The organism is Rhodoferax sp. ZS1R8 (assembly GCF_056521325.1).
In genome coordinates, this window is the sequence record NZ_JBWMBA010000002.1 from 396904 (window position 1) to 454240 (window position 57337).

The 57337-nt window shown below is 60.8% G+C and carries 51 protein-coding genes, 1 tRNA gene, 1 CRISPR repeat array and 1 riboswitch (2 of these 54 running past the window's edge); of the genes, 16 read left to right on the forward strand and 36 right to left on the reverse strand.

Translation table 11 applies throughout. From position 1 onward, the window contains the following. The 5 genes in view from AC097P_RS07905 to moeA are tightly spaced (at most 1 nt apart) and all read left to right on the forward strand, a layout consistent with a single transcriptional unit that may run on beyond the window. Positions 1–702: the 3' portion of an ABC transporter permease gene (locus AC097P_RS07905; protein WP_479609845.1), read on the forward strand. It extends 36 nt beyond the left edge of the window; the window shows 702 of its 738 coding nt (coding positions 37–738); its start codon lies beyond the left edge, outside the window; it ends in the stop codon at positions 700–702. A 1-nt stretch (position 703) separates the two neighbouring features. Next, positions 704–1411 carry an ATP-binding cassette domain-containing protein gene (locus AC097P_RS07910; RefSeq protein WP_479609846.1) on the forward strand — a complete coding sequence of 236 codons (708 nt, stop codon included), beginning with the start codon at positions 704–706 and terminating at the stop codon, positions 1409–1411. Then, a complete protein-coding gene (locus AC097P_RS07915; RefSeq protein WP_479609847.1) occupies positions 1408–2256 on the forward strand; it encodes an ABC transporter substrate-binding protein in 849 nt (282 codons plus the stop codon). The genes AC097P_RS07910 and AC097P_RS07915 overlap by 4 nt, the downstream gene beginning before the upstream one ends. Further along, positions 2243–2932, forward strand: coding sequence for a molybdenum cofactor guanylyltransferase MobA (gene mobA / locus AC097P_RS07920; RefSeq protein ID WP_479609848.1), 690 nt, complete (start codon positions 2243–2245; stop codon positions 2930–2932). Before AC097P_RS07915 ends, mobA begins: the two co-directional genes overlap by 14 nt. Next, positions 2929–4197, forward strand: coding sequence for a molybdopterin molybdotransferase MoeA (moeA, locus tag AC097P_RS07925; RefSeq protein WP_479609849.1), 1269 nt, complete (start codon positions 2929–2931; stop codon positions 4195–4197). The genes mobA and moeA overlap by 4 nt, the downstream gene beginning before the upstream one ends. A 64-nt stretch (positions 4198–4261) precedes the next feature. Beyond that, a CRISPR array of direct repeats spans positions 4262–7517; the repeat unit is 37 nt; unit sequence GTTTCAATCCACGCCCATCATCACTGACGGGCGAACC. Between the two features lie 226 nt (positions 7518–7743). Here the strand turns inward: moeA and cas2 are convergent. From cas2 to AC097P_RS07965, 8 genes are read right to left on the reverse strand one after another with little or no spacing between them, the layout of a single operon-like run. Continuing rightward, a complete protein-coding gene (gene cas2 / locus AC097P_RS07930) occupies positions 7744–8034 on the reverse strand; it encodes a CRISPR-associated endonuclease Cas2 (RefSeq protein ID WP_479609850.1) in 291 nt (96 codons plus the stop codon). A 9-nt stretch (positions 8035–8043) separates the two neighbouring features. Continuing rightward, positions 8044–9072 carry a type I-C CRISPR-associated endonuclease Cas1c gene (gene cas1c / locus AC097P_RS07935; protein WP_479609851.1) on the reverse strand — a complete coding sequence of 343 codons (1029 nt, stop codon included), beginning with the start codon at positions 9070–9072 and terminating at the stop codon, positions 8044–8046. 34 nt (positions 9073–9106) lie between these two features. Then, a complete protein-coding gene (gene cas4 / locus AC097P_RS07940; RefSeq protein WP_479609852.1) occupies positions 9107–9745 on the reverse strand; it encodes a CRISPR-associated protein Cas4 in 639 nt (212 codons plus the stop codon). A 24-nt stretch (positions 9746–9769) separates the two neighbouring features. Then, on the reverse strand, positions 9770–10642 hold the full coding sequence (locus AC097P_RS07945; protein WP_479609853.1) for a BRO-N domain-containing protein: 873 nt from the start codon (positions 10640–10642) through the stop codon (positions 9770–9772). Positions 10643–10653: 11 nt separating this feature from the next. Continuing rightward, positions 10654–11652 (reverse strand): type I-C CRISPR-associated protein Cas7/Csd2, encoded by a 999-nt coding sequence (gene cas7c / locus AC097P_RS07950; RefSeq protein ID WP_479609854.1) that lies wholly within the window; start codon positions 11650–11652, stop codon positions 10654–10656. After that, positions 11649–13532, reverse strand: a complete 1884-nt coding sequence (gene cas8c / locus AC097P_RS07955; RefSeq protein WP_479609855.1) for a type I-C CRISPR-associated protein Cas8c/Csd1 — start codon at positions 13530–13532, stop codon at positions 11649–11651. The genes cas7c and cas8c overlap by 4 nt, the downstream gene beginning before the upstream one ends. After that, positions 13529–14182: a type I-C CRISPR-associated protein Cas5c gene (gene cas5c, locus AC097P_RS07960; RefSeq protein ID WP_479609856.1), complete on the reverse strand. Its 654-nt coding sequence runs from the start codon at positions 14180–14182 to the stop codon at positions 13529–13531. The genes cas8c and cas5c overlap by 4 nt, the downstream gene beginning before the upstream one ends. A 9-nt stretch (positions 14183–14191) precedes the next feature. Further along, positions 14192–16444, reverse strand: coding sequence for a CRISPR-associated endonuclease Cas3'' (locus tag AC097P_RS07965; protein WP_479609857.1), 2253 nt, complete (start codon positions 16442–16444; stop codon positions 14192–14194). A 286-nt stretch (positions 16445–16730) separates the two neighbouring features. Between AC097P_RS07965 and AC097P_RS07970 the strand changes: the two genes are divergently transcribed. From AC097P_RS07970 to AC097P_RS07980, 3 genes are all read left to right on the forward strand, one after another. Then, positions 16731–19259: an ABC transporter permease gene (locus AC097P_RS07970; RefSeq protein WP_479609858.1), complete on the forward strand. Its 2529-nt coding sequence runs from the start codon at positions 16731–16733 to the stop codon at positions 19257–19259. Between the two features lie 223 nt (positions 19260–19482). After that, positions 19483–21123, forward strand: coding sequence for a diguanylate cyclase domain-containing protein (locus AC097P_RS07975; protein ID WP_479609859.1), 1641 nt, complete (start codon positions 19483–19485; stop codon positions 21121–21123). A 121-nt stretch (positions 21124–21244) separates the two neighbouring features. After that, positions 21245–22102 (forward strand): NAD(P)-dependent oxidoreductase, encoded by an 858-nt coding sequence (locus tag AC097P_RS07980; RefSeq protein WP_479609860.1) that lies wholly within the window; start codon positions 21245–21247, stop codon positions 22100–22102. A 23-nt stretch (positions 22103–22125) separates the two neighbouring features. Here AC097P_RS07980 and AC097P_RS07985 read toward each other — a convergent pair whose 3' ends face one another. Genes AC097P_RS07985 through radC form a run of 4 tightly spaced genes read right to left on the reverse strand, consistent with a single transcriptional unit; the run spans position 22126 to position 24767 of the window. Then, positions 22126–22686, reverse strand: coding sequence for an AAA family ATPase (locus AC097P_RS07985; protein WP_479609861.1), 561 nt, complete (start codon positions 22684–22686; stop codon positions 22126–22128). After that, complete coding sequence (locus AC097P_RS07990) at positions 22674–23330, reverse strand: chloramphenicol phosphotransferase CPT family protein (RefSeq protein WP_479609862.1); 657 nt, start codon at positions 23328–23330, stop codon at positions 22674–22676. The genes AC097P_RS07985 and AC097P_RS07990 overlap by 13 nt, the downstream gene beginning before the upstream one ends. A gap of 43 nt (positions 23331–23373) precedes the next feature. Continuing rightward, positions 23374–24057 (reverse strand): Smr/MutS family protein, encoded by a 684-nt coding sequence (locus AC097P_RS07995; RefSeq protein WP_479609863.1) that lies wholly within the window; start codon positions 24055–24057, stop codon positions 23374–23376. Then, positions 24054–24767: a RadC family protein gene (radC, locus tag AC097P_RS08000; RefSeq protein WP_479609864.1), complete on the reverse strand. Its 714-nt coding sequence runs from the start codon at positions 24765–24767 to the stop codon at positions 24054–24056. Before radC ends, AC097P_RS07995 begins: the two co-directional genes overlap by 4 nt. Before the next feature lie 103 nt (positions 24768–24870). Between radC and AC097P_RS08005 the strand changes: the two genes are divergently transcribed. The 5 genes from AC097P_RS08005 (at position 24871) to AC097P_RS08025 (ending at position 28820) form a co-directional block, all read left to right on the forward strand. Continuing rightward, the gene (locus AC097P_RS08005; protein ID WP_479609865.1) at positions 24871–25329 is read left to right on the forward strand and encodes an FKBP-type peptidyl-prolyl cis-trans isomerase; all 459 of its coding nucleotides are present in this window, start codon (positions 24871–24873) and stop codon (positions 25327–25329) included. After that, positions 25326–26318 (forward strand): 4-hydroxy-3-methylbut-2-enyl diphosphate reductase, encoded by a 993-nt coding sequence (ispH, locus tag AC097P_RS08010; RefSeq protein ID WP_479609866.1) that lies wholly within the window; start codon positions 25326–25328, stop codon positions 26316–26318. The genes AC097P_RS08005 and ispH overlap by 4 nt, the downstream gene beginning before the upstream one ends. A 91-nt stretch (positions 26319–26409) precedes the next feature. Next, positions 26410–27792 carry a serine--tRNA ligase gene (serS, locus tag AC097P_RS08015; RefSeq protein WP_479609867.1) on the forward strand — a complete coding sequence of 461 codons (1383 nt, stop codon included), beginning with the start codon at positions 26410–26412 and terminating at the stop codon, positions 27790–27792. 37 nt (positions 27793–27829) lie between these two features. Next, positions 27830–27917: transfer RNA gene (locus tag AC097P_RS08020), tRNA-Ser, on the forward strand. A gap of 462 nt (positions 27918–28379) precedes the next feature. After that, complete coding sequence (locus tag AC097P_RS08025; protein WP_479609868.1) at positions 28380–28820, forward strand: PEP-CTERM sorting domain-containing protein; 441 nt, start codon at positions 28380–28382, stop codon at positions 28818–28820. Here the strand turns inward: AC097P_RS08025 and AC097P_RS08030 are convergent. The 4 genes from AC097P_RS08030 to AC097P_RS08045 form a co-directional block, all read right to left on the reverse strand. Then, positions 28804–28998 (reverse strand): hypothetical protein, encoded by a 195-nt coding sequence (locus AC097P_RS08030; protein WP_479609869.1) that lies wholly within the window; start codon positions 28996–28998, stop codon positions 28804–28806. The two genes, AC097P_RS08025 and AC097P_RS08030, sit on opposite strands and share 17 nt — an antisense overlap. Before the next feature lie 442 nt (positions 28999–29440). Beyond that, positions 29441–29836, reverse strand: coding sequence for a hypothetical protein (locus AC097P_RS08035; RefSeq protein ID WP_479609870.1), 396 nt, complete (start codon positions 29834–29836; stop codon positions 29441–29443). Positions 29837–29840: 4 nt separating this feature from the next. Then, on the reverse strand, positions 29841–33575 hold the full coding sequence (locus AC097P_RS08040) for a hypothetical protein (protein WP_479609871.1): 3735 nt from the start codon (positions 33573–33575) through the stop codon (positions 29841–29843). 242 nt (positions 33576–33817) lie between these two features. Beyond that, entirely contained in the window at positions 33818–35089 is a 1272-nt protein-coding gene (locus AC097P_RS08045; protein WP_479609872.1) for a M48 family metalloprotease, read from the reverse strand. Between the two features lie 323 nt (positions 35090–35412). After that, positions 35413–35500: riboswitch (cyclic di-GMP riboswitch) on the forward strand. A 64-nt stretch (positions 35501–35564) separates the two neighbouring features. Here AC097P_RS08045 and AC097P_RS08050 point away from each other — a divergent pair. Then, the gene (locus tag AC097P_RS08050) at positions 35565–35936 is read left to right on the forward strand and encodes a hypothetical protein (RefSeq protein WP_479609873.1); all 372 of its coding nucleotides are present in this window, start codon (positions 35565–35567) and stop codon (positions 35934–35936) included. 12 nt (positions 35937–35948) lie between these two features. Here AC097P_RS08050 and AC097P_RS08055 read toward each other — a convergent pair whose 3' ends face one another. The 19 genes from AC097P_RS08055 to AC097P_RS08145 form a co-directional block, all read right to left on the reverse strand. Then, positions 35949–36362 carry an FKBP-type peptidyl-prolyl cis-trans isomerase gene (locus AC097P_RS08055; protein ID WP_479609874.1) on the reverse strand — a complete coding sequence of 138 codons (414 nt, stop codon included), beginning with the start codon at positions 36360–36362 and terminating at the stop codon, positions 35949–35951. A gap of 76 nt (positions 36363–36438) precedes the next feature. Beyond that, positions 36439–37737 carry a tryptophan--tRNA ligase gene (locus AC097P_RS08060; protein WP_479609875.1) on the reverse strand — a complete coding sequence of 433 codons (1299 nt, stop codon included), beginning with the start codon at positions 37735–37737 and terminating at the stop codon, positions 36439–36441. Positions 37738–37744: 7 nt separating this feature from the next. Then, the gene (locus AC097P_RS08065) at positions 37745–38413 is read right to left on the reverse strand and encodes a site-2 protease family protein (protein ID WP_479609876.1); all 669 of its coding nucleotides are present in this window, start codon (positions 38411–38413) and stop codon (positions 37745–37747) included. A gap of 29 nt (positions 38414–38442) precedes the next feature. Continuing rightward, positions 38443–39066, reverse strand: coding sequence for an L-threonylcarbamoyladenylate synthase (locus tag AC097P_RS08070; protein ID WP_479609877.1), 624 nt, complete (start codon positions 39064–39066; stop codon positions 38443–38445). 12 nt (positions 39067–39078) lie between these two features. Beyond that, a complete protein-coding gene (locus tag AC097P_RS08075) occupies positions 39079–39933 on the reverse strand; it encodes a 3',5'-nucleoside bisphosphate phosphatase (protein ID WP_479609878.1) in 855 nt (284 codons plus the stop codon). 9 nt (positions 39934–39942) lie between these two features. Further along, positions 39943–40617: a pseudouridine synthase gene (locus AC097P_RS08080; protein ID WP_479609879.1), complete on the reverse strand. Its 675-nt coding sequence runs from the start codon at positions 40615–40617 to the stop codon at positions 39943–39945. Further along, positions 40607–42703, reverse strand: coding sequence for a hybrid sensor histidine kinase/response regulator (locus AC097P_RS08085; protein WP_479610425.1), 2097 nt, complete (start codon positions 42701–42703; stop codon positions 40607–40609). Before AC097P_RS08085 ends, AC097P_RS08080 begins: the two co-directional genes overlap by 11 nt. A 143-nt stretch (positions 42704–42846) precedes the next feature. Beyond that, a complete protein-coding gene (gene ushA / locus AC097P_RS08090; protein WP_479609880.1) occupies positions 42847–44493 on the reverse strand; it encodes a bifunctional UDP-sugar hydrolase/5'-nucleotidase UshA in 1647 nt (548 codons plus the stop codon). 44 nt (positions 44494–44537) lie between these two features. Beyond that, positions 44538–45680, reverse strand: a complete 1143-nt coding sequence (locus AC097P_RS08095; protein ID WP_479609881.1) for a hypothetical protein — start codon at positions 45678–45680, stop codon at positions 44538–44540. A gap of 576 nt (positions 45681–46256) precedes the next feature. Beyond that, positions 46257–46661 (reverse strand): LIC_13387 family protein, encoded by a 405-nt coding sequence (locus AC097P_RS08100; RefSeq protein WP_479609882.1) that lies wholly within the window; start codon positions 46659–46661, stop codon positions 46257–46259. Between the two features lie 43 nt (positions 46662–46704). After that, positions 46705–47079, reverse strand: a complete 375-nt coding sequence (locus tag AC097P_RS08105) for a DUF6463 family protein (protein ID WP_479609883.1) — start codon at positions 47077–47079, stop codon at positions 46705–46707. 12 nt (positions 47080–47091) lie between these two features. Beyond that, positions 47092–48429, reverse strand: a complete 1338-nt coding sequence (locus tag AC097P_RS08110) for an ABC1 kinase family protein (RefSeq protein ID WP_479609884.1) — start codon at positions 48427–48429, stop codon at positions 47092–47094. After that, complete coding sequence (locus AC097P_RS08115; protein ID WP_479609885.1) at positions 48422–48934, reverse strand: DUF2867 domain-containing protein; 513 nt, start codon at positions 48932–48934, stop codon at positions 48422–48424. Before AC097P_RS08115 ends, AC097P_RS08110 begins: the two co-directional genes overlap by 8 nt. Then, positions 48931–49665: a TetR/AcrR family transcriptional regulator gene (locus AC097P_RS08120; protein ID WP_479609886.1), complete on the reverse strand. Its 735-nt coding sequence runs from the start codon at positions 49663–49665 to the stop codon at positions 48931–48933. Before AC097P_RS08120 ends, AC097P_RS08115 begins: the two co-directional genes overlap by 4 nt. Before the next feature lie 111 nt (positions 49666–49776). Continuing rightward, complete coding sequence (locus tag AC097P_RS08125; RefSeq protein ID WP_479609887.1) at positions 49777–50208, reverse strand: hypothetical protein; 432 nt, start codon at positions 50206–50208, stop codon at positions 49777–49779. Positions 50209–50328: 120 nt separating this feature from the next. Beyond that, positions 50329–50736 (reverse strand): hypothetical protein, encoded by a 408-nt coding sequence (locus AC097P_RS08130; protein ID WP_479609888.1) that lies wholly within the window; start codon positions 50734–50736, stop codon positions 50329–50331. Between the two features lie 25 nt (positions 50737–50761). After that, on the reverse strand, positions 50762–51130 hold the full coding sequence (locus AC097P_RS08135; protein ID WP_479609889.1) for a DUF6463 family protein: 369 nt from the start codon (positions 51128–51130) through the stop codon (positions 50762–50764). A gap of 222 nt (positions 51131–51352) precedes the next feature. Next, on the reverse strand, positions 51353–52192 hold the full coding sequence (locus AC097P_RS08140; RefSeq protein ID WP_479609890.1) for an alpha/beta hydrolase: 840 nt from the start codon (positions 52190–52192) through the stop codon (positions 51353–51355). Positions 52193–52248: 56 nt separating this feature from the next. Continuing rightward, positions 52249–53076, reverse strand: a complete 828-nt coding sequence (locus AC097P_RS08145) for a substrate-binding periplasmic protein (RefSeq protein ID WP_479609891.1) — start codon at positions 53074–53076, stop codon at positions 52249–52251. A gap of 261 nt (positions 53077–53337) precedes the next feature. Between AC097P_RS08145 and AC097P_RS08150 the strand changes: the two genes are divergently transcribed. Next, complete coding sequence (locus tag AC097P_RS08150; RefSeq protein ID WP_479609892.1) at positions 53338–55185, forward strand: ice-binding family protein; 1848 nt, start codon at positions 53338–53340, stop codon at positions 55183–55185. A 78-nt stretch (positions 55186–55263) separates the two neighbouring features. Here AC097P_RS08150 and AC097P_RS08155 read toward each other — a convergent pair whose 3' ends face one another. Next, entirely contained in the window at positions 55264–56952 is a 1689-nt protein-coding gene (locus tag AC097P_RS08155) for an AMP-binding protein (protein ID WP_479609893.1), read from the reverse strand. Between the two features lie 232 nt (positions 56953–57184). Here AC097P_RS08155 and AC097P_RS08160 point away from each other — a divergent pair, with 232 nt between their 5' ends. Further along, positions 57185–57337, forward strand: partial view of an N-acetyltransferase family protein gene (locus AC097P_RS08160; protein WP_479609894.1) — the 5' end (the start) only. Its footprint extends 375 nt past the window's final position; the window shows 153 of its 528 coding nt (coding positions 1–153); it begins with the start codon at positions 57185–57187; its stop codon lies off the right edge, out of view.

Below are 57337 nucleotides of genomic sequence, written 5' to 3' on the forward strand. Positions count from 1 at the left end.
CAGTTGGTGGTGGCCGCAGACCCCATGCTGCTATCCATCGTCACGCGCTCGCTGACGCTCAGCGCCAGCGCCACCGCCATCGCGTTTGTGATCGGAAGCGTGCTGGGCTCTTGGCTGGCCGTCAGCCGCTTTGCCGGGCGCACCGTGCTGCTGGCCGTGCTCAATACATTGTTGTCGTTGCCTTCTGTGGTGGTGGGGCTGGTGGTCTACCTGCTGCTGTCTCGCTCCGGCCCGCTGGGCTACCTGGGCTGGTTGTATTCGTTCAAGGCCATGTTGCTGGCGCAGACCGTGCTGGTGCTGCCCATTGTGGTGGCCCTCGTGCGCCAGGTGGTGGAAGACGCGCACACCGCGCACGGCGAACAGCTGCGCTCACTGGGTGCCGGGCCACGCCTGACCGGTGTGCTGCTGGCTTGGGATGAACGCAGTGCCCTGCTGACCGTGGCGCTGGCAGCGTTTGGCCGCGCCATTGCGGAGGTGGGCGCAGTCATGCTGGTGGGCGGCAATATCGATGGCTTCACCCGCGTCATGACAACGGCCATCGCGCTGGAAACCAGCAAGGGCGATTTGCCGCTGGCCATGGGCCTGGGGCTGGTGCTGCTGGCTGTGGTGCTGGCGCTGCAAATGCTGATTGCCGGCTTGCGGGTCTGGATGGGTTCCGCCCATGCCGTGCCGGTGGCGGCCCGTTCGCAAGGGGCGTCTTAACATGGCGATGCTCTACCAACTCGATGGCGTGCAGGTGGTGCTGGCCTCCACGCGGGGCGCACCGGCGGCGTTGGACGGCGTGTCGCTGCGCATTGACACGGGTGAGCGCGTGGCACTGGTGGGTGTCAATGGCAGCGGCAAATCCACCTTGCTGCGCGTGCTGCACGGCTTGTTGGTGCCGAGCGCTGGCACGGCACAACGCCAGACGGGTTTGAAACAGGCCATGCTGTTCCAGCGGCCCGTCTTGCTGCGCTTGTCAGTGCAGAACAACCTGGCCCTGGCGCTGTGGCTGCGCGGCAGCGATTGGCAAGCGGCCCGCCAAGCGGCACTGGAGGCCTTGGCCCATGCAGGCCTGCACAGCGTAGCGGCGCGCAGTGGCCGCCAGCTGTCGGTGGGGCAAACCCAGCGTGTGGCGTTGGCGCGCGCGCTGGCGCTGGAGCCCGAGGTGCTGTTGCTGGACGAGCCTACCGCCAGCCTGGACCCGCATTCCAAGCGCCTGGTGGAGGCCACGGTTCAGGCCTATGGCGGCACCACTGTGTTTGCCAGCCACAACCTGGGTCAGGTCAAGCGCCTGGCCACAAGGGTCTTGTACCTGGAGCAGGGGCGTGTGCTGGCTGATCTGCCGGTGGCAGAATTTTTTGACCAGGACCGCTTGCAGGCCCATTCGGCCGCAGCAGCCCATTTTGTAAAAGGAGAAGCTATTTCATGAGAGTCTTTAAAGCAAGTTGGCCGCAAGCCCTCGTGCAGAGCGCGTGGGCAGCTATTATTTTCGTAGCGGTCGGCATGGCGTCCGGTATCGCGTCCGCCCAGTCACTGGTCATGGCATCCACCACGTCCACCGAGCAGTCGGGCCTGTTTGCGCATCTGCTGCCAGCCTTCAAGGCAGCCACGGGTCTGGACGTGAAGGTGGTGGCCGTGGGCACCGGCCAGGCCATCGACATGGGCCGCCGCGGCGATGCGGATGTGCTGTTTGTGCACGATCAGGCGGCCGAGGAAAAGCTGGTGCAAGAGGGGTTTGCCACCAAGCGCCTGCCGGTCATGTACAACGATTTCGTACTGGTGGGGCCCACCAACGACCCGGCCCGCGTGCGCGGCAAGGACATCGTGTCGGCCTTCCAAAAGGCGGCGGCGGGGCCAGCGGGCTTTGTCTCGCGCGGTGACCGCAGCGGCACCCACGCCGCCGAACTGCGCTACTGGAAGCTCGCAGGCATCGACGCGCCCAAGTTCGCCACATTCAAAGAGTACAAAGAGTGCGGCTGCGGCATGGGCCCGGCGCTCAACATGGCGGCCTCCACCGGCGCCTATGTGCTGACCGACCGCGGCACCTGGCTTAACTTCCGCAACCGCGCCGACTTGGCCGTGCTGGTGGAGGGCGACAAGCAGCTGTTCAACCAGTACGGTGTGCTGCCGGTCAACCCGGCCAAACACCCGCACGTCAATGCCGCCGGTGCGGCCAAGTTTGTGGAGTGGGTCACGTCCAGCGCAGGGCAGGGTGTGATCGCCAGCTACAAAATGGGCGGCGAGCAGTTATTCTTCCCCAATGCCAATCCCTGAAACTTCGACAACCTTTGCCCTTGCGCTGAGTGACATCACCGCACTGGTGTTGGCCGGCGGGCGCGGGCTGCGCATGGGCGGCGTGGACAAGGGCCTGCAGCCCTTCCGCGGCCAACCCATGGCCCAGCATGCGCTGCAGCGCCTGGCTGCCCAGCAGGGCGGACCACTGCATAGTGTGCTGATCAACGCCAACCGCAACCTCGACGATTACCTGGCCTTGGGCGAGTCCGCCTGGGGCACTGGCCGGGTCCGCGTGTTTGCCGACCGCGTGCAGGATTTCTCCGGCCCGCTGGCCGGTTTTCAGGCCGGGCTGGACCTGTGCACCAGCCCGCTGCTGCTGACCGTGCCCTGCGACAGCCCGCTGTTCCCACTGGACCTGGCCCAGCGCCTGCTGGCCGCGCTGAATGCTGCCCAGGCCGACATCGCCGTGGTGCAGGCACCTGAGGCCGGACGTGACGGCCAAGTCAGCCTGCGCAGCCAGCCGGTTTTTTGTTTGATGAAGGCGTGCCTGCTGGGCAGCCTGACCGAATTTCTGGACGGCGGTGGCCGCAAGGTCGACGCCTGGACCGTGCAGCACCGTGTGATCCAAGTGCCCTTTAATCTGACGGGCGACGACCCGCACGCGTTTGCCAACGCCAACACGCTGGACGAGTTGCGTCTGCTGGAAAACATATGACGACTTCTCTGGACGACATTGCCCGCTCCCTGCAGGGCTACGATCCGCAGGCCCTGAGGATGGACGACGCCAACGCATTCATCGACAAGCTGGTGGCGCCGGTGCAGGGCGTGGAAACATTGCCGCTTCGCCAATGTACGGGCCGTGTGCTGGCGCAGGATGTGGTGTCGCCCATCTCGGTGCCCGCCCACGACAACTCGGCAATGGACGGATTTGCCTTCAGCGGCGTGCTTCTGCAGCCTGGCCAGCCGCTGGCCCTGCGCACTGTCGGCACCGCATTGGCCGGCAAGGCCTGGGTGGGCACGGTGGCCGCGGGCGAATGTCTGAAGGTGATGACCGGTGCCATCCTGCCGGGTGGCCTGGATACCGTGGTGCCGCAGGAGTTCACACGCCAAGAGGGTGACGTGGTGCACATTCCCGCCGACATTTTGAGACCGGGTGACAACCGCCGCCTGCGTGGTGAAGACCTGCAGCAGGGTGGCGTAGCGCTACCAAAAGGAGAGCTGCTCACGCCCGCTGCGCTTGGGCTGGCAGCAAGTTTGGGTCTGCAAACTTTGCCGATTACACGGCGCCCGCGCGTGGCCTATTTGTCCACCGGTGACGAGGTGCAGTCGGTGGGCGAGCCGCTGCGCGAGGGGGCAGTGTTCGACAGCAACCGCTACACCGTCACCAGCCTGCTCGACCGCCTGGGTTGCGAGGTCATCGAGCTGGGCGTGGTGCGCGACGAGCCGGCCGCGCTGGAGGCCGCGTTTCGCAGCGCCGCCGCGCAGGCCGATGTGATTTTGAGCAGCGGTGGTGTCAGCGTCGGCGAGGCCGATTTCACCAAGGGCATGATGGCCAAGCTGGGCGACGTGGCCTTCTGGCGCATCGCCATGCGCCCCGGCAGGCCCTTTGCCGTGGGCCGCATTGGCAACACCGTGCTGTTTGGCATGCCGGGCAACCCGGTTGCGGTGATGGTCACGTTCTTGACGCTGATACGGCCGGCGCTGTTGCAGATGATGGGTGCGCGGCCCCAGCCCTTGCCGCTGCTGCAAGCCCATAGCGAACAGCCTTTGCGCAAGAAAGCCGGCCGCACCGAATACCAGCGCGGCATCGTCAGCACAGCGCCGGATGGCCGTCTGCAGGTGCGCACCACTGGCAACCAGGGCTCGGGCGTGCTCAGCTCCATGGTGCAGGCCAACGGCCTGATCGTCTTGCACCACGCCCAAGGCCACGTGGCTGCGGGCGACCTAGTGGATGTGATGATGTTCCAGGGAGTGATCTGAAGGCCCCCACGCTTGTGGCTTTGCCGCGTTCGTCGAGGCGACCATCTGATGAGTCTTTTCTGGCCTTTCAATCCACGCCCATCATCACTGAGGGGCGAACCCGCCCTGTCACAAGCTGCAATAAGGCTTTCGTCTGGTTTCAATCCACGCCCATCATCACTGACGGGCGAACCTACCATTTCGATAGCAACTTCCCGGTGATATTTTTTGTTTCAATCCACGCCCATCATCACTGACGGGCGAACCGTCCTGAACGCTGCGTTTCGACTCTATGCGCTCAAGTTTCAATCCACGCCCATCATCACTGACGGGCGAACCGATACCAGTTAACGGTCGCAGGCGTTAGAAACCAGTTTCAATCCACGCCCATCATCACTGACGGGCGAACCGCGTCGGGTCGCGTGCTCGGTGTCATGACTAATGGTTTCAATCCACGCCCATCATCACTGACGGGCGAACCGATGCGTCTCTGATTGTTGCGGGCCTGTAGTCATGTTTCAATCCACGCCCATCATCACTGACGGGCGAACCGGCGTATGCGTATGCCTCGTCGCGCTTTGAGGTGTTTCAATCCACGCCCATCATCACTGACGGGCGAACCCTTGGGCAAGACTTGACGCAGAGCTAGCTAGAAAACGTTTCAATCCACGCCCATCATCACTGACGGGCGAACCATCGCGCCGCCGTTTTCCTTGTCCTTAGCTACCATGTTTCAATCCACGCCCATCATCACTGACGGGCGAACCGCGCTGCTGGGCGGCGTCATGCTTGCGCACAGCCAGTTTCAATCCACGCCCATCATCACTGACGGGCGAACCCGCGTTTGACTGCGGCAACGTCCTGCCCGACGTTGTTTCAATCCACGCCCATCATCACTGACGGGCGAACCCCTAAGCCTTCGGGCTTTCCAGTTAACCAAAGGAGTTTCAATCCACGCCCATCATCACTGACGGGCGAACCGCCCTAGGGACAACCAAGCAAGCAGTGGGACACTGGTTTCAATCCACGCCCATCATCACTGACGGGCGAACCTCGGCCAGATATTCGACACCTTGGCCGCACAGATGTTTCAATCCACGCCCATCATCACTGACGGGCGAACCTCCACTTAAAGGAATATCCAATGTCAGTAAATCTGTTTCAATCCACGCCCATCATCACTGACGGGCGAACCTTATCCATCCGCGTGGCGTTGCCGGTGAATGTAGAGTTTCAATCCACGCCCATCATCACTGACGGGCGAACCAGAAGCCCACAGCCGCGCCGGAAGATATCGCGCCTGTTTCAATCCACGCCCATCATCACTGACGGGCGAACCGCCCTCGCGGTGGAGATATGCAAGCGTCTAGCTGTTTCAATCCACGCCCATCATCACTGACGGGCGAACCAGCTGAAACCCGCGTATTACGAACTTGCTGTGAAGTTTCAATCCACGCCCATCATCACTGACGGGCGAACCGGTGTGCCCGCCAAAGTGATTGTGTACCCGAACGGGTTGCAATCCACGCCCATCATCACTGACGGGCGAACCAGCATTTTCAGGTGCATCAAGTAGCCATAAGCAAGTTTCAATCCACGCCCATCATCACTGACGGGCGAACCTGCTTGGCGACTGGGGTATGCGCGGAGTTACTTTTGTTTCAATCCACGCCCATCATCACTGACGGGCGAACCAGCCGTCCCGTATGCACAACGTCGCAATTTGCAATGTTTCAATCCACGCCCATCATCACTGACGGGCGAACCAGCGTCCGCTCTAGGCTCGTCTTGACCTTGCGCAGTTTCAATCCACGCCCATCATCACTGACGGGCGAACCTTGTGCAGCCCGCAGACGCTGTGATTCTTGCGGTGTTTCAATCCACGCCCATCATCACTGACGGGCGAACCACTGCAAGAACTTGCAGCCCGGTTCGAGCAGCTTGTTTCAATCCACGCCCATCATCACTGACGGGCGAACCCCCATGTGCCGGCGTACTTGCCCGCCCCCAAGGGGTTTCAATCCACGCCCATCATCACTGACGGGCGAACCGCGACTACGACACGCTCATTGGCGGGGTTGACGCGTTTCAATCCACGCCCATCATCACTGACGGGCGAACCCGGAGCGATTCGAGGCAGCGGCTGCGCTAAAGAAGGTTTCAATCCACGCCCATCATCACTGACGGGCGAACCTTGCGGTTTCCGTCTTTGTCCGGCACAGCCTGCTTGTTTCAATCCACGCCCATCATCACTGACGGGCGAACCGCGTGGCCTTGAATGCGTCAACGTGGCCCGAAGCCATGTTTCAATCCACGCCCATCATCACTGACGGGCGAACCCGGTAATGGTTACTGCTGGGTCATTGTTCTGGATCAACGTTTCAATCCACGCCCATCATCACTGACGGGCGAACCGCAAATACATGTTGTCCAACTGAGCACGCAAGATGGTTTCAATCCACGCCCATCATCACTGACGGGCGAACCGGCGCTGGACGATGAAGCCGTCGCATTGCGCATTGTTTCAATCCACGCCCATCATCACTGACGGGCGAACCACCCGGCTCTTGATGCGGGCGAACGAGATTTAGCAGTTTCAATCCACGCCCATCATCACTGACGGGCGAACCCTCATAGTCCTGGCTACTCGGTGACCAACGAATGTTTCAATCCACGCCCATCATCACTGACGGGCGAACCGTCATGCTGTGGATTGGCCGCGATGACTGGCCTGTTTCAATCCACGCCCATCATCACTGACGGGCGAACCTTGCAGGTCAGGCCAACCATGCGGGCGGTCAGGGTGGTTTCAATCCACGCCCATCATCACTGACGGGCGAACCTTTCCTGCCTGGAATGGACGCCTTTGATCAGGCAGTTTCAATCCACGCCCATCATCACTGACGGGCGAACCCTCAGCGCGCTATGAACGCTGCTGGCCGCTCGGATGTTTCAATCCACGCCCATCATCACTGACGGGCGAACCCTCAGGCTTGCAGTGAAGCAGTACATATTCAGAGGTTTCAATCCACGCCCATCATCACTGACGGGCGAACCAGTACATCTACGCATGGGCTACGCAGAACGACGTGTTTCAATCCACGCCCATCATCACTGACGGGCGAACCTGCCGCCGCTTGGTTAACGTCTAGCGGTGACGTGGTTTCAATCCACGCCCATCATCACTGACGGGCGAACCACCGAATCTAGTGCCGTTGTGTGGCACCGACTATGTTTCAATCCACGCCCATCATCACCGACGGGCGAACCTGGGCGTGATCATCGCCAAGCAAGTTCCCTATGTGTTTCAATCCACGCCCATCATCACTGACGGGCGAACCCCTTCGCGGCCAAGGTATTCTTCTGTAACGGTTTTTCAGCGCTTTTGCGCGAACCGATCCTCAATCGCACAAAGCGGCCGAAGAATAAGCAAGACGCAGGCAAAAAAATCATTGAAATCAAAGGCTTTGATGGAGCGCGAACCTCGCGGTGAAATAGCCATCACTTGAGGTTCGCGCTGACAACCTTACCACGGGAAGTGCTCCCATGCGAGAAAAACAAGGCTGATCAGAGCACTAACGGCCCATCAAAATCCAATGCTGTAAAAGTTCCGTGTTCCAACACCTCATAACCGCGTGTTTGCGGGATGCGGTACAGGCGAAGGCAGTCCATCTTTGGATCAATTTCGGCCAGCAGTTCACGCTCCAGCGCTTCAAATTTGGCGATATCCAGTTGGCATTCAAACACCGACTTTTGCACCCGCTGGCCAATGCCTTCGCAGACCTTTGCCACACGGCGTAAGCGCCGGCGCCCGGCCTTGGTTTCGGTGCTGACGTCATAACAAACAAGCACAAGCATGGTCTGCCTTTACTTTGCTACGAAGGGCACATAGGGCGCGCCGTCTTCCCGTATGGCGCGCGCCAACAAGCGGGCTTGCACCAGTGGTACCAGCCCCAACGGTAAGGACTGCGCCAGCAGTGGGTGGTTGATCTCGTCCTTCTTGCGCTCTTGGTAGGCCACCACCACCGCTTTGCGGGCATCAGGCTCCAGGGATACGCCACCACCTTCGCGCAACACAAAGTCATCCGCGCTCAACTGGCCTCGGTTGATGAGAGTCAGGGCCAGCCGGTCTGCCCAAGGGCGAAACTCTTCCATCAAGTCCAGCGCCAGAGCTGCGCGCCCCGGGCGCAGGGCGTGCAAAAACCCCACTTGCGGGTCCAGCCCGGCTGCTTCGAGCGCGCTACGGCAATCGTTCATCCACATGGCGTACAAGAAAGACAACATGGCGTTGAAGCGGTCACGCGGCGGGCGGCGCGTGCGCCCGTCCATGGTGAAGGCGGCACGCTGGTCAGGGCGAACCAGCAGATTCAACCCACCGAAATACAGGCGGGCGGCGGCGCCTTCCACACCGCGTAGGCTGTCCAGGTCTGCCACCTCGGGCAACGTACGCAGGGCAGCGGCCAAGTCATCGGCAACACGCGTTAGCGCTTTGGCTTCGTCTTCCACCTTGGCCTCGCGGGCGCCGCGTTGCAAAACTTGCCGGGTGTTTTTGATTTTTCCCGCCACACAGGCCCGGGCCATATCGAGTGTGAAAGCGGGGTTGGCCACTCGCTGGAACTGCGCTTGCCGAAGCAGCACATTGCCAGTGACAGCACCTTCCAACCGGGCCTTGAAGCGCCCGTTGTCATCCAACAGCACCAACGCAATGCCGCTGTCCGCCAGCCGGTGCATCAGGGGGGCTGACAGCCCGGTATGCCCAAAACACACCACGGCAGTCAGGTGGTGCAAAGGCACGCGCAGCTTGGTTTCCCGCTCCACCTCCACCCGCAGCGTGTCGTTATCCAGGCGCAAATAGGCTTCTGGTGTGGTGACGTAGAGGGTGTTCAGGAGTTGCATGGAAGAGTGGCCTCACGGTCAGAACTATCAAGCTTTATGCGTCTGGATCAAACAGGGCTGCACGTGCGGCGGCCAAGCCCGCGTGCGTGGCTTGGGGCTGGCACCGTTCCAACAGCGAGCAAGCCTTGCAACGCCTGGCCGCCTGCTCGGCTTCCAACGGCGGGGGCAATTTGCCACTGGCCAACATGTGGCGTATGGCATCGGCTGCCCTTGCTACGCCAGCACGCAGTTGATCGGTGATGACCAGCACCCGGCGGCGCTTGGAAGTGGCGTAGTACAGAGCGCCCTCAACGACGGGCTTGCCGGTCATGGCTTGCAGGCACATACCTTGGGCGGCCAACTGAATGTCGTCACAGGCGGCAATGTCTGGCGCCTTGTTGCGGCTGCCGTGTTTGTATTCCACGGGGTAGGGCACACCACCCGCTAAAAACTCCACAACGTCGGATTTGCCCACCAAGCCCAGTTCGTCATGCCACAGGGGCAGGGCGCGCTCCACACGCACGCCTCTGGCGGTTTCGACACCAGGCTGGTCTACCTTGGCATGCACCGCCTGCCCGCGCAACGTGTGCACGTTGTCGTCAAACGCCTGCTCCAGGTGGATCAGGCCACACTGGCGCGGACAGTACTGCCAGTGTTGCAGGGCGGACAGGGGTACTTGTTCTGGTGCAGTCACAGCGGTTCTCAATGTGCGAATGCGCTACGCCTTCTTGGGCGGGTTGATGGCCTTGACAGTCTTCGCCACCTTAGCCGCCTTGGCTGTAACTGGCGGTAGGTAGTTGGCCCCGGTGACAACCGACTTGCCCGTTTGGCTCTCCAATTGGTGGCGGGCCTGGGCGGCGATGCGGCCACCGCTTTTGGCTGCGGACTTGTTTTCTGCCATGCCGGTGGCATCCACACTCTGTGCGATCTGGCGGGTGGACAACTCCGCCAGGGCGGTAAAAATCAGCTCCGCCTCGCTCATGTGGTCCCGCAGGTTATGGCTGGTCAGGCCCTTCATGTCCTTGTGTTTTGCCACGCTCACACCAGCCCATTCCTGGTGAATGATGTTGGTCAGGATGGCGAATTCGCTACCTTTCTTGATGTCGTGCTCGCTCCAGTAGTCGGTGAGCTTGTTGCGGGTCTCTTGCCCGGTCATGCGCTGCTGTATCCACTTGTCGCTGCGGCCGTGCTGCTGCCAGGTCTGACGGGCGCGGTCCAGCGACAGGGCCGGGTCGGCCATCTCCTGCATGCGCTCATAACCCACCTTGGCCAGCCAGAGCTTGATGGGTTCGGCCTTGGGGCTGGGGATGGATTGCACCAGACGCAGCAGGGTTTCGGCGGTGGCGCAATCGGTCTCGCGCTTCTTGCCGTCCGGTGCAGTCAATTTCAACCTTACGATTTTCTCGTAAGGTTGCTCAGAACCCGCCTCTTGGGCCAACTTGCGCTTCAAATCAGACCAGTACCGATTGGCATAGGTGCTGTCAGTCAGCACCTGCACCACATCAACCACGGAGAACCACCAGGATTCCGTGTCTTCGTCGTACACGCGGCGGATAGATTGGCCGTCGAATTCGGTGGGCAAGATTTTCATGCTCGCTCCAATCAGCAGCGCCGGGTCAAGGTCACGCCGGGTGCGGGCTGGACGGATTGCCCAACTGACAGGCTTTGGCCATCAAACGCCACGGAATACGCATCAAAGTTGCGGGCCACTTCGCCTTCTGTTTTGGGTGCCACCTTGAGTCGGTCAAACAAAGCGTGGGCCGGGGCGTTACCCAGTTCGCTGTCGTGCTTGAACACATACAGCCCGCGCGTAGACATTTCGCCGCGTGCGGCAGAACGGTCGTGCTCGAACATTTGTGCCAGCGCCTGAAACACCAGTTCCAGGTCGTCGTCACCAAATCCAGTTTGCTTAGCTAAAAAGGACGACACAAAACCGTGGGCCACATACACGCCATAGGGCACGGTGTGCTTGCGGCCCATGGTGCGGTTGTCGCCCTGCTGCTTTTCTGCTTCGGCTTCGGTGGCAACCGCCATGCGGGTGATGGAGTGCTCCAGCGCTACGATGGGTTCCACCGAGCGAGCAAAGGTTAGCTGCACTGGACCGCGCACTTGGCCGCAGTTCACACCCGTGGACATGACCGCGCCAAAGGTGCGCACGTCAAAGAAGTTCTGGCACATCCATTTGCGGGCCTGGCCCACCTCATCGGCGCTGCCTTTGCGTTTTTCTTTGACGGGCTTTTTCTTCTTTGCGTCAATTGCTATAATTTCAGTAGCATCTTCCGCAGATTCCTCGGGGGCTGCAGCCAGATTTAATGCCGAATAGGCACGCTGGTTCTGGTGGTTCAGGATGGCTTTTTCACGCACATAGATTTCAAAGCGCTTTTCGCCGTCCACAGGTTCCCGCTCGTCCTGCTCTTTGACCAGCCCCACAAAATTGCGCACCTTGCGTTTGAGCGATACATCGGTCACCAGTCCATGGCCGGATTCCGCGTCCAGACGCGGCATGTTGCCTGCATCGGGGTCACCATTGGGGTTGCCGTCCTTCACATCAAAAATGAGAACAAAGTCGAAGCGGTTGGCGAGTTGTTTGGTAGTGGTCATACAGTTTCTCCTTCGGTGGGGGATGGTGTTGGGGATGGCGTACTGGAATCGTCGGTTACTTTCGGCGGGCGGTCTTGGCGCTGGTGGTAGTAGCCCAGCGCGAAACGGCCTTGATCCGGCAAGGAAAGCTGTCTTGGGATGTCGGGAAGGTCACTCAATATTTCTCCAATCAACTTTTCAAACCACTCTTTTTGACCCCAAGGTAATTTCTTCAAGTGAGCAACTTTCAGCTTGTCCAAAGTTGGGAAAACGATGCCGGGTGAACTCGCCATCGCACCGTAGTATTTGTCTCGAATGGTCGAGTTCAGCTTTCCCCCACCGTCTGCGGCATACTCTTGGATGCGTTCAAGGACGGCAAAAAGACGACCCAAAAGGTATCCGGGATTGGTATTTGTGCGATCAAGCATGGGTAAAAACTCCTTTTGAATTAAGTGGTCCGGTGCTGAAAGATTTGCTTTGCGTATCTGTCGATTGAGACAGGCCTTAATCACTGCCGCTCGGACGTATGGGACGTTCTGAGCTTGTGTTCCTTGCTGTGTTTTCTTCGCTTGTTCTGCACGGCAACGCCCTACCGCCGCGTTAAACCATAATGCCGGATACGGCGTGTTTTCGCCCTCAAAAATGGCATCCACAATCGCACCACCCAAATTCGGCGGAAGGCGGTCAATGTCGCCAAAAGGTTGACTATTGGTAGCCAGACAGACCGTTTGAAGCAATCGTTTCAAACTTGGATATTGCGGGTCATACGAACCACGCGCCAGCGACAGGTCTTCAAAGTGCTGGGCGATGCGCTGGCCCAACTCGCGCAGTGTCACGCAGTGGAAGAAGCGGATGCTGATGCGCGCCGCGTTGGGGGCCAGACCCAAGACATAAAAGCGCATGTTTTCATCAGAAGTTCCCCATTTGCCGCTGTACACCGCATCCAGCAGAGTCTGCACGGCGTTCGTGCTGCGGTCTGGGTCGTCTTTGGGAGGGTCGCCAAAAATGTCGGCGGCTGCCGTCTCAAAGTCCGAATCGCACTCGGCCCAAAACACGGTGGACGCATCCCCCACCTGAACGCGCTGGGGCGAGTCCCTGCGCAGCAAATGGTTCAGCGCGGTGGTGTAGGCAAAAGCGGCAGGCTTCCCAACTGGAAAAATGAAACCCTGATCCTTGCCATATGAAGAGTAGGCTTGCGCTTCCTTTGAATTAGCTGCAGCAAGTGCGGTTGGCTTTGAACAGACCCGATAGATTTTTGGATGTAATCGTGCAGTTTCTACGAATTCACCAGTAACAAGACACATGGCTGACTTTGGTGCAACGACAACAACATCAGCATCTTCATCTGCAGTAGCGCTCGTCGAAACAATATCTTGTACCCATTTTTCATGAGGAATTGGTTCGATCTCATCCACAAGCCGAAACGTTATGTTCGCGCCAGCGATCTTTACCATTTCGACGGCATCAGGCCTAGCAAACACTTTTTTATATTCGCCATTCGCATAAAACCTTGATATCGAAGTCAGCCCCTTCGATTCTGGATACTTCAACAGCATTGATTCAATGCGCGCAACGAATGCACCAAGTTGCTTTGTCGCCTTCTCATATGAATCTGTTGGGTCAATGTCCCCGTTTGGTTTTCGCTTCGGCTCTCCCAAAACAAATCCGTAGTGATCCCAAAGTAGATTTGGCTGGGCCCAAGCATTTTTTCCAGAGCGAATCTCCGACTGGGGAACCAGAATTTGGCCGCCGCGTGGATTGTCTTGATCAGCGCGAGATACAACGCTAACCACTTGACCATCAGGATCAAGAACAATAAAGAACGGTATCGCCTTTATTTCCCATCCTGGTGGTGAGAGTTGCGCGCGGCGGTAGTAGTCGTTCAGGGCTTGCAAAATCATCCGCGTGCCTCCTCAAACGGGGGAACCTGCACCATACCTTTGTCAAGCTTGGCCTTAAAAAAGCGCGGTTGCGGGTCGGCGGGGTGGGTGAAGTCCAGGTCATGCAGCATCCAGCCCAGCTCACGGGTGTCACCAATGGGTGTTGCGGGCGGCGTTTCAGCCGTGACCAGCGAGAAGGCCGCAGCAAACTCGCGGCAGCCCAAATATGGCTGGTTCACACATTGGCCTTTGCTGGCGCGGCGGGTGAACATCTCGGTGTATTTCATCAACGGCTCGGCGCTGCCCGGAGCCAGCGACAAATCGGCATGGATGCGGTATGCGACGTCGCGCAAGAAGTAGCCTGCACGCTGCTGGCGTTCGTCTTCGATGTACAGGCCTAGCGTGCCGCTACCAGCGGTCATGGCTTGCTGCACATTGCGCGTGGACACCACGGCGCTGACTTCATTGCGCCTCAAGTTGATCCAGCGAATGGGCTTGAGCACGTCAATGCGATGTACCCGCCATCGGATGGCGGGCTTCCACAGTACGGATTCAAACACGGCGCGGGCCGCAGAAGGGGTCATCACGTCGTAAGAGACGCGCTCCACCTTCATCTCCGGGCGGGTAAAGCAGGCGAATGGGCCTGAGACTTCGAGGCAAAAACTGGGCATGGTTTTCCTTCAAACAGCAAAGCCACCGGGGTTGTAAACATCATCATCCGGCTTCAGACCGAGCATGGGGTCATAAAGATTTTCTGCATTCACCTGAACGTAAAGTCCTGGCATGGGCAGCGTCAAACTGCCTTGTGCCAGCATTTTGTCCGCCACCCGTTTGTGGATGCTGACGGTATAGCGTTGTAGCTTGCGCATCAGCCAGCGCTGCGGGCCTTCTGCTGCCAATATTCCGAGCAGCTTTTCAATCTCGTCACCTTGCTCTGCGTAGCGCACCACCACGGTGGCGCTGTCTTGATCGTCAATCAGCCGGAACGCTTCGGCGGCGGTGCGGAATTGCACACTCAAGGTTTTGCGGTCATTGATGGTGAGCTTCTTGACAACTTCTTTTGCATCCAAATCCACCGAGTGGTAGAACTCTTTGAAGTACCGATCAAACAAGGTACGAGCCAGCGGGTCGTGCGCTTGGCCGTGAAGGGTTGAGATGCATGCATCAGCTCCTTTGCGTAAATGGCCCAGCGGTGGCCGCTCAGGCGGTACAAACACCACCACACGGCCCTTGCCATCCATGCGCCCTTCGCGGTTGCAGCGGCCAGCGGCTTGGGCGATGGAGTCCAGTCCGGCCAGGGCGCGGTAAACCACCGGGAAGTCAATATCTACCCCCGCTTCTACCAACTGGGTGCTGACCACGCGCAGGGGCCGCTGGTCGCGCCCCTCGCGTTTGGCTTTCAGGCGCGCTTTGATGTGGGTGATGACATCTTTGCGGTGTGCGCCACACATCAAGGCCGACAAGTGCAAGGTGTCGGCAGGCATCAGGCGTTGTAATTCACGGGCAGCCTTGCGGGTGTTGACAATGGCCAGCACGCAGTCCTCGGCGCCGAGTTGCGCCGCGATGTCGGCCCAGGCGGTGGGGGTTGTCCAGTCGGGCGGTAAAGCCACGTCTACGCGCTTGAGGGCGTCGAACAGGGCATCGGGGTTGTCGATGATCTCGCGCACATTTCCCAGACCCCGCAAGTTTTTACTGGCATCGAAATACGTTGTGCTGTTGAGTGCGGGCTGGGTGGCGGTGCACAACACCACGGTCACGCCGTAGTGCGCCACTAGCAAATTGAGAACATCCAGAATCGGCTGCAAAAAGGCGGGCGGCAATTGCTGCGCTTCGTCCAGAACGATGACGCTGCCCACCAGGTTGTGCAGCTTGCGGCAGCGCGAGGTTTTAGCCGCGAACAGTGACTCGAACAACTGCACATTGGTCGTCACAACCAGCGGCGCGTCCCAGTTTTCGCAGGCCAGGCGGCTGCGGGCGGTTTCGTCCTTCTCCGCTGCATCGGCCTGACTATGGTGTTCGATCAGCACCTCACCCCCCAAAGCCTTGAACACATCGCGGAAAACATCTGTTGTTTGCTCAATGATGCTTGTGTAGGGAATGGCGTAGATGACGCGGCGCTTGTGATGGGCTTGGGCGTGCTCCAGTGCAAACGCGAGGCTGGAGAGGGTTTTTCCGCCACCGGTGGGTACGGTGAGCGAGAAGAAACCCGCAGGCAACGCGGCCTTGGCGCGGCACTGACGCAGGATGTCGGCACGCAAGGTGTTGACTGGTGTGTCAGCCACCGGCAAGGCTGCCATGTGGGCGTCAAAAGCCAAGCGCAATTGTTCGAGCGAGGGGAAGCCTTCGCGGCGGGCTGGCTTGCCTGCATCAAAGTGCGCTTCAGTGTCCAGAAAATCGGCATCCACCAGGCAAGAGAACAGCATGCGAACCCACAGGGAAAAACCGCTGGCACCACCGGGAATCTGTGCCACCAAATCGCCATGCACCAGTATGTTGGCAGGGGGACTGGCTTCCAAGGCTTCTTTCAACTCCAACCGGGAGTCGTCGCTTAGCAGGCGTTCTTTCAGCCCGCCATCCCAATCGTCCAGACCCGCATGGTGGCCCGCAATCAGGTAGGCGAGGATGCTGCCGTAGGGGCGGTTCGGTTGGTTCAATTGCTGCATGGCCCATAGCGCGCCAGCGGCAGAGTGGGTTTTTTCGCGTCCACTCACTTTGCCCTCAATGTGGGCATCCGGGTTGTCCGCTAACCCCACGTAACGCTGAAATCCTGGTCGGTATTTGCCGAGGTCATGCCATAAACCCGCCAAATAGGCCCAGCGCTGGTTGGTTGCAGCGGCATCGAACGTTTGAGAAAAACCGGCAGCCATTTCCGCTACCGACATCAGATGATCCGTCAACAAGTGCCCGCCCGAGTGAGCTAGTGGTTCAGACACGATAGATTTCCTCCCGTGAACTATTTTGATTTTTTTGTAGCTTACTCTTTCAACGGCTCACCAGATGAATCTCTTCAGTAGACTCCACAAATATTTCCTGCTCGTAGTTTCACGATCCCGTTCACCGCCCTGCGCAGACTGGGCGGTGTCAAACGCTCACATTTGCGCCCTAGGATTGATTTGTCCACAGGCCTTTACGGTCAAGGCTTCGGACATCCAGATGCATGTTTTGGCCAAAGTGAACCGGCCCCATCTATGGCCTTTGCCAAGCTGCTAAGGTAGCGCCATGACTATTTCATTTTGGACACTGGGTTGGCGCACCCTGTGGCGGGATCTGCGGTCCGGCGATTTGCGCCTGTTGATCGTGGCCGTTACGCTGGCTGTCGCGGCGCTGACTGCGGTGGGGTTCTTCGCAGACCGGCTCAAAGGCGGACTCCAGCGTGACGCGCGCCAACTGCTGGGCGGCGATGCGGTCATCTCCAGCGACAACCCCACACCGGCGAACTTCGTGGCCAAGGCGCGCGAACTGGGCCTGACTCTGGTGTCCACCGTCGGCTTCCCCACCATGGCCCGCGCGCCCGATGCGCAGGGCGGGGCGGCCAAGTTAGTCGCGCTTAAGGTGGTGGAGCCCGGCTACCCATTACGGGGCGCCTTGCGTGTGGCAAGCGGCCCCGATGTGGCAGACGCACCCACGCGCGCCATTCCCCTGCCGGGCCAGGCCTGGGTAGAGGCCTCCTTGCTCGAATCCCTGGGCCTGAAGATGGGCGACACCTTGCTGCTGGGCGATGCTCAGTTGAAGATTCACACCGTCATCGTCGTCGAGCCGGACCGCGGCGCAGGCTTCATGAATTTCGCACCCCGCGTGATGATCAACACGCAAGACGTTGCCGCCACCAAGCTGATCCAGCCCGCCAGCCGCCTGACCTACCGCATGGCCGTGGCGGGTGAAGACAAACCGGTACAAAGTTTCGTGGCCTGGGCCGATGCCCAAGTCAAGCAGGCCAGCGCCAACGGCCTGCGCGGCGTGCGGGTCGAATCGCTGCAAGGCGGCCGCCCCGAGATGAGCCAGACGCTGGACCGTGCCGATAAATTTTTGAGCCTGGTCGCGCTGCTGGCGGCTCTGCTGAGCGCCGTGGCCGTTGCCCTGTCGGCCCGCGCCTTTGCCGCCAACCACCTGGACGATTGCGCCATGCTGCGCGTGCTGGGCCTGCGCCAGCGCACCATCGCCGCGGCGTATGCATTCGAGTTCGCGCTGGTGGGCATGTTCGCCAGCGCTCTGGGTGTGCTGGTGGGCTACGGCGTGCACTACCTGTTTGTGGCGCTGCTGGCCGGGCTGGTGGATGCGGCCTTGCCTGCCGCCACTATCTGGCCGGTGCTGCTGGGCGTGGGCATGGGCCTGACCTTGTTGTTCGCTTTTGGCCTGCCGCCGGTGCTGCAACTGGCCCAAGTGCCGCCGCTGCGCGTGATCCGTCGTGATGTGGGCAATCTGCGCCCGGCATCCATCGGTGTGCTGGCCGTGGGCGTGCTGGGCTTTGCGGCGCTGCTGCTGGCGGCCAGCAGTGATCTGAAGCTGGGGCTGATTGCCGTCGGTGGCTTTGGCGGCGCGGTGCTGGTGTTCGCCGCACTGAGCTGGGTGGCCGTCAAAATTTTGCGCCGCAGCGTTAATGAAACCACGGCGCCGCGCTGGCTCGTGCTGGCCACGCGCCAAGTATCGGCCCGCCCTGCCTACACCGTGGTGCAAGTCAGCGCGCTAGCCGTGGGTCTGCTGGCGCTGGTGCTGCTGGTGTTGTTGCGCACCGACCTGATCGGCAGCTGGCGCAAGGCTACGCCACCGGACGCGCCCAATCGCTTTGTCATCAACGTGATGCCGGATCAGTCCGACGGCTTCCAGAAAATGCTCAAGGACGCGGGCGTCAGCCGCTTTGACTGGTACCCGATGATCCGCGGCCGACTGGTTGCCATCAATGGCCGCACCGTGACGCCCGATGACTACGAGGAAGACCGCGCCAAGCGCCTGGTGGACCGCGAATTCAACGTGTCCTTCAACGCCCAGTTGCCGCAAAAGAACGAGGTAACAGGTGGCAAATGGACTGCCGAAGAAGCCGGCGCCATCAGCATGGAAGAGGGCATCGCCACCACACTCAGGCTCAAGCTGGGCGACGTGCTGCGTTTTGACATGGGCGGGCAGCAGACCGAATCGAAAGTCACGTCGCTGCGCAAGGTGGACTGGGGCTCCATGCGCGCCAACTTCTTCGCCATGTACCCGGTCAGCCAGATGGAGAACGTGCCCGCCACTTACATGGGCGCGTTCAAAGCACCGGCCACCAAGGGCTTCGACAACGCGCTGGTACACCAATTCCCCAACGTGACCAATGTGGACATGACCACCACGATTGCCCAGGTGCAGCGCGTGCTGGACCAGGTGATACGCGCCGTTGAGTTTCTGTTTGGCTTCACGCTTGCGGCGGGCCTGGTCGTGCTGTTCGCGGCTGTCACCGCCACGCGCGAGGAGCGCGCCCGCGAATACGCCATCATGCGCGCTGTCGGTGCCAAGGGCAGCCTGCTGCGCCAGGTGCAGCGTGCCGAGCTGGCCGGCGTGGGCCTGCTGGCCGGCGTGCTGGCGTCGCTGGTAGCGGCAGGGGTGGGCTGGGCGCTTGCGCGCTTTGTGTTCGAGTTCGAATGGACGGTGTCGCTATGGGTACCCTTGTTGGGTGGCCTGGCCGGCGCGGTGCTGGCGCTGGCTGCCGGCTGGTGGGGGCTGCGCGAGGTGCTGAACCGCCCGGTGGTGGAGACACTGCGCCGCGCTGCGACCTGAGGCCTCTGAAGACCGCTATTGTTTTGCTAGCGGCTTACGCACGTTGCGCGAGGGCTACAGCCCGATTGGCCATAAATAACCTGGGTGAACGCCGCAGTGGTGTAAACGGCTGAGCTGGGTTATCCTGATCGCCAGGGAAACTTTGTAGAGGCAAAAAGAAGAAATGGCGCAAGTTCGTATGTCCGAACGAAAGGCATCGGGTTAGGCAATGAAGAGAGCCGCGTTGTCGATACGTTCCCATTTGCTATTGCTGGTACTGGCGCTGGCGATACCGCTTGTGGCGGCTCTGGGACTCGAGATTGTTGCGCAGATGCAGCTGGCGGTGATCAATACTAAGAGCTCTCTGCGCTCACTGGCCAAGACCATGGCCAGCAACACCGGGGGCAAGATCGCCCATGCCAGCCAAGTGCTGGAGCGGTTGGCCATGCGCCCTCTAGTGCAGGCGATGGACCCGGCGCATTGTGATCCGGTATTGGCCGATCTGGTGCTCCTGAACCCTGATTACGTGAACGCGGTCTACACCAACCTGGACGGCTTGGTGGTGTGCTCGGCCGTACCACAGCCCGGCGGCAAGCTGGTCAATATCGGCAGTACGTCGTGGTTCAAAAAGTTTCTGAAGAACCGCAGTTTCACGGTGGGCGAGCCTTTCTTCGGGCCCATCACGGGCAAATGGGTATCGGTGCTGGTTGCTCCCATCTGGAACGCGCAGCACGAGATGGTGGGTTCGGTGCAGCTACCGTTCGACCTCAAGGCCTTTGATCCCAATATCCCGTCCGATGACCTGCCACAGGGCAGCCGCTACGGCTTCTTTCGCGACGACGGTGTCATGGTCTGGCGCAATCTTGACCCCGAAGGCGTCATTGGCACGCGGCCCAATGCCGAGGCGGCCCGCCGTATTGTGGAAGTGCACGACGGTGAATTTGAGAGCCTGGCTATCGATGGTGTGACGCGCTATTTTTCCGTGGTCCCCATGCCTGAGGTTGGTTGGGTCGCCTTTGTCGGCGTGCCGGCGACCGAGGTGTATGCGGCGGCCAAGCGGCGCGCTGTGGCCACCGCGGCCGTCGCTCTTGTGGCATTTATGGCGCTGGTGTTGTTGGCGCTACGGATGGCGCAGCGCATTAGCGAACCTATGGTGGAGCTGGCCAAGACGGCGCGCGCCGTGCAACGCGGCGACCGGTGGGCGCGCGCTGCCGACCTGGGCCCGCGCGAAGTGTCCGAAGTGGCCCACGCATTCAATGCGATGACCGATGGCCTGCATGCATCGGCCCAGACGCTGGAGGCAGAGGTTGCCGAGCGCAAACTGGTGGAGGCTCAGGTGCGCGAGGTTGCCTTCCACGATCCGCTGACGCAGCTACCCAACCGCCTGCTGCTCAATGACCGCATCGACCAGGCGTTGGCCAATAGCGAGCGCAGTGGCCTGTATTGCGCGCTGATGTTCCTGGACCTGGACAACTTCAAGCCGCTGAACGATCTGCACGGCCACGAGGTGGGCGACTACCTGTTGATCGAAGTGGCTGCGCGGCTGACCAGCTGCGTGCGCCAGATCGACACGGTGGCGCGTTTCGGCGGAGATGAGTTTGTGGTCATGCTCAGCGACCTGCACACCGACTCCACCATCTCTCAAGCGCAGGCGCAGGCCGTGGCCGAAAAGCTGCGTGCCCTGCTGGCAGCGCCTTATGTACTGACCATTGCGCGCCCTGGGCAGGCCGACAAGGTGGTACAGCACCCGTGCTCGGCCAGCATTGGCGTGACGCTGTTTGCCAGGACAAGCGTGTCCCAGGTCGACATTCTCAAATCAGCCGACGCGGCGATGTATATGGCCAAGAAAGCCGGTGGCGATACCGTGTGCTTTGCCCCCAGCTGAAACCTCAACACGCGGGCGACGCACGCCGACAGCGCCAGGCGGTGGAGCTGACCCTTGCCCAACACCGCCATTGCATCCAGCCCACAATACGGGCTCACTTTTCTTTCAGGACAACACCACCATGGCCACTATTGCATTTCTGGGTACAGGACTTTTGGGCGGAGCGTTTGCCGAAGCGGCCGCCAAGCGCGGCGATACGGTCACCGCATGGAACCGCTCGGCGGACAAGGTCGCGGCGCTGGCACCATTCGGCGTGAAGGCCGCCAGTACGGCGGCCGATGCAGTGCGCGGTGCAGCACGGGTGCACATCGTGCTGAAGGACGACGCCGTGGTCGACGCGGTGATCGCCGATGCGCTGGCGGGCCTGTCTGCGGACGCCATCCTCATCGACCATACGACGACACTGCCCGAGCTGACCGCCGCGCGCGCCACACGCCTGGCTGCACAAGGCGTTGCCTACCTGCACTGCCCGGTGTTCATGGGCCCGGCGGCCGCGCGCAACGCCCAGGGATCGATGATGGTGGCCGGCCCAAAGGCTTTGTTCGAACGTGTGCAGGCTGACTTGGCCGCCATGACGATGCGGCTCGAATTCATGGGTGAGCGCAGTGATCTGGCCGCTGTCAACAAGTTGTTTGGCAATGCGATGATCATCGGCGTGTCTGCCGTCATGGCCGACATTTTGACGATGGCCCAGGCCAATGCGGTTGACCCGCAAGACGCCGTCAAGCTGCTTGGGTTGCTAGACCTGAACGGCATGGTGGCCGGGCGGGGTGTCAATATGGCCAAGGGCAATTTTGCGGCCAGCTTTGAGCTGGACATGGCCCGCAAGGACGTGCGCCTGATGCTGGAGACAGCCGGAAACCGGCCACTGGCAGCTTTGCCCGCCATTGCGTCCCGCATGGACCAGCTGATTGCAGCAGGGCACGGCACCAAGGACGCCAGCGTGCTGGGTATTGATGCCGTGACGCCCAGGGGCTGATCTAAACGCAGCGCGGCGGAATTCTAGGACCTGGCTGGCCGCGCCTCTTTGGCTGGTTTGGCGCTTTTGGCGTTCGCCAGGAATTGCCTGGCCTGCTGCGGGCTGGTCAGTTCCACCCAAATCAGGTGTTTGAACGCCGGGTCGTCACGCAGCGCCGCATACTTGCCGCGGTTCTTCGCAAACGTGCTGAAGGACCATAGCAGGATGGATTCACGCGAAAAGAATGCCTTGCGGATGGATTCCCGGTTGCCGGCCCACAGGCGCTCGCGCAACACCGTGCGCTTCAGGGTGCGCCAGATAACACGTGGAAACACAACGCCGCGGCTGAAGTTGAGCCAGACGATGTGCGTGGCCCGCGGCCACACGGCCGGGCGCGTGGCGCTGTAGTTGCCATCCACAACCCAGTGCTCGCCTTGCGTGGCCTGCACCACGCTGTCGACGAAAGCCCTGGTGGACCGGGGTGTCCAATCTGCGGACCAGTGCAGCGCGTCCAGCTCCACATGTGGCACGTCCAGAGCCTGGGCAAGGTCGCGCGCCAGCGTGGTTTTGCCGGCGCCGCTGGTGCCGACGACTACGTAGCGCATGCCGCCGGTTGGCTGCTTTCCTGGGCGACACTGATGCCGAAGCTGGCTTGCATGGCTTTGAAGGCGTGTGGCGCGGGCAGGGTGCCCAGCCAGGCCAGCACTGCACTTGCGCATTGCTCGGGGCTGGTTGTGGTGGTGTCCACCTGAAAGTCGTATACCTTGCCGGTGTGCATGGCATTGAACTGGCCAGCCGCCAGGCCCGCTTCGCGGTCGCCACGTGCGTGCTCGCGCCGCGACAGTTCTTCCAGATCACAGTGGACGCCCACCAGGAGTACGGGCAGCGAATCCAAGTCTTCCAGCAGGTAGCGCCAGTCCTCGCGATGCCGCAGCACGGTATCAAAGACCACGTCGACTCCGTGGCGTGCGAATTCGGACAGCGCAGCGTGCATGGCGCGACACAAGGCTGCATGTTTGAGAGCCACCAACGCAGGATCTTGCTGGTGCCAGGCATCCCAGTAGTCGTCGGGTTCCATGCGCCGGAAGGCGTCCAGTTGCAAGTGCTGCAGGGGCGTTCCCATGCGCCCCTGCAGGGCCTGGGCCAAAGATGTCTTACCGGAGCTGGAGGTCCCGTTCAATACGATGATGTTCGCTGGTGAGGGCAGTTTGTTTCGGGGAACCGTGGGCATATCAGGATGGGATTTCATGTGGGAACCAGGTCGTATTGTCCACGCCACGGGTGTCGCTCCCTTAGCGCACCGGCTGCAGCAATACGACCAGCGCACCAGCGCCACCTTGGGCCGGTGGTGCCTGGACAAAGGCTACGACTTCGGCGCGCTGCACCAGCCAGCGGTGTACCTTGTCCTTCAACACCGGCGCCTTGCCGGGCGAGCCCAGACCCTTGCCGGTGACCACACGCACACAGCGTATGCCCTGCTTGTGTGCCTCGCGCATGAAAGTGCCCAGGGCCTCGCGTGCATCGTCCGTGCGCAGGCCATGCAGGTCGATCTGCCGCTGGATGCTCCATTTGCCGCGGCGCAGCTTGTACGTGACGTCGGGGCCTACGCCGGGGCGGCGAAAGCTCAGGCGTTCGTCGGTCTCCAAAAGCGTGGTGATGTCCACCTCGTCGCTGATGGACTCGGTGTAGGCCGCGGCCTCGTCCAGCAGGTGCTGCACCGGTGTGGGCGGGGGCGGTGCGGGTTTCAGGTTGGCAATCTTCGGCTCGGGCAGGCGTTGGACCTTGCCCACGGCTGCCTGGAACAGGCTTCTGTGCTCGCGGGCGCGCCTGGCCTCCAGCGCCTTTTGGGCAGCCAGTTGCGCTGCGCGCTGCGCCTGCGCGGCAATTTCTTTCTTGACCTGCTTTAAATCTGCCAGCGAACCCACTTTGAGCGGCTTGGCCTTGGCTGCGTTCGCAGGTGACTTGGCAGCGGTCACAACAGGCCTTTTTCGGCCATGGACAAGGCTTGGCCAGGCCCGACGATGATGTGGTCCAGTACGCGGATGTCCAGCAGCGCCAGCGCAGATTTGAGTGTCTGCGTCAGTGCTTCGTCGGCGCGCGAGGGTTGTACCGTTCCGCTCGGGTGGTTGTGCGCCAGCACCACGGCACTGGCTTGGTGGTACAGGGCGCGGACTGCCACCTCACGCGGGTACACGCTGGTCTGCGTCAACGTGCCGCGAAACAGCTCCTCCATGGCCAGCAGGCGGTTTTGGGCATCCAGAAAGACAACGGCAAAAACTTCGTAATTGCGCGCGGCCAGGTGCAACTTGAGGTAATGCTTGATGGTGTCGGGGTCGGCAAATACCGTGCGTTCTTTGAGCTGCTGGGCCATGGCGCGGCGCGCCAGCTCCAGCACGGCCACCAGCTCGGCGCGCTTGGCCGGGCCCAGGCCCTTGACCCGCTTCAAATCGTCTGCGGTGGCATGCAGCAAACCAGAAATACCGTCAAAGCCCCCGCCAGCTGTGCGTGAGGCGCTATCATTTTTACCGAGGTGCAGGAGTTCGTCGGCCATCTGCAGCACGCCCTTGCCCTGGATGCCGGTGCGCAGCAGCAGGGCCAGCAATTCGGCGTCGCTGAGCGCACCGGGGCCGCGCGCCAGCAGCTTTTCACGCGGTCGGGCGTCGGGGGGCAGGTCTTTGAGGGGCATGGTATGGGAGGGCGCGGCCAAGGGGCTTCGGCGGGTTTCTACAATAGAGGCCAGTTTAATGCTTGCCCCGCTCTGCGGCTGGCCAGCGCCACCAGAGACCTTTATGACCACCACGACGACGGCCTGTGTAAGCCCAAGCTCTTTTCTTACGCTGCATTACCGCCTGAGCGGCCCCGCTGGGGATGTGATCAATACCTTCGGCGGATCGCCCGCCACGCTGACGCTGGGCACCGGCGAGCTGTCTCCGGCCGTCGAGGCCTGCCTGATTGGCATGGAGGAGGGCGCACGCCGCACCTTCGAACTGCCGGCCGGCGCCGCCTTTGGCGAGCGCAACCCCGAGATGCAGCAATGGCTGTCCAGCAAGGAACTCAAGTCTCTGGGCGACCCCAACGAGCAATACGCCGCGGGCGACGTGGTGCAGTTCCCAACGCCAGACGGCCAGGGCCAGTTTGCAGGCGTGGTGCTCCAGGTGGCTGAAGGCAAGGGTGTGCAGTTTGACTTCAACCACCCGCTGGCTGGCCAGCCGGTGGTGTTTGAAGTGCAGTTGATTGGCATCCTATGAACAACACGACTAATGCCCCCACGCTTGTCGCTGGAGGCGGCCTTTCGGCACAGCAACCCCAGGAAATTTTGCTGGCTGAGCCGCGGGGCTTTTGTGCTGGGGTCGACCGGGCCATCGAAATCGTTGAGAAGGCGCTGGCCAAGTTCGGCCGGCCCATCTACGTGCGGCACGAGATCGTGCACAACACCTATGTGGTCAACGACCTGAAAAACCGTGGCGCGATCTTTATCGAGGAGCTGGACGAGGTGCCGCCCGGCGCAACGCTGGTGTTCTCGGCCCACGGTGTCAGCCAGGCCATTCAGAAGGGGGCCGAGCGCCGCGGCTTCCAGATCTTTGACGCCACCTGCCCGCTGGTATCCAAGGTGCACGTCGAAGTAGCCAAGCTGCACAAGGAGGGCTACGAATTCATCATGGTCGGCCACAAGGGCCACCCCGAGGTGGAGGGCACGATGGGCCAGCTCGATAGCGGCATCCATTTGGTGGAGGACGTGGGCGACGTGGCCCGCATCCAGCCCAGCCAGACTGAGCGCCTGGCCGTGGTGACGCAGACCACACTGAGCGTCGACGATGCTGCCGAGATTACTGCTGCCGTCGTCGCGCGTTTTCCGCACGTGCGCCGGCCCAAGCAGCAAGACATCTGCTACGCCACGCAAAACCGCCAGGACGCCGTCAAGATCATGTCGCCCCAGGTGGACATCATGGTCGTCGTGGGCAGCCCGACCAGCTCCAACAGCAACCGCCTGGCCGAATTGGCGCGCAAGCTGGGGGTTGAAAGCTATATGGTGGACTCTGCCGCGGAGCTGCAGACCGAATGGTTTGAAGGCAAGAGCCGCGTCGGCCTGACCGCCGGCGCGTCCGCCCCCGAGATCCTCGTGCGCGAGGTCATCGACCGCATCCGTGCACTGGGCGCTGTGTCCGTGCGCAAAATGAACGGTATTGAAGAAACCATCAAGTTCCCGCTGCCCAAGGGCCTGCGGATCGAGGAATGACAGCTTCCAAGCTGCTATAGTTTACATAGCGCCTTACGCGCTTCCCACGAGGGCTACAGCCCTAATTGACATATAGAAAATCGGTGAAACCATGCTAGACATCAACCTGCTGCGCAAAGACCTGGATTCGGTCATCACCCGTCTGCAAACGCGCAAGAACCCCCAGGCTTTCCTGGATGTGGACGCCTTCAAGGCGCTGGAAGCCGAGCGCAAGACCATCCAGATCCGCACCGAAGAATTGCAAAGCAAGCGCAACACGCTGTCCAAGCAGATCGGCATGCTGAAGGCCAAGGGCACACCAGCCGAGGTCGATGCGGTCATGGCCGAAGTGGCCGGCCTAAAGACCGAACTGGAAACCTCTGCTGCGCGCTTGGACGTGATCCAGGCTGACATGCAGACGCTGCTGCTGGCCGTGCCCAATCTGCCGCACGAATCCGTGCCCGTGGGCGAAGACGAACATGGCAATGTGGAGGTGCGTCGCTGGGGCACACCAAAGGCCATGGCATTCGAGATCAAGGACCATGTGGACATCGGCACACCGTTGGGCCTTGACTTTGAGATGGGCGTCAAGCTGTCGGGTTCACGCTTCACCGTGATGAAGGGGCCTGTGGCCCGGATGCACCGTGCGTTAAGCCAGTTCATGCTGGACCTGCAGACGCAGGAGCATGGCTATACCGAGTGTTATGTGCCGTATATTGTGAATGACGATAGCCTTCGAGGTACCGGTCAACTTCCAAAATTTGAAGAAGATCTGTTTCAGGTTTCTTTTGGTTCGACCAAGAGCAAAGCGGCGGGCGTCGATGTTTATGCAGACAAATTTGAAGCGAACGGCGAAGTCGCTGTGGACGCAAATATCTCTGTTGTCGAGAAGAGTTGGTTTCTGATACCCACCAGCGAAGTGCCGCTGACCAATTTCGTGCGCGACACGGTGGTGGCCGAGGCCGACCTGCCGATCCGGCTTACCGCCCACACACCGTGCTTCCGCTCTGAGGCCGGCAGCGCCGGGCGCGATACACGCGGGCTGATCCGCCAGCACCAGTTCGACAAGGTCGAGATGGTGCAGATCGTGCATCCCGAGAAGAGTTATGAAGCGTTGGACGCCATGGTTGGCCATGCCGAAGCTGTGTTGCAGAAGCTGGGCTTGCCCTACCGCGTGATGAGCCTGTGCACTGGCGACATGGGCTTTGGCGCCGCCAAGACGTTTGATCTGGAAGTGTGGCTGCCCGCGCAGAACACCTTCCGCGAGATCAGCTCGGTGTCAAATATGGGTGATTTCCAGGCGCGTCGTATGCAATCGCGCTTCAAGAACGCCCAAGGCAAGAACGAACTGCTGCACACGCTGAACGGCTCCGGCCTGGCGGTGGGCCGCACGCTGGTCGCAGTGCTGGAGAATTATCAAAACGCCGATGGCTCGGTAACCGTGCCTGAAGCCTTGCGCCCCTACCTGGGCGGGACGGAGACCCTGCGAGCCTGATAGAATCTCTGCTTCGTCCAAACGAAGCACCTAATTAGGAAGAGTGGCAGAGTGGTCGAATGTACCTGACTCGAAATCAGGCGTACCGCAAGGTACCGAGGGTTCGAATCCCTCCTCTTCCTCCAGTGAGCCCATGTTCTGCATGGGCTTTTTGGTTTCTGGGCCTTTTGTGGCCTACCGATTTCCCATCCCGATTCCCCGTTGACCACACCGCGCACGATCACCAACCACGGTGTTCACGGCCCTGGCGAGAAGTTGTTAAGTCGCAGGTGGAAGTTGCCCTAGCCAGATGGACTATTGCTGGGCATGCTGCACCGCGTCAATAATTTGCTGCACCTCAGTTGACGCTGGCGGCGCATAAAAAATCAACACCTCTTTCTTCAGGGATGAACAACTTGTCTAGACGCAAAACTCTCATTGGCGTGGTTCTGGCCTCTTCTGCTTGGGTGGCTCAAGCAAACAATCTTGTAGTCAACGGCAGTTTCGAGGAGACCGCCGCTGGACAGTCTCAAGGACCTGGCTCAATGGGGTCTTACTTCAGCATTCCCGGATGGATCAGTAGCAGCGCTTCGATGGGCGCCCCTATCATGATTGCAAACAATCTGTACGGTGTTGCAGAACAGGGTTCCAGCTACCTGGACCTGAGCCTCCATAGCGAAGTCGAACAAACCATTACGGGCAACGGCAGCTACATCCTCAGTTTCTGGTACTCGCCGCACGAGGGTGCGAGGGCTGGGTACACCGGTATTGATTTCAACCTCGGAAACGTGAATGGCCACGTGTTGGCCAACGCCACCGGCGCTCTCTCGGGCAATGTGTGGCAGCAGTACACGGCTTCCGTAGAATTGAGTGGTGCCACCACGCTGCGATTCTTTTCGACAGCGGGCACCGGTGGCGGTACCTTGGACAACGTGTCCGTCACCTCCGCGGTACCTGAACCGGAATCCTTTGCCTTGATGTTCGCAGGCTTGGCTGCGATCGGGGCCATGGTTCGCCGCCGCAAGGCGGCAACTAACCGTTGCTGCTGAGCTTTTGCAGCAGGCTGGTATCCCCCGCACTGGCTTTTTGTCGGGCCACGGCAAACCACCAGCTGCTGGCCAGGTGAAAGTCGTAGGGTCTGTAACCCTTGGCGCGTGTGGCCTTGGCAAATTCGTCAGCGGCTAACTTGTAATCCTTGTTGATGGCGTAGGCGGCGCTTGGAGGCATGCCCTGTTGCGTTGCATATGCTCTGTCAGCTTGAGCAAAATTCGATGTCCTGCTAATTGACTTGTTCGCAATTTCAACTTGACCAGACGCTAAAGGAGAGAAATCGGGATACGCATCCATGTATCTGATTCCGTTTTCTCGAAAAGTCGGGGTGATTTCAGGTCGATACGGTGCTGGCGCGACACTGAACGGCAGCAGCACCAAAGACAAAGCCCTCACAACCCTCAGCCGCTAGGGCTGGGGTGGTGAGGGCTTTTTTATTCTTCTTTAGCAGCTAAAAGGAATTGCGTTGGGTTCGCTGGCGCCAATAGTCAATGACCTGACGAGGTCGCGGTTCTCACCCTAGGCGTCACCCAGTCATAAGCCCTGCTGGACGGCCGACGATTGCGCAGCCCCCAGCGAGGACTTACCTTCAAGCGCCGAGCGCAAGAACAGTGCGCCATTATTGCGGTCCGACCCCAGCAGCCAAACCGTCCGGGTCGGGCTTGAAGTCCTCCAGCGTGGCGTTGGGATTGTTCTTAAGTTTCTTGCGCATGGCATCAAAGCTGCCAGAGGCTTGCGAGACGGCACGCAGAGCATTGAGCATCAACATGTCAGCCTCCTCGTCGTGCTCCGGGCCTTGTCGGATTAGCGCCTCGGCCTCCGTCAACGCATCTCGGCAACGCTCGTACATACCCAGGGCTTCGAGATCGCGGCGGATACCTTCAATCTGTTTGTAGATCGAAGGAAAGCCCTGCGACAGGTAGAACTCATCAATCCCGCGTCGATACAAGGCCAGGCCACCCAGCATGCCATTCAAATCATGCTCAAAACCAATAACAGACTTTTTTGCTTTCATGCTTCTACCTTCCGCGTTTCGATGGTGCAGGTATCCAAGGTGTTGTGGCCCGTGGGGTCGCGGTTAGCACCCTGGATGTCACCCAGTCATAGACCCTCTGAAGCTGGCCGGCCGACGATTGCACAGCCCCCAGCGAGGATTTACCTTCAAGCGCAGTGCGCAAGATCAGCGCACCATTATCGCGGTTCGGCCCCAAGTCCAACAGCATGTCGATGCGGTTATACAAGCCACTGCCGCTGGGGTCGTAGCTCCAGCGGTTCATGCTCAACAACTGGCCTGGACCTTCGGGAACACCAATACTTTGGTTGTATCGAATTACTGCAGTCCGGGCAACATCGTCCGCGAACAAGCCTTCCTGCAATTGACGAGGCATGTCTGCGGGATAGTGCAACGTACCTGCGTCATAACGCCGCTGCCCTTCTTCGATACCCACGGCAAACGCCTCCTGATAGCGTCGCGTGTTCTCAGCGACCCATTGATCAGGTGCGAGTTTTTCGGTTCCGATTGACTTAATCACCATGGTTTTGGTATCGAGTTCGATAACTCCTTCTCTCATCAACTCGATCTTGCGTATGGCGTCCGTGTATCGTTCGATGACGTCGTTCTTGTCCCAGCGCTGAATGCCGTCCGAGCCAATGCCGGCCACAGCGCCAAGGTCAGATTCTGATGGCAGCACTCGCATCATCCCCAGGTTGCTTTGCAAGGTTTTTTTGAGTTCATCAATCGTGGATTGCTGCGCCGAATCGCTCAGGAGCGGGCCCAGTAGCTTAATGTCGCGGTACAGTTCACCCGCACCCGAAAGTTCGGCTGCCGCTTGGATCAGGCCTTCCGTCCTCTGGTTAACATTCATGCCGTTGACGGTAGAAGGAATGGGGTCCAGCACGTTTGAGCCACCGCCAGGCCTAACTACAGCGCTCCCGCGCACTACCCGAACGGCACCTCCTGCAGCTAGTTGACTACCGTCGTTAATGTCGCCGTATCCCCCCGGAGCATCAGGATCCCAAGCTCCGTTAGGGTCGAAATCTCTGATTACACGGGTATCGTCTGTAAACACCGCTCCGTTAACCAGCGGAGATGATGTGGGCAGTCCGTAAGGATTGTTGACCACTTGTCGCATCGCCACATCCGACGCCCAAGCCTCACCGCCACTGACAGTTGCGTTATTCGTGGTCGTCACCGTGGTGGAGCCGGTGCGCTTGCTCTCCCGCAACCAATCCGCTGCGGCCTCGCCGTCGGTGTACGGGTCGCTGATGAGGTTGGCATCATTGTGCGTAGTGCTGGTATTGGCATACCAAGTGTTGTCCGCCTCGGAGAACGTTACATCAATGGGCGTGGCGTTGCTGGCATTGAGCAGCGCCCGGTTATCGATGTCGTAGTACGTGGGATCCGCCACCTGGTTGGATGCGTTCAGCAATCCCTGGTTGTCCACAGGAGCGGCAGTAGTGCCATTCAACATACTGTTGGTAAACGAGTTGACAAACGAACTGAGTACCTGCGAACTGCTCACATTGCCGTTGTTCGTTACCGCCGTACCCACCACACTACCCGCAAAGCTTCCAATCGCTTGGACCGCCGTGGGCGACACATCAGTACCTTTGAACAATTCAGTCGTCCCCTGGCTGACGCTCGCCGAAATACCGGCAGACACCACGTTACCCCAACTGAAGTGTTCCTGTGCCCCCGTGGCTACCCCCACAGTTTGCGTGATGGCACTGGAGCCCATGGCATTGCCAATCTGGCTGCCAAACAGATTGGCGCTACTCACACCACCGCCCACTGCACCGCCCACCGCACCCATGGCTACAGCACCCCAATCAATATGGCCCTGCTGACCCGTGGCCACTCCAACCACCTGACCTGCCAGTGATCCCGCCGCACCTGCCGCTGCGCCGGACACCATCATGGACGTCGTGGTCCAGGTTGCTGTATTTGCCGCTACTGCTGCTGCAGCCTCCGCTCCCGTCAAGGTAGCACCGCCGGCCGTCGCGGTAGCCGCTCCAAACGCCTCCAATGCCACGCCCGCCGTAACGTACGCGACCACAGCTATCGCCACGATCTCTGCAAGCTGAGCAAACATGTTGCCGTGGTCAACGTAAGGCCGCCAGGAAGCATTCAGCCCCGAAGCTCTTTGTGCAAGAGCCGCCAGTGTTGCATCGTAGCTCTCAAGCTCCTGTGTCCCGTCCCATCCCCCTACCATTAGGGTCTGAGGGCGCACAGCATTGAGATAAAGCTCCTCGGGCGTCGCACCTTCGTACGTGTAGTTGACGCCCGCCTGAGGCCCTTTGAATCTCCCAGAGGCATCCAGCATGTCCGGGTGAATAGTTGCTAAAAACTGGGCGTACTGTGATGCCTGCAGCAACTCAGCATCGGACATCGGCTCTGGTGTCACCAGATCGTAGTTGTAAGTGGGGTCACCGCCGACGCCACCGCTTTGAACAACTGTGCGCCCCGTATTGAGGTAGTCCGCCATGGCCTGGGGCCTCATGTGCAGAGCCCTGGCCGCGTCATTCACACCGATTCCGTATTCCTGCATGGCAGCACGAATCTTGGTCGGGTCGTCTTTGTTCTGGTCCCAGTATTGCGCTATGGCCAGTTGCTTTTGGACGGACGCGACTCGGTCTGCGCTGACACCGTATTGGGTCATGGCAGCCGCAATGGCTGCGTCATCCCCTGCGTGCGCTTGGAGGAAGTTCGCAATGGCAGTGTCGGTTATGGGTGCTGCCGGGGACTGTTGCGGCGTTTGCGTACCGGAACTGGCCAGTGCAAGTATGCGTTCTGCGCTAATACCGTATTGGGCCATGGCGCCAAAGATGGCAGCATCGTCGCCAGCATGTGCCTTGAAGAAGTTGACGATGTCGGCATCCGATATCGTTGCATTTTCAGCCGGTGTAATCTGCAAACCAGCGAGCGCCGCAATACGCTGTGCGCTGATGCCGTACTGGGCCATGGCGGTGATGATGGTCGCCTCATCGCCTACATGTGCCTGGTAGAAGTTGATAATGTCAGCATCCGATATCGCATCCGGCTTAGTCTGCACACCGGCGAGCGCCATGATGTGTTCTGCGCTGACACCGTATTGGGCCATGGCAGTGATGATGGCCACATCATCGCCTGCATGCGCCTTGTAGAAGTTGAGAATGTCGGTATCCGACAGGGTGGCAGTGGTGGCAGGCGTTATCTGCACACCCGCAAGTGCCGCTAAGCGTTCTGCGCTGACACCATACTGGGCCATTGCCGCAATGATGGCCGCGTCATCGCCAGCATGCGCTTTGTAGAAGTTCTCAATGTCGGCATCTGATACCACGGGGGTGGCGGGGGCGGAGCTTGCGGTAGATGCAGGCGTAGTGGACGCAGCGGCTTGTGCCTGGGTAGGTTGCCACCCAGTAACTGCCGCTAGACGGTCTGCGCTGACACCGTATTGGGCCATGGCCGCGGTGATGGCTGCATCGTCGCCTTTGTGCGCTTGGTAGAAGTTTGCAATGTCTGTATCGGACACTGCGGGGGCAACTGCGGCTTGGGACTGGGGTGGTGCAGGGGGTACCCAAACCGGGGCGGGCTCGGCCTGTGCTGAGTGCCAGCCGGTGAGTGCAGTGACGCGGTCAGCGCTGACACCGTATTGGGCCATGGCCGCGGTGATGGCCGCGTCGTCGCCAGCGTGCGCAGAATAGAAGTTAGCGATGTCTGCGTCGGATATGCCCGATGGGTAGTCGGGGGTGTCGTAACGTGAGTAATCGTACATGCTCGATGCTCTTTCTATCTTTTTGGTTTAAGCCTGCGTACCCAGTTGGCTGGGCACGCCCTCCGTGGCTTTGCATTGAAGCTAAGTGCACACGAGCATATATTTTTATAGAGTGCGTGCGTTTTGAACACCCTACAGATGTAGGGGGTCCCCCTCCGCTAAATCAAAAGGCCGAGAAGTAGAATTTTCTATGCAGGAAGTTTTTCAGCGACCTTCATTTGCACTGGACAGCGTGTCCCCTACTAACCGTTGCTGCTGAGCTTTTGCAGCAGGCTGGTGTCGCCCGCACTGGCCTTCTGCCGGGCTACGGCAAACCACCAGCTGCTGGCCAGGTGAAAGTCGTAGGGGCTGTAACCCTTGGCGCGTGTGGCCTTGGCAAATTCTTCGGCGGCTAACTTGTAATCCTTGTTGTTGGCGTAGGCGGCGCTTTGACTCTTGGTCAGCGCTATCCAGTCTGCCTGGGGAATGGGTGCGTCTCCGGCCACCGCTTTGCCCGTGCGCTGGGCGTCGGCAGCTGCTTTGGCGTGGCGCGCGAACGGACCGGTGGCCGTTTCCAGGTACACGATGCCGTATTGGGCGGCCAGCGCTTTGTCGTCTTGCATGCGCTGCACCCAGGCATCGTTCAGTTTGCCCGCGCTGGCTTCAGTCAACTTGTACTTGGCGTAGACCTTGGCATGCAGGCTTTCAGGCGCGGCGGCCAATTCATTCACGTAGCTGGCGTAGCGCTCCAGGCTGAAACCCTGGATGGGTGCCAGTGAAGCAGCGCTGGGCGGCGCAAGTGCCGTGCGGGCAGCACTATTGCCGGATGCCATCTTGCTGCTGTCGTCGTCCTCTTCGTCATCGTCGCTGTTCTGCGGTAGGTTCAACGCGACTAGCGGCTGGCCGAGTAGGGGCTTGGCCTGGTCGCTTTTGGCGATCAGCGCCTCAAGTTCCGATGCGCGCTCTTTGGACGGCGGATGGGTACGAAACAACGAGAAGTTGTCATCGCTGCCGGCCAGCTCCAGCAGTTTCTTCTGCAAGCGCACGGCGCCCATGGGGTTATAGCCGGCGGCGATGACCCACTGCAGCCCCTGGGTATCGGCCTCGCGCTCCTGGTCGCGCGAGAAGGAGCTGGACAGCACTTTGGCCCCGGTGCGCCCCACGGTATGGCCCAACTGGGACGTGCCCAGTTTGTAGTTAATCGCTGCACCCGCAATGGCACCCAGCACACTCAGCACACCTTCCGTGGATTTGGACTTGCTGATGTGCTCCTTGCCGTGGTGGGCGTATTCGTGGGCCAGCACGGCGGCTATGGCGTCACGGTCGTCGTGCAGGGCCTCCAGCAGGCCCCAATTCAGCACCACCCAGCGTTCGCCTTTTTGTTCGGTGGCGTAGGCATTGACATCTTCGTCGTCGGATACCAGCAGGCGCAGCTTGAGCCCGCTTGCCGCAGCCAGTTTCTGCTGCATATGCACCAGGTCCTGGTAAAACAGTTTCTCTGAAGGCTCTTTGGCGGTGGCAGCTGCTTTTGCCACGTCTACCAAGTCTTCAGCCCGCGCACCCGTCGCAAGGCCTAAAGCCCAGCACAGCACGACCAAGCTCGCGTATCCGCGATACCCTTTGGTCCAAACCACCATTGATGTCCCCGTTTCTCAAAAAAATACCAGCACGCGGCTGGTTAGCTTGAAATTTTAGCGAGTCGCTTCCAGGCTTAGGTCTGCGGTACCGACGTAATTGCAGCGTTTTGTAACATCTGCTTGCAAATCAACCGTGGTGCATGTAATATTCGAATTAGCAGCAACGACCTTGATGACGAGGCGGTGCTACTCGCAGCCAGCGAGGCGGTTCGAAAGAGCAAATCTGGCAAGGGCAAACTTGACGAAAGTCAAGGACGCAAAGCTTCCGGGCTCACATGACTGAGGTCATATGCCAGCGGGGTTGCCATCGAAAATGGCAAATTTTCGATGTTGCGTCGCCCTTTATTTGTTAACGCAAACTAAAGGCGGCTGTATGACCAAGCACTCCAACCGAAATATTCCTGTCGAGCAATGGCCCGAATCGTTGGATATTCTGCGTCACCTTGCAACTCTGACTGCACCCATCCCGATCAAGGATGTCGCACACTACGTCAGCGCACCCGAGATTTCCACCCGTAACCGGCTGGCCAAACTGGAAGCCCAAGGCACGGTTCGTGCACTGCGCGCTGCGGCCACGCTGAGCCCCGGCAAGCAGGTGACCTGTACCCACTATGTCATCACCCAGTACGGCAAGGATTGCGCGGGTGGCAGAACGCACGCCCAGGACCAGAGCTTCAGTGTCTGTGCCAACAGCGTGTTTTCGTGGGCAGCGGCTGTCGGTTCCGGTCAGTCCATGAAGCGCTGAGCCGCGCGCACACTACCGTTCGATGGCGAGCAATTCGACGTCGAAGTTCAGTGTGGCGTTAGGTGGCACCATGCCGCCTGCACCCCGTTCACCATAAGCGGTAGCGGCGGGGCAGGTCAGTTTGACCTTGCCGCCGACCTTCATCTTCTGCACGCCTTGGGTCCAGCAGCGTATCACCTGGCTCAGCGGAAACACCGCGGGTTCGTTGCGCTTGTACGAGCTGTCGAACTCAGTCCCATCCAACAAAGTACCCCGGTAGTGCACCTTGACCCGGTCCGTGGCCATGGGCATGGCGCCTTTGCCCACGACGGTATGCGCAATAACAACGCCAGAGGCCAGTGTCTCCGTCTCGACGGCAGCCGCGGCATGCGCGCCAAGGGCGGTGAGTGAAAGGAAAAAAGGAATCAGCAGGAAATGGGGTGTCATGGAAACGTATAGCGTGTAGATAAAAAAAATGGCGCTGCATCGAGGTGCAGCGCCAATGTGAGCGCGTGCTGTCGCCTTAAGTTCCCGCAGACAGCGACTCCAACGCCGCACCCACTGCGGTCGCTTCCACAGCCAAAGGCTCCAGTTGGCCTGCTAGCGTAGCCAACGCACCAGCACCCTCCCGGGTCAACAGGGCAATCGCCTGGCCCGCATCCTTGGGCGACGCGAACCCCAAGCTTTGCAACAGCAGGCGCCCCTGGGCGTCGACGAATTTAAAACGGAACTGGCCATCGGCCTCCCGGTACTGCTTGAAACTGGGCAGGGCTGCCTTGGCGACTTTCTGGGTGCTGGGTTGGGACTGGTCGCCCAGCTTACGTATACCAACCGCATGGCGCAGCGCAGCCATGAAGGGCGTGGCCTGCTGGCGGGCCTTGGTGGCACCAGCCAGCAATATCGCTTCGATCTTGGCCGGGTTGTTGATCAGGTTTTGGTAGGTTTCGCGCATGGGCGCAATTTCGCGGTCAATACGCTCCAGCAGGGTCAGCTTGGCATCACCCCACGCAATGCCGTCGGCATAGGCCTTGCGCAGCGCCTGGGTTTCTTCGTCGCTGGCAAAGGCCTGGTAGATCTGGAACAGTGCCGAGCCATCGGTGTCCTTGGGCTCGCCCGGTGCGCGCGAATCGGTGACGATGCCGGCAATCAGCTTCTTCAATTGCTCGCGTGTCGCAAACAAGGGGATGGTGTTGTCATAGCTCTTGCTCATCTTGCGGCCATCCAGGCCGGGCAAGGTGGCCACCGATTCTTCAATCTCGGCCTGCGGCGGCACAAAGTGCTCGCCATAGCGGTGGTTGAAGCTGTTGGCCATGTCGCGCGCCATCTCGATGTGCTGGATCTGGTCGCGCCCCACCGGCACCTTGTGGGCATTGAACAGCAAGATGTCCGCGCCCATCAGCACCGGGTACATGAATAGGCCCGCAGTCACGTCGGCATCTGGGTCCTGGCCGGCGGCGGTGTTTTTGTCCACTGACGCCTTGTAGGCATGGGCGCGGTTGAGCACACCCTTGCCGGTAACACAGGTCAAAAACCACGTGAGTTCGGGGATCTCGGGAATGTCAGACTGGCGGTAGAACGTGACCCGCTCGGGGTTCAGCCCCGCGGCCAGCCAGCTAGCGGCAATCTCCAGCGTGGAGCGCTGGATGCGGGCGGGCTCGTCGGTCTTGATCAGCGCGTGGTAATCCGCCAGGAAGTAAAAACTCTCTACACCGGCCGTTTGGCTAGCCCGCACGGAGGGGCGGATGGAGCCCACGTAATTGCCCAGGTGGGGCGTGCCGGAGGTCGTGATGCCGGTCAGGAAGCGGGTGGTCGGTTGGGGCATAACACTATCAGTTGAAAAGGTAAACCAGGGGTGTGGTCAGTAGTTGCAGCGCGGCCAGAGCCAGGCCACGAATGGGGTTCATCCACAACGGGCCCAACACCTGCATGAAGGCCAGCAGCAGAATAATCCAAATGCTCCAAGGCTCAATTTTTGCCAACTGCATCGCATACTTGGGCGGCAACGAAAACAGCAGCACGCGTCCGCCTGCCAGCGGCGGCACGGGCAGCAACTGGAACGCAAACAGGCTCAGGCAAACCATGACGCCTGCCCGGCAGGATTCCAGAAAAAAGGCCTCTTGCACCTGCAGGATGGCAAGCAGGTTCAGCGCGATGTACCACAGCAATGCCATCACAAACAGCGCAATCGGGCTGGCCATCTCTACCCAGATAGCACTGTTTTTGTGGTGGCGCAGGTTGCGGTAGTCGATGGGTATAGGCTTGGCGCTGCCGAAGATGAACGACCCGTTGGTCATGAAAAACATGGCCATTGGAATCACGATGGTCTCTAGCGGCGCGATATGGTTGGTCGGGTTCCAGGTGTGGCGCCCTTGGCTCCAGCCGGTCTTGTCACCCTGCCAGTACGCGACGTGGCCGCGTGCGGCCTCGGACAGTGTGATTGCCAGGAGCAGGGGTATCGCCAAGATGGCGGCTTGCTGGATGAGGGAGCCAAAGTCCATGTGTTCGTTCTCTATTCCGAAGATGTCTACTAGAGGCCCAGGCGGGCAAGATCGCCGCGGCCCTGGCGTATCAGTTGCGGCTCGGCACCCGTCAGGTCAATCACCGTGGTGGGCTCCAGGGCGCAAGCCCCTGCGTCCATGACACCAGCAATCACTTTTTCGAAGCGTTCGCGGATTTCGTTGGCGTCGTTCATGGGCTCGGTTTCGCCGGGTGCTATCAAAGTAGTAGCTAACAATGCAGATCCGTAGAGGGCTAGCAGCTCTTGCAGCGCTGTGTGCTCGGGCACGCGCAGGCCGATGGTCTTGCGTGACGGGTGGCTGACGCGGCGCGGCACTTCCTTGCTGGCTTCCAGGATGAATGTGTAAGGCCCGGGTGTGGCGGACTTGAGCAGGCGGTACTGCGTGTTGTCGACACGCGCGTAGCTGGCCAGTTCGCTGAGGTCGCGGCACAGCAGTGTCAGGTGGTGCTTGTCGTCCACACCGCGGATGCGGCGCAGGTTGTCCACCGCGGCCTTGTCGTCCAGGTGGCAGACCAGCGCATAGCTGGAGTCCGTGGGCACGGCCAGGATGCCACCTTTTTCCAACAGACCCACGGCTTGTTTCAAAAGCCGCGGTTGGGGATTGTCCGGGTGGACTTCGAAAAACTGCGCCATACCAACAGCGCGCTATTGGATGCGCGATGCCAGCAAGTCCCACACAGGGGTCAGGTTGGCGGGCAAGAAGGGCAGGGTGCCGAGTTCGGTATGGCTTTCATCCGGGCTGTGGAAATCGCTGCCGCGCGACGCGGCAAGGCCGAATTCGCGGGCGGTGTCGGCGTAGACGCTGTACTCGGGCACGGAGTGGCTGCCGGTCACCACCTCGACGCCTTGGCCGCCCAAGGCCTTGAACTCTGTGAACAACGCAAACTCTTGATTGGGCGTGAATTTGTAGCGCGCCGGATGCGCAATCACGGCCATGCCGCCGGCACCGGTGATCCAGCTTACGGCATCCCTCAGCGTGGCCCAACGGTGCGGCACAAAACCGGGCTTGCCTTCAATCAGAAATTTTCGGAACACTTCATTGGTGTCGCGGCACACGCCAGATTCGATCAGGAAGCGTGCGAAGTGGGTGCGTGAGATCAGCTCCGGGTTGCCGACGAACTTGAGAGCGCCTTCGTACGCCCCCTTGATGCCGACTTTGGCCAGCCCGTCGGACATCTCCATGGCGCGCACATCACGTCCACCCCGGGTGCGGCGCAGGCCTTCTACCAGGTCGGGATTCGAAGCGTCAAACCCCAGGCCGACGATGTGCACCGTCTTGTCGATGAAGGTGATGGAAATCTCTGTCCCTGTCAGGTAGCGCATGCCGCAGGCCTTGGCGGCGGCGGCGGCGCGGGCTTGGCCACCGATCTCGTCGTGGTCGGTCAGCGCCCACAACTCCACACCGTTGGCGCTGGCGCGCTCGGCCAGGGCTTCGGGCGCGAGCGTGCCGTCCGAAACCGTCGAATGGCAGTGGAGGTCGGCGTTTTGTATGGGGATCACCCACGCATTTTAGGCGCTGCCCTGCATGGGCCTGTGGAATTCCATCGCAATCCTGCTGCCGGGGTGGGCAAAACCCAACGCACAGGCGTGCAGCAGCAGGCGCGGCGCCAGCGCGGTTATAGCCGGGGGTGCATACAGCGCATCCCCCAGGATGGGGTGGCCAATGGCCTGCAGATGCAGCCGCAGCTGGTGGGTGCGGCCGGTCAGCGGTTCCAGCAGCACGTGGCTGGTATTGCGCCGGGCATCGAACTGCTGCAGTTGCAGACGCGTTTGGCTGGGCTTTCCGGTTTCGCGGTTGATGACCCGTAGCGGCCGGTTCGGCCAGTCGACGGCTATTGGCAGGTCAATCACGCGCCAGGCATCGCCCGTGGGAGCGACGGCGCCGTGGACGATGGCCTCATACCGCTTGGTGATCTGCCGGTTGGCAAAGGCCTCGCTCAGCGCCCGCTGGGCGGCCGCGCCGCGCGCCATGATGATGAGCCCGGAGGTGGCCATGTCCAGCCGGTGCACCACCAGCGCGTCGGCAAATCGGGCCTGCACGCGGGCGCTCAGGCAGTCTTGCTTGTCCGGCCCGCGGCCGGGCACCGACAACAGCCCGGAGGGCTTGTCCAGCACGATGATGGCCTCGTCGGCGTGGACGATGCAGATGTCCGGCTCAGCAGTCGGCTGGGGCTCAGCTGGCATCGCCGCCCGCAATCAGGCGTTGCACGGTCTCGCAAAACTCGCTGACATCGTTGGGCTTGTAGATCAGCGCGCTGGCGCCCTCGCGGATGGCGCTTTGCTCCAGCTCCGGCGTCACATAGCCAGAAGCCAGCGCCACCGGCAGGTCCGGGCGTATCAGCTTGGCCTGGCGCAACAGGTCTATGCCGCTGTAGCCGGGCATGTTGTAGTCGGTCACCAAGATGTCAAAGGCTTGTGCATCAGCGCGCAACGCGACCTGGGCTTCGTGGGGGTCAGTGAAGGTGGTGACGGTAAAGCCCTTGCGCTTGAGCACCCGTGCTATCAAAAACACCAGGGACTGGTCGTCGTCCACGTACATGACGTGGCGGCCCTTGCCGACGATGGGCTCGGGGGCCGCCAACTCCTCCTCAGCGATGGGCGAAATCGCCGCCTGCTGCGTGGGCGGAAAATACAGCGTGAACTCACTTCCCTCACCGGGCACGCTTTGTACGTCGATGGCGCCTTGGTGGGTCTGCATGATGCCGTGGACGACGGACAATCCCAGGCCCGTACCCTGGCCCACCTGGCGGGTGGTGAAGAAGGGCTCGAAAATTCGCGCCAGCGTCTCGGGCGTCATGCCGGCGCCGGTGTCGCGCACCCCTACCGTCACGTAGTTGCCCGGGGCCAGACCCAGCTTCCCGCTCAGCGGCTGGGCCAGTTGTACGCTAGCCAGCTCGATGTTCAAAGACCCCTTCTTGCTGCCTATTGCCAATATGGCGTTGGTACACAGGTTCAGCAGGGCCTGTTCCACCTGCGTGGTGTCGGCCAGCACTGCCGCAGTACCGGGCGCCATGCGCACTTGGAGGTTCACCAGCGGGGGCAGCGCCATGCGCACCAGGCGCGCTGCCTCAAGCACCACGTCGTCCATTGCAATCGGCTGGCGCTTGGGCACCTCGTTGCGGCTGAAGGTCAGAATCTGGCGTACCAGGTCGCGCGCGCGCCGGCCGGCTTTCTCTATCTCTTGCAGGCTGGTCAATGCTGGCGAAGCGGCTGCCGTGTCCTGCTTGGCCAGGTCCACGTTGCCCAGAATGGCGCTGAGGATGTTGTTGAAATCGTGTGCAATGCCGCCAGCCATCGTGCCCATGGCCTGCATCTTTTGTGACTCGCGCAATTGCGTTTCCAGCGTGACGCGCCTTGCCTCTGCCAGCTTGGCGGCCGTCAGGTCGCGCGCAAAGATGGTAGTCACTTCGCCATGTGGTCCTTGCATGCCGCGCCGGGCTATCAGCTCCGAGACCGGTAGATCCGAATGTGCGCGTGGGGTCAGGCGCCGCTCCAGCGAGACGCTGATTTCTACAAAGATCTCGCGCCCCAGCAGCGTGGTGGCGGCAAACTCTCCTAGCGTGGCCTGTGTGGAAACCCCACCCCCTGCCAGCGTCGCCTCTACCTGGGGCAAAAACCGGCCCAGCTTGCTACCCAGGGCCTGGTCGGCAGGACACTGGAACAGCGCCGTGGCAGCCGGGTTGAACACCGTGATGCGCCGCTCTTCGTCAATGCACAAAATGGCATCCAGCGACGAGTTGATGATGGCCGCCATGCGGTTCTCGCTGAGCAGCAAATCCTCATTGCGTTGTTGCAACACGGCGGCGCTCTTCTGCAGCGCGTGGCGCTGCGCCAGCAGGGGCCCCTGGTCGATGATGGCGCAGATGAAGTGGGCCAGGTCACCCTGTGGATTCTCGATGCGGGCCATGTGCAGGTCGCCGGTGAAGCTGCCCTGTGAGCCTGCCAGAAACACCACTTCGCTGACTTCGCTGGTGCCGCTGGCCTTGGCGCCGGTGAAGGCAACCGCCACCGCATCGGCGTGGTCAGGCCCCACAAAGGGCAGCAAAAAATGCAGCGGCGGATCGCTCTCTTCTGGCTGGAAGAGGCGCAGTGCCATTGCATTGCTGGCCATGACCAGGCCTTCCTCGTCCACGACCATCAGCGCCAGCGGCACGTTGGAGAAAAGCGTCGCAAAGCGCTCGGACGCGCCCTCGGCCTCCTGCTGGCTGTAGCGCAGCGCCTTGTTCTGCACCTCCAGTTCGGCCTGGTATTTGCGCAGGTCTTCGATCATCTGCGACGGCGCATAGCCATCGACGATCAGGCCCTGCTCGGCGCGCAGCGCGGCGTCAGAGGCTTGCGCGGTACGGCTGACAACGCGGAATTTTTTACGGCGGGAGGGGGTGTTCATGCGCCCGAAGTCCAGGGGGTTGTTGGTCACTGTGGAGCCGCCGTATAGATGACGTGGTTGCCGGGCGCAAAGCGTGCGGTCTGCAAGGGGCTGTTGGCGGCGATGAAGGCGCGCAGCACCTCGGCATCGACGTAGCCTGTGTCCACATAGCTGGGGTGACCGGTGACATTGGGGTAGCCGTCACCGCCTACGGCCGTGAAGTTGTTGATGACCATGCGGTATGTTTTGCCAGGGTCGATCGGCGTGCCGCGGATGCGGGCGCTGGTGACTGCCCCTGCCGTGATGACCATGTCAACGCCCGAGACGTGTGGAAAGCCACCGGCGCCCTGGCTCATGCGGGCGGCTGTCGCCAGGTAGTCCAGCACCTCGTGGCCGGTCAGGTCCAGCGTGACCAGCGTGTTGCCAAACGGGTGCACCTTGAGGATGTCCTTGTAGGTGATGGTTCCTGCAGGCAAGGAGTCACGGATGCCGCCAGAGTTCATGATCGCAAAGTCTGCGCGCGTTTTCTCCATCATGGCCTGGCCTATGACCATGCCCAGATTGGTGGCCGCCTTGCGCACGTTGCGGTCACCGTCCAGCTTGGCGTCCACGGTGCCCACCGGCACCAGCAGTTTGCTTTGGCCGAATTGCTGGTAAGGCTGTAGCAACGCCAGCATCTCGGCGTTTTCGGCAATGGGCGTGGTGTAGTGCACCATGCGCGTGGTGCCGTTCGCATCGGTGACCGGCTTTTTCAGGTTGATGGGAATCAGCGCGTATTTGACCAGCGTGAAGTTGCCATTGCGGTACTGAAAATCGGCCCGCCCCACATACTTGCCCCACTCATGGGCCTGCACGATCCACGTGCCGTTTTGCCGGTCCGGTTGGCAGGGCGTACCGGGCACGTATTCGGTGTCCATGACGTTTTCGGCGCGCATGCAGGCTGGGTTCTGTGTGTGGCCGCCCACGACTAGGTCGATGCCGTTGACGGCGCGGGCCATCTCTACATCGCCTGGCGCCTGTATGCCGTGGCGGCCGTTTTCATAGTGGCCCATGTGGGTGGCGGCGATGACGATATCGGACTGCGCGCGCAGTGTGGGCACCAGCTTGGCAGCCTCTTGAATCGGGCTGCGGAATTCCACGTCCTGCATATGGGCCGGGTTGCCCAGCTTTTGCGTGTCTTCGGTGGTCAGGCCCATCACCGCGACGCGCACGCCGCCCAGCGTAAACATCTGGTAGGGCGCAAACATGCGTTCACCGCGCTGGTAGATATTGGCCGACAGGATAGGGAAGGCGGCCAGCTTGCGCTGCATGGCCAGTACCGCAGGCGGCTTGTCAAACTCGTGGTTGCCGACCGCCATCGCGTCATAGCCCAGCAGGTTCATGCCCTTGAAGTCGGGCACAGCCTCCTGCAGATCGGACTCGGGCACGCCGGTGTTGACGTCCCCGCCGTCCAGCAACAGGCTGTAGCCCCCGGCCGCGGCGACCTCGGCGCGTATGGCATCGACGACGGTCTTGCGTGCCGCCATGCCGTATTCGCCATCGCTGTTTTGCCAGAAGCGGCCATGGTGGTCATTGGTGTGCAAGATGGTGATGGCGACGGTTTTGTCCTGCGTCGGTCCACCGGGTTGCAGGTGGGAGCAGGCCGCCAATGCCAGCGCCAGGCTGGCGGTCCATACGGGCTTGAAGATTCGCATGGGCCTGATGTTAGCGGCTCCTCTGGTGCCCGGGGGCCAGATGTTCAGAGGCGCAGGAACAGCTTGCGCTGGTACAGCCACCGCAGCGCCAGCAGTTGTAACAGCAGCAGGCCCAGCGCATACAGCAGCGGCTGCAGGTTGGTGGGGCTGGCCGCGATCCAGCCACCAAACAAACTTTTGACACTGAACTCCCACATCACCAGGCTCGTGCCCAGGTAGATCAAAATAGCGTTCTGGCCCAGCCAGTACAGCGGCTGGGACAGGCGTGCCGGCCGCTGCCCCAGCAGCAGGTCAAAGGCCAGCAACAACAGCACACTGATGCCGCTGGTCAGCAACGTGAATGAACCGGTCCACAGCGACTTGTTCAGTGGGTAGAACGGATGCAGCAGGCAGGCCACCAACACCAGCGTACTGCCCATGCCGGCCAGCACCAGCAGGCGCCGCCGTGGCGCCCCGGCCTGTATCCGCCAAATGGTGCCGGTGAACGCGCCGATCAGGCAGTTGCCGATAGCACCGATCTGCGAATACAGCCCCTCGGGATCAAAGGGTGCGTTGCGGTAGGTGATGCCGGGCAACCAGGCTTGGTCGATCAGTGCATTCAGCGATCCTGCTTCGGTCAGCGGCCACTGCAGTTGCACCACTGAATACACCACCAGCACGACCGCAGTCAGCACCACCACCGTCCGCGTGCGCAAATGCCACAGCAGCATGGCCGCCACAAACCACGCGATACCAATGCGCCCCAGCACGCTGGCATAGCGCACGGCTGCGGGGTCGGCCGGCATGCCGGTGCCCCAGCCGTGGTTGTAGACGACACCCAGCAGTATCAGCAACAACAGGCGGCGCAGCGCACGTGCGTACTGCGGCCGGCGCGTGGCCAGCGGCACGCCGGTCAACGAATGTCCCTGCAGCCCCAGGCTGACCCCGGAGATGAAGATGAACAGTGGGAAGATCAGGTCGTAGAACGTGAAGCCATGCCAAGGGCTGTGCTCAAACTGCTGCGCCAGCGTGTGCCAGATGGACCAGCCTGTCCAGGCGAACAGCGCTGCGGGCAAGAGCTCGCCCCCAATCAGCCAGAACATGTCCAGGCCGCGCAGCGCGTCCAGTGCTGGCAGGCGGGTGGTGGAGGGAGCGGCAGCGGTGGCCATTGCGTGGGCATGGGTGGTCGCCTGGGGCTTGTTGGTCATGGAGATAGGCCGCTCACAAAGTGGTAAGAAGTTTGCAAAGGCCGGATTATTGACAGAAAGAGCGCTGGTGCGGCGTTGCCGTGCCTCTATGCATGCAAAATCGTGGCTCTGATGTAACTTGCTTTCACCATATGCACTTTCTACCTTGGTTGGCGGCTTCGCCGATTCTTCGATGCGGTGCATTTCTGCTTGCCGTGTTGGCACCGGCGACCTACGGGTAGACGCCCACGCAACCCTATCAGGTCGAAGTATGGGCGCGCGTGCTGTTCGATACCGAGGGCCAGGCGACGCAGTGCACGGCGGTCGAGGTGACTGCGTTGCCGGGCATGCCCGGGAGTGTTCGCCGCTTTGCGAAGGCATCGCTGGATGGCAGGCCCCAGGACTGCAGGCAGGACAAGTTCAGAAGATATTCAACAGCCGTTGAGCCCTAGAGCCTTTGAGTCGCTTGACGCAGCTGCTGCTGACCCTGTGGTGGGCGACTGCGCCGACAGGCAAAATACGAGCAGTGAAAACGGCCTGTAGCCCTCGTGAAATATGCGTATGTAGCTATCAAAAATGTAGCTGGCTATGCCGGCTTCATCGGTAGGCCATGGACAGCAGCAACAGCCCCAAGGCAACGATAAAACAATTCCTGGGCACGCTGAACCAAAACCGGTGGGCCAGGTAAATGTAGAGCGCCGGCACCAGCAGCAAGCCCAGATTCAGCACGGCGGAGGACTGCAAATAGCCCGGGTTTTCGAGCGCCAGCGTGGTGTAGAACCAGCCGAAAAGCACCATGCCCAGACTGTGGCTCAGATGGAAGCCCTGGATGGCATTCCACAGATTCCCGGGTTTGGTCAGGCCGACTTTGCCACTCTTAAGTTGTGCCACCAGGCCTGGGTCATGGGGCTCCAGCTTCGTGCTGAACAGCGTCAGCGCTGCATGCCCGATACCGAGGATCACAAACACCGAACAGCCGAGTATCAGAAGTGTGTCGCTCATGGTGTGCTTTCGCAGGGCGCCGCTGCGCGTGGCAGTAAGCGGGTCATGGCGCGGGTTTGCGCAGCAGTGCCCACAGCGCTGGCACCACCAACCAGAAGCCAGACGCCGGCATCAACAGCACGGCCGCTGCGCACAGCAGCAGCAACGACCAGCCCACGTGGCGCAGCATGGCATGCTGGCCGCCGCGTTCCAACGCGGTCGTTGCTTGGGCCAGCACGGCCAGCAGGAAGCCGAACAGCATGAAGAAGGCCACGGCCGCGCGCCGCGGGTCTTGACCCACGGTGTTGAAAAATCCCAACTGCGCCATCGCCAGTAAATCGGCGCGGAACACGACCAGGCCAAACACCGTGTGCAGTGCGGCTACCACCATCAGCCAATAGCCGATCCAGTGGCGGGGTGGGGAGTGTGCAGACAGCATCGGGTATACCTTTCAATGGATCCAGGGGTTGGTGGTGCGCACCCGCGCACCCAAGGTTTTGAGTAACTGCGTCAGCCCCAGATACGCCCGGTCAAAGTAGGGCAGGTCGGGCGGCACCGCCCGCAAGAACTGCACGGCCTGGCGCTGGTGTTCGGGTTTGGAGCCGGGGTAGGGCGGGTGATGGGCGAAGTCGTAGACCGGCGCCATGAAAGGCAGGCGCTGCCAGGCTTGCATGCCGGACAGAGCGGGTAGCAGTTCGGTGCAAAATTCGTGCGCGCTCAGCGTGTGGTCAATCAAGCCCAGGGCCCGATACGCCTGCTGGATGCGGGCGGTGTCCAGGGGCGTGTGCAGCACAGCGGACCAGACGGTCGAGATGGCATCGCAAAAGTCGGGGCTGAGCACCCGCGTGCAACCAAAATCCAGCAAACCCAATTGTCCGTCGGGCATGAACAGGTAGTTGCCGGGGTGCGGGTCTGCTTGTACGCGGTGCAACACAAAAGCGCAGTGCAGAAAGGTGTCGAATAGCAACTGGCCATACCGGTCGCGCTGTTCCTGGCTGGGCTGGGTCAACAGCCATTCGTTGACGTGCTGTCCAGCCAAGTGTTGCATGGTCAGCACGCGCTTTGTCGTGCGGTCCATCACCGGTTGTGGGATGACCAGGCCGGGCAGCGTCAGGTGTTGTGCAAACCACTGCAGCGCCTGGGCCTCATGCAGATAATCCAACTCTTCGGCCAGTTTCAACTCGATGTCGGCCATCACGCGGTCGATGATGCCTGTCTTGGGCAGTGCGTCCGAATGACCGCCCAGCGTTTGCAGCAGGCTGCGCAGCATGCGCATATCACTGCCGATGGACGCTGCCATGCCAGGGTATTGCAGCTTGACCGCCACGGCGTCTCCATTGGCCAGCGTGGCAGCGTGGACCTGGCCCAGGCTGGCGGCTGCAAAGGCCTGGGGCTCGAACTGCGGGAACAGTGCATGCGGGTCCTGGTCAAATTCCTGGCGCAGGACTTTGATGACCAGCGCGCGGTTCAGCGGTGTGACCTGGTAGTGGGCGCGGGCCAGTTCCTGGCGCATGCCTTCGGGCAGAAACCCCAGCTCCATGCTCATCAGTTGCGAGGCTTTGAGGGCCGTGCCCTTGAGCTGGTTCAGCGCGGCAAACAGGATGCGGCCAAGATCGGCCTCGTGTGCGGCGCGCGCCTGGGCCTGTTGCGCTTCGTCCCGGGTCAGCGACTGCGCCTTGTGGCCCAGATGCGCAAGGCCGGCACGTGCTACCGCCATGCCGGCAATGGCGCCGCGCGACAGCCGCCCGGTGCTGGGCAGCTCGGATGGTTTGCTGTTCTTCTTAGCCATGGGCTACTTGCGCCAGCATGCGCGGCACGATGACACTGTGCACCGGGCCGACGATGGCCATGTACAGGCGCCCCAGGCGGTTGTGGATGTGCACCACGGTGCTCAGCGACACCATGGGCCTGTTGTCCACCACGTGTTTGACCAGCGACAACTGCACGTGCAGATGTTTGTCGTTGTCAAACAAAATCACTTCATCCGGCTGCAGGTACTGCAGACCGAAGATGCCCACGCGGTCGCCAAGGTGGAAGGCGCTGGCCGGTTTGCGGTGGATGTCGGTCGACAAATTGCCCAGGTGCTTGAGCCCGACCAGGCGCACGGCCTGGTTGCGCATCGCCATCAGCGCATTCATCCAGCCTGGGGTGCGTGCGGTGAGGGTCAGGTAGGTTTCGAATGCGGTCTGGTCCGGCCACAAGTCGTCAAACTGGTAGCAGTCGGCAAAGTCGGAACCGGGCAGGGTCTGGGCGATGCGGCTACCGCTGGGTAGGTCACAAAGGATAGGTTTCATTTGCGTGCTCCCCCCAGGCCGCGGCGCGCCAGTTGGAGCAGATCCAGCAGGCCCGAGCCATCGTGCATCAAGCGCGCCATCTGGCTGCGCACCATGAAGCCACCCAATTCCAGCAGCTTGTCAACCAGGCCACTCTGCAGCGCCAGCACCAGCACGCCCAGGCTCAGGTCTACCATTTGCGTGGTGTTGGCAAACTGTTCCGATTCATCGCGCAGCCAGTAGGCCATGACGCCATACACATAGTCCGCCAACAACCCGGCCAGACTGGGCTTGAAGCCACAGGGCACGATTTCTTTGCTGGTTTCGGCTTGCTCCAGCATCTGGATGAATGCAGTTTTTAGCAGCGGCTTGCCCGGCAATTGCTCGCCCAGCAGCAGCATGGGTGCGCGTTCGATCAGACCGCGCGCCAGGGCTACAAATTCGCGGTCGGCCAGCAAGATCTCCAGCAGGCTCTCGATCAGTAGCTGCATGCGCTCGTGCAGCGTAAAGTCTTTGTTCCATGGTGCTTTCTCTGCCCGCACCAGCGCGTCGCTTATGGCCTGCTCAAAGTACGCTGTAATTAATTTTTCTTTAGTGGGGAAGTATTTGTAGATGGTGGCGTCGCCGATGTCGGCGGCGCGTGCAATCTGCTTCATCGTTGTGCCTTCAAACCCGTGTTGGGTCATCAGGTCCACGGCCGTCTTGATGATGAGGCGGTGGCTCTTGGCTTGTTGGGCTTTGGTGGTGCGCATAAGGGTTTCAAAGCAAAAAATGGGTTGCCGCGAGCGTGGTCTGGCTGGGCCTGCCCCACAGAAAAGGCGATGCAACACGCTTGTTTAAAGACGGGTTGGCGGCGCATTCGTTCATAGATGCGTCCAGACCTGGCTGAGGCCCAGCAGGTGGACCGCCCCAAAGACGATGCAGATCAGCGAGCTCCACAGGTAGAAGGGCGTTGACCGATCGGGGGCCAAGACCAGTAGCGGAACAATGGCCAGGCCTCGCACCAGGTATATGCCTGTGATGGTGGTGAGCGCCAATCGGAGCAAGGGCAGTGGTTCGATGATGCCCGCGCCTGACAACGCATAGGCGGACCACAGCGCCAGAACCGTGGCGATGCCCAAGGTAACGATGGTGGGGTACACGCGACCCGCCTCCGCCGCCAAAGCCATCCGCTCGCCGGCGCCGAAAAAGCGATACCACTGCGCGCCGCCGATGACGATGCCAACGTGTAGCAACGCTGCGACGGCGCTTAAGGCTGCAGCAACCACGAGAGGTGCGTTGGGTTCAGTCGCCATGCCGCGCTTTCGTGTCAGAGTTCCTTCTCACGCCGGGTGCACCGGCGATGAACAGATAGACGGCAAATACCTTTGCGCTGAATGCAGATTTGGACATATTTCCTCAGTTGGACAGCAGGGTTAAAAAGTGGCCTGGATCTGTGTGGTTCCAAGCCATGCGCAGACGGCGATGGCCAACAGGCCGATCCAGCCCGGGTGTTTGGCCCGAGTGCCAAAGAAAACCAACACGGCTCCGACCAACGCTGCAATGGCAATGGCTTGCACGCCAAACCCAGTCGAAACTTCCGGTGCGACAGGCAGAGCCAAGCGCAACAACACAGCGCCCAAACACCAACCGAAAACGGTGACGATGTGCCAAGTGGCCCAAATGATGCGGACGTGCCGTTCGTGTAGCAGCTTGCCGCCGTTGGTGGGCACCAGGCCACCGCCCTGGCGTAAACGTTGAAAAATCAGCTTCTCACCGAGCACGGAATGCACCAGCCCGACCACAAAGGCGAAGGCTGCTCCAGCGACAAAATATGTATTCATGAGTAGTCCTTGTTCAGGGATATGCTCAAGCCAGTGGCAGCCATCCGTAGCCCACACCTACCAGCACCGGTGCGACAAATAGTGGTGCCCAGAACGGCGATTTTGGGAAGGCCGCAGTACCCAGCACGGCGGTGATGGTGGCGTAGATGCCTAACAGGCGTAAGAGCGCCAGATCACTCTGGGCCACGGCGTGGATGCCGACCTGGCCGGCCAGCATTAGCAAAGGCCCGAAGATCAAAAACCAAAAGGCAGTGCGGCGCACCTCGGGCACTGCAAACTTTCCGACAAAGCCGGCGCTCACCGCATCGGCGACCGGACCTTTGTAACGCACCAGACCAAAAACAATGTGGCCAATGCCCAGCAAGAACATGAACCAGGATGCAGGGTTTGCCATGGTGGACTCGTCTTTCTGCGTTGTTTAAGTGCATTAACTATACATTAAATACATTATTTTTGAATTTAATAAATAGCAAATTCTGTTAGTTGGCGTCAAAAAGCTCATCAAGAACGTTTGCACCAATCACCATTCCAGGCAAATATTGTTGGGTATTTCGGGCTGTAGCCCTCGCCAGTCGAGCGTAAGCAGCTATGGAAACCATAGCAGAAACGAAGGCTTCTACAGTTCGGCCAAGGCTTTGGCGAACGCGTTCAGGTAGCTGTCGAAGTTTTGCAGGTCGTTGTGCGCCGCTTCGGGTATGAACACCAGCGCTGCCTGGGGTGCCAGAGCCTTCAGCGCCTTACTGTGGCTGGGAGCGATCAGCGTGTCGCGTGCGCCGTGGATCAGCAGCAGCGGATTGCGTATCTGCGTCACCACCTGATCAGTACGCATCGGGTAGCGCAACAGCAGATGGGGCACCCAGGAATAGTGATCGGCGGCAACGGCGACCATGCTGCTGTAGGGCGATACCAGCACGGTCAAATCCGGCGCACGGGTGCCGGCCAGTTCGGCCGACAAACCCGCCGCCAGGCCCGATCCGAGCGAGCGGCCATAGACCACGACCTTCTTGCCCGCGTACTGCGGCGCCACCGTGGCCCATACGGCGCGCACGTCCGCGCGCAGCTGTGCCTCGCTGTCGATCTTGCCGCTGCTTTTGCCATAGCCGCGGTAGTCGAACATGAACAGATCGTAGTTGGCCTTGCGGTAGTACTCGGGGTTGACGAACCAGTTCTCCAGGCTGCCCCCGTTGCCATGCAGGAAGAACACTACCCCTTTGGGATTGGGCAGGCGCAACTGCAGTGCCGATAGCCTGGCACCCGGCACATCGATGCTGACTTCGTGGATGTCTTGCGCCTTTGCCAGCTTGTAGTCTGCAGGCAGCACGTCGGGGGCAAAGAGCAGCTTCTCCTGCCGGAACCATAGCCAGCCCAGCGCCAGCACGTACAGCAGGCCGCACAGGGCAACAACACGTGCCGCGCCGACGAGAAGGGTCATGCGCAGAGGGCGCTTGGTGGACATGGTGTCATGGGGAGAGTTCCTTTTGCGCCAGTGTAAACAGTCGCCCCACGTGAACTCTATTTGGGCGTCGGGGTGTTCATCAGCGGGTGCCGTCCCGTAGCCTTGAGCGCACCGATAGATGCACGCAACTCCTCCACCAAGGCCGGGTCACTTTGCTTGCTGATGACCAGCCACAGCGGCACACTGAGCGGCTGGATATGCAGTACCGCTTCAAAATCGCCAACCACCATGCCAGCCTGTTGCACGCGGTAAGCAAAGCTGATGTCCGGGTGGGCAAACAGGTCGATGCGACCGGCCTGTGCCTTGCGAAAATTCAGGTAGTTGTAGGGCGTGGGGTCGATGACGCTGTTGTCCGGGCTTTGGCCAATGCCCTGGGCGCGCAGCCATTCATGGAAATTGCTACCGTTTTGCACGCCAATGCGCAGGCCCTTGCCTTTCAAATCCGAAATCGTTTTGATGGTCGGCAGCGCGTGGCCCGTGGCGCGGTAAAGCCACAGCTGGTAGGGAGACACTTCCGTCAGCCACGTGTACTTGGCCTCGCGCTCCGGCGTTCGCGCGACGCTGAGAACCAGCACATTGGCTTCGCGGGCGGCGACGGCCAGCGCGCGCCTCAGCGGCACAAACTGTAGGGGCCGCACCTGCATCGGCACGTGCTGCTGCGCCCGGGCCAGCAGCTCTTGCACAAACTGAACCACGTACCCGGTGGGCTCGTTTTGCGCCGACGGGTGTTGCAGCGGTACAAAGGGATCGGCGTAGACAGTGAGTGCAACCGGCTCTGCAGAAACTGCTATCGTGCAGAGCATGCACAGCAAAGCCAACAAACCACCAAGCGCTTTGCCGATGCAAGTGCAGCACAGATGGAGCAGGGGGCGTGTTAGTTTCATGCGGAGGTCCGGTCTTGACTATAGGACGACATGGCGGCTACAACAAGCCTTCAAATACAACGAGTCTCAGAAGCGGGAGTTTCCTTTGATGCCTATTTCTACCCAAAGTGAACCAGCGAACGGACCGCGTTTACCGTGCGCCGAATACTCTCGTTAGCAAAGTACTGCGTTGGCGGGAATTGAAAAAAGACGACTTACGCCGTCCCCCCGGATCAGCCAGCAACCGCTACGGCCTTATGGCCGGCATCCGAGGAAAACGCAATGAAAACATTTAACAGCCAACCCAGTTTTCTGGCATGGTTTATGGCGCTGGTGCTCAGCAGCCTGTTGGCGGCGTGCGGCGGCGGAGGGGGCGGCCAGGAGGCAACCCCACCCAGCACCGCAGCCCCCACGGTCGTATCCATAGCGGTAACTCCAGGAACCGCATCGATTCCGACCGCCGGCGTGCAAGCCTTTGTCGCCATTGCTACCTTTAGTGATGGCTCCTCTCGGGATGTAAGCGCTACTTCCAATTGGACGTCCGCCGCAGCTGGCGTCGCTACCGTGGCACCGACCACCGGTGTAGTGACTGGTGTGGGCGCGGGTTCCTCGGCGATCTCCGCCAGTTTCGATGGCAAAAGCAGTGCGGCTACGGTGACAGTGACCGCAGCCACCCTGGTCTCGGTCGCCATCACGCCTGGATCTATGACCCTGCCGGTCAATGGCGTGCAGGCGTTCACGGCGACGGCCACGTATAGCGATGGCTCGGTGCGGGACGTTACTCCTTACGTAACCTGGACATCGGGTACTACCAGCGTCGGAACCGTTGTGCAGTCGACCGGTGTTGTCACCGCCCTGGCCAGCGGATCGACTCAGCTGACGGCTAGCTTTGGCGGCAAGACCAACAGCGTTGGTCTGACCGTTACTTCGGCCACTCTGTTGTCGATCACGGTGACTCCGGCCGCAGCAACTTTGCCGATTGCCTCCACCCAGGCATTGACTGCCAAGGCGACTTACTCGGACGGCACCGTGGTGGACATCACCAACGCAGCCGTGTGGGGATCCAGTGCGCCGCTGGTTGCCACCGTGGCTGCCAACACCGGTATGGTGACCGGCGTTTCGTCGGGTGTGACAGTAGTGAGTGCCGCATCGGGTGGCAAGTCGGGTTCTGCCACGGTGACGGTTCCTTCCGTCACGCTTAGCGCGATCGCAGTGTCCCCTGCAACTGCAACTGCCAAGGCCGGCGACAGCAAGAACTTTATTGCAACGGCTACATACTCCGATGGCAGCACTGCCAACCTGACCACGACCGCTGTATGGACATCGTCCACACCGCTGGTGGCCACTGTGGTGTCCAACACGGGCGTGGCTTCTGCCGTGTCAGCGGGTTCAGCGCTGATCACCGCCAGCGTCAATGGGAAATCGGGTTCTGCTACGTTGACTGTTTCGGCGGCTGTGGCCCGTGCCGGCGTGGGCCTTGGCGCCAGCGGTAATTTCGTGGCCCTGGCCAAGACGGGTATCTCTACGACGGGCACTACAGCCATCGTCGGCGACATTGGTGTCAGCCCTGCCGCGGCGAGCTTCATCACTGGCTTTGGCCTGATCGCCGATGCCACCAATACCTTCTCGACCTCGTCATTGGTAACCGGAAAGGTCTATGCGGCCAACTACGCAGCGCCCACCCCAACGAATATGACTACCGCTATTGGTGACATGCAGACGGCGTTCTCTGACGCTGCAGGGCGTACGCTGCCGGACTTCACCGAATTGGGCGCCGGCAATGTCAGTGGCATGACCCTGGCACCTGGCCTCTACAAATGGGGAACGGGTTTGCTGGTGACGGGTGCCGGTGTTACCTTGTCGGGTGGACCGAACGATGTGTGGATCTTCCAGATTGCACAAGATCTGACCATCAGCAACAGCGCCATGATCAACCTGGCCGGTGGAGCCCAAGCCAAGAATGTCTACTGGCAAGTGTCTGGCAAGGCAACACTGGGAACAGCGGCCAATTTCAGCGGCATCCTGATGAGCCAAACGCTGATCTCGGTCGGTACCGGTGCGGTGGTGAATGGCAGGTTGCTCGCGCAAAGCGCGATCACACTGGATGCGACCCGCTTGACCGCTCCGTAAGCCGCAGCTACCCAAAGATGGTTTTGAGGCCGCCCGGTGTATGCCGGGCGGCCTTTTTCGTGCGCGGGGCCCCGACCCTTAGCTGGCCCAGACCACGGGCTTGCGCTGCGCCAACCAGCCGTCGTACTGGTTGGCATAGGCTTCCTCCACACGCATGCGCTTGACCTTCAGCGTGGGGGTTACAAAGCCGTTCTCCGGTGTCCATGCGGTGCTGATGGCGGCCAGACAGTCCAGCTTTTCGTGCGGCTCCAATTTGGTGTTGAGCGCGGTCAGGTGCTGGCTCAGCGATTCGGTCAGCGCCTCCCGGGCGTCTGGCGACGCACAGCGGGTGACTGCATCCTGCGATAGCATGACGAGCGCAAGCGGCTGCGCCAGGTTGGCCCCAGTGACGGCGCAGGCCTCAATGTCGGGGTGCAGCACCAGCAGGTCTTCGATCGGCGCGGGCGCCACGTATTTGCCCTTGCTGGTCTTGAAGATGTCTTTGACGCGGCCGGTGATGCTCAGGTTGCCCTGTGTGTCGATCTTGCCCTTGTCACCGGTGCGCAGCCAGCCATCGGCCGTCATGCTGTCGGCAGTGGCTTGGGCGTCCTTGTAGTAGCCCTGCATCAGCGCGCCGCTACGCATCTGGATCTCACCCGTATCGGGTGCAATGCGGCTTTCGATGCCGTCGTAGGGCAGGCCCACGGAACCCGTTTCGCGCGAGCCCGGCAGCGTGGCATGCGACACGCCGCAGTTCTCGGTCATGCCGTAGACCTCGATCAGGTCCAGGCCCAGTTTGCGGTACCACTGCAGCACATCGGCCGGCATGGGTGCAGCGCCACCGGCAGCAATGCGGCACTGGTCCAGGCCCAGGCCCTTGAGGATCTTGCGGCGCACCAGGCCACCGATCAGCGGTATGCTCAGCAGGCGCTTGAGCTTTTCGGCCGGCATCTTGGTGTGCACACCCTGCTGGAACTTGACCCACAGCCGCGGCACCGAGAAGAAGATGGTGGGCCGCGCGCGCTGCAGATCCTGCACAAAGGTGTCCAATGATTCAGCAAAGAAGATGTGACCACCAAACCTTAGCGCGCCCTGTTCGATCAGCATGCGCTCGGCCACATGCGCCAGCGGCAGGTAGGAGATGTAGCGCTCGTTGTCGGCCATCTTGACGCGGCGCGTTGCCGATGTCAGGGCCCAAGCCATCGCGTGAAAGCTCTGCACCACACCCTTGGGTTTGCCGGTGGTGCCGGATGTGTAGATGATGGTGCACATGGCATCCACAGGCGGTGCCGGCGTACCCTTGATGGGTGCGTTCTTGGCGATCAGGTCGGTCCACAACAGCGATTTGAGAATTGGGGCCAACGGCATCGTGATCAGCGGCATGTCTGGCGGAATGCCGGTTTGCAGATTCTCGACCTCGTCCATTTTTCCGACAAAACAGGCACGGGCCTCGCTGTGCGCCAGGATGTAGGCCATGGCCTCGCCGTTGAACGTGGGGTAGATAGGTACCGACACATAACCCGCCATCAGGATGGCCAGGTCGGCCAGTATCCAGTGCGCACTGTTCTTGCCGATGATGGCCACGCGGCTACCCTCGGGCCAGCCCTGCGACTTGAGCCAGGTGGCGATGCGCCGCGCCTGGTCGGCGGCTTCAGACCATGTGATGTCCTGCAGCTGGCCCGCGCCCATGGGCTGGGTCAGAAAGATCTGGTCACCCCGCTCCTTTTCCCAACGGTAGAGGCATTGCAGGGGCAGATCACTGGGCAAAACGTTCACGGGTTGGGTCATGAAAGATCCTGAAGGGGAGAACAACAAAAAGTGAGCAAGGTCGAACCATTCTGTAAGCCCCCCCGGGCAGTGGCAATGGTGTTGACCCTAGGTGACGTGGTCAACGGATGCGGTGTTTCCCCCAATAGTCACCGCGGGGGCGCAGGGGTCTTGGGACCGCCATGGGGTTTGCAGCGACAATCACTCCCCCTATTTCTCATATTGTTTTGCTTCAGGCTTACGTTTAGACACCATGTCCGCTACGACTACTTTCACAGTTCGACCCGCCACCCTGCGCGATGCCAAGAGCATCACCGAACTCCACAACGCCAGCGTCTGCGAGGCCTTCAAGTCCGCCACCCCTAATGCGCCCGTGCCGGTAGCCGCGCTGGAAAAACCCCAGTCC

Bases quoted from the DNA above. Each gene is read 5' to 3' on its own strand.
- ispH (WP_479609866.1), top strand. From the start codon at position 25,326: ATGAACAACACGACTAATGCCCCCACGCTTGTCGCTGGAGGCGGCCTT.
- AC097P_RS08050 (WP_479609873.1), top strand. From the start codon at position 35,565: ATGACCAAGCACTCCAACCGAAATATTCCTGTCGAGCAATGGCCCGAA.
- AC097P_RS08005 (WP_479609865.1), top strand. From the start codon at position 24,871: ATGACCACCACGACGACGGCCTGTGTAAGCCCAAGCTCTTTTCTTACG.
- AC097P_RS07945 (WP_479609853.1), bottom strand. From the start codon at position 10,642: ATGAAAATCTTGCCCACCGAATTCGACGGCCAATCTATCCGCCGCGTG.
- AC097P_RS08130 (WP_479609888.1), bottom strand. From the start codon at position 50,736: ATGAATACATATTTTGTCGCTGGAGCAGCCTTCGCCTTTGTGGTCGGG.
- serS (WP_479609867.1), top strand. From the start codon at position 26,410: ATGCTAGACATCAACCTGCTGCGCAAAGACCTGGATTCGGTCATCACC.
- AC097P_RS08065 (WP_479609876.1), bottom strand. From the start codon at position 38,413: ATGGACTTTGGCTCCCTCATCCAGCAAGCCGCCATCTTGGCGATACCC.
- cas2 (WP_479609850.1), bottom strand. From the start codon at position 8,034: ATGCTTGTGCTTGTTTGTTATGACGTCAGCACCGAAACCAAGGCCGGG.
- AC097P_RS08060 (WP_479609875.1), bottom strand. From the start codon at position 37,737: ATGCCCCAACCGACCACCCGCTTCCTGACCGGCATCACGACCTCCGGC.
- AC097P_RS08140 (WP_479609890.1), bottom strand. From the start codon at position 52,192: ATGTCCACCAAGCGCCCTCTGCGCATGACCCTTCTCGTCGGCGCGGCA.
- AC097P_RS08030 (WP_479609869.1), bottom strand. From the start codon at position 28,998: ATGCCTCCAAGCGCCGCCTACGCCATCAACAAGGATTACAAGTTAGCC.
- AC097P_RS08040 (WP_479609871.1), bottom strand. From the start codon at position 33,575: ATGTACGATTACTCACGTTACGACACCCCCGACTACCCATCGGGCATA.
- radC (WP_479609864.1), bottom strand. From the start codon at position 24,767: ATGCCCCTCAAAGACCTGCCCCCCGACGCCCGACCGCGTGAAAAGCTG.
- AC097P_RS08125 (WP_479609887.1), bottom strand. From the start codon at position 50,208: ATGGCGACTGAACCCAACGCACCTCTCGTGGTTGCTGCAGCCTTAAGC.
- ushA (WP_479609880.1), bottom strand. From the start codon at position 44,493: ATGCGAATCTTCAAGCCCGTATGGACCGCCAGCCTGGCGCTGGCATTG.
- AC097P_RS08035 (WP_479609870.1), bottom strand. From the start codon at position 29,836: ATGAAAGCAAAAAAGTCTGTTATTGGTTTTGAGCATGATTTGAATGGC.
- AC097P_RS08080 (WP_479609879.1), bottom strand. From the start codon at position 40,617: ATGCCAGCTGAGCCCCAGCCGACTGCTGAGCCGGACATCTGCATCGTC.
- AC097P_RS07915 (WP_479609847.1), top strand. From the start codon at position 1,408: ATGAGAGTCTTTAAAGCAAGTTGGCCGCAAGCCCTCGTGCAGAGCGCG.
- cas8c (WP_479609855.1), bottom strand. From the start codon at position 13,532: ATGATTTTGCAAGCCCTGAACGACTACTACCGCCGCGCGCAACTCTCA.
- AC097P_RS08115 (WP_479609885.1), bottom strand. From the start codon at position 48,934: ATGAAACCTATCCTTTGTGACCTACCCAGCGGTAGCCGCATCGCCCAG.
- AC097P_RS08105 (WP_479609883.1), bottom strand. From the start codon at position 47,079: ATGCTGTCTGCACACTCCCCACCCCGCCACTGGATCGGCTATTGGCTG.
- AC097P_RS08120 (WP_479609886.1), bottom strand. From the start codon at position 49,665: ATGCGCACCACCAAAGCCCAACAAGCCAAGAGCCACCGCCTCATCATC.
- AC097P_RS07970 (WP_479609858.1), top strand. From the start codon at position 16,731: ATGACTATTTCATTTTGGACACTGGGTTGGCGCACCCTGTGGCGGGAT.
- cas7c (WP_479609854.1), bottom strand. From the start codon at position 11,652: ATGACCACTACCAAACAACTCGCCAACCGCTTCGACTTTGTTCTCATT.
- AC097P_RS08155 (WP_479609893.1), bottom strand. From the start codon at position 56,952: ATGACCCAACCCGTGAACGTTTTGCCCAGTGATCTGCCCCTGCAATGC.
- AC097P_RS07910 (WP_479609846.1), top strand. From the start codon at position 704: ATGGCGATGCTCTACCAACTCGATGGCGTGCAGGTGGTGCTGGCCTCC.
- AC097P_RS08110 (WP_479609884.1), bottom strand. From the start codon at position 48,429: ATGGCTAAGAAGAACAGCAAACCATCCGAGCTGCCCAGCACCGGGCGG.
- AC097P_RS08145 (WP_479609891.1), bottom strand. From the start codon at position 53,076: ATGAAACTAACACGCCCCCTGCTCCATCTGTGCTGCACTTGCATCGGC.
- cas5c (WP_479609856.1), bottom strand. From the start codon at position 14,182: ATGCCCAGTTTTTGCCTCGAAGTCTCAGGCCCATTCGCCTGCTTTACC.
- AC097P_RS07985 (WP_479609861.1), bottom strand. From the start codon at position 22,686: ATGCGCTACGTAGTCGTCGGCACCAGCGGCGCCGGCAAAACCACGCTG.
- mobA (WP_479609848.1), top strand. From the start codon at position 2,243: ATGCCAATCCCTGAAACTTCGACAACCTTTGCCCTTGCGCTGAGTGAC.
- AC097P_RS08100 (WP_479609882.1), bottom strand. From the start codon at position 46,661: ATGAGCGACACACTTCTGATACTCGGCTGTTCGGTGTTTGTGATCCTC.
- moeA (WP_479609849.1), top strand. From the start codon at position 2,929: ATGACGACTTCTCTGGACGACATTGCCCGCTCCCTGCAGGGCTACGAT.
- AC097P_RS08055 (WP_479609874.1), bottom strand. From the start codon at position 36,362: ATGACACCCCATTTCCTGCTGATTCCTTTTTTCCTTTCACTCACCGCC.
- AC097P_RS07990 (WP_479609862.1), bottom strand. From the start codon at position 23,330: ATGAAATCCCATCCTGATATGCCCACGGTTCCCCGAAACAAACTGCCC.
- AC097P_RS08085 (WP_479610425.1), bottom strand. From the start codon at position 42,703: ATGATCGAAGACCTGCGCAAATACCAGGCCGAACTGGAGGTGCAGAAC.
- AC097P_RS08095 (WP_479609881.1), bottom strand. From the start codon at position 45,680: ATGACCAACAAGCCCCAGGCGACCACCCATGCCCACGCAATGGCCACC.
- AC097P_RS08070 (WP_479609877.1), bottom strand. From the start codon at position 39,066: ATGGCGCAGTTTTTCGAAGTCCACCCGGACAATCCCCAACCGCGGCTT.
- AC097P_RS08135 (WP_479609889.1), bottom strand. From the start codon at position 51,130: ATGGCAAACCCTGCATCCTGGTTCATGTTCTTGCTGGGCATTGGCCAC.
- AC097P_RS08150 (WP_479609892.1), top strand. From the start codon at position 53,338: ATGAAAACATTTAACAGCCAACCCAGTTTTCTGGCATGGTTTATGGCG.
- AC097P_RS08025 (WP_479609868.1), top strand. From the start codon at position 28,380: ATGATTGCAAACAATCTGTACGGTGTTGCAGAACAGGGTTCCAGCTAC.
- cas1c (WP_479609851.1), bottom strand. From the start codon at position 9,072: ATGCAACTCCTGAACACCCTCTACGTCACCACACCAGAAGCCTATTTG.
- AC097P_RS07980 (WP_479609860.1), top strand. From the start codon at position 21,245: ATGGCCACTATTGCATTTCTGGGTACAGGACTTTTGGGCGGAGCGTTT.